Raw genomic sequence first — 55,281 nt, 5'->3', positions numbered from 1 at the left:
CGAGCCTCGAACCATCTGCGCTGCGATAGCCCGAGCACCAGCGCAGGTTCGATCCTTCGATGCCGTCGAGATGGCTCGCCACCAACCCATCGAGCTTGCCGACCGCATCGAGTGCATACCGCAGCAGCACCGCGTCCGGGTGCCCTCGCCGAAACGCCCCTTGCCAGCCGTCATCGGCGTTGTGCGGCTCGGCCAGCCGCGCGTCGAGTGCGTGGTCGTGCGTGGGAAGCGGGCCTGAGCCGTGGCGCGTGAGGTAGGTGCGCAGCACGCCGAGGTGCTGCACGGGCGCATCGATGCCCACGTCTCGCAGCTCGGCTTCGACCGCTGTGGTCGAGATGGTGCTCCACGTGGTGTGCGGATGAAACCCGCGCCACTCGTCGAGCAGCACGCCCTGAGCTCCTTCGAAAATCACGGTGCCGGGCTGCGCGAGGCGTTCAGCGATGCGGTCCGTACTCGCAGGCGGCGACTGCTTAAGGCACGGCGCCACGGCATCGAGCCAGCGCCGTGCGAGCGTGTCGTCGTGGAGCATGGCGAGTTCCTGCGCGGCATCTGCATGCGAGGGAACTGCGTTGGTTGCGAACTCGCGCAGCAACGTGGTGCGCGAGGCTTCCAGTTTTTCAAGCGCGCGTGCGGGCTGCAGCAAGTCGCCGTAGTGCAGGGCTTCGTTAGGTGAAGCAAGCGCGTGCCGCACGGTCTCGCCAACACCCACGCCACAACTGCCATGCGCGCCCTCCCCTCGCACCCATTCGCGCAACCGCCCCGCAGCCTGGTGGAAAGGCGTGGTCACGCGGCAGCGTGCGTCGATCAGCAAACGCGAGAAGGCGTCTTCCACACCCACGCGGCGCAATGCCGCTTCCTCTACGCGCAGTGCCGTCGGGTGCACCACCACCGGGCTCGCGAGCACAGTGCCCACGCCCGCATGAAAACTGCCAGCACCGAATTGCGAGAAGGTATGGTGCCGCCCGTCGGCCAGCACCACGTTGTGCCCGGCCTGCGCGCCGCCGTTGAAGCGCACGACGGTGTGGGCTTGCAGCGTGCCGCAAAGGTGATCGGTAAAGAGCCCCTTGCCGCAGTCTCCAAATCCAAGGCCCAGCAGCGAGACGTAGCGCGTGGCGGCAGTCACACGGCCATCAGCCGAAAAGCCGCTTCCACCACGACGAACGCGGGCCCGCGGCCGCGGTGGCCACAGCCGGCGGTGCGCGGCGCGATGCGCTCGGGTCGAGCAGCGCGGCATAGCCGTCGAGCGCATGCAGCACGCCGCCGACACGTTCCTTGGCCATGCCTGTGCCGCTCATCACGCCGGCCAGCGCTTCGAGGCTGGGCACGGCCTTCTCGGTAAGGGCGACGATGCCGGCCGCCACGGCGCAGGCGTCGTCGGGCGAATCCATGCAGATGACGTGATCGCCCAGCAGTTCGCGCCAGCGCGGTTCGCAACGGCGGCGGCGCTGGGCATCGGGAATCAGGAAGAACAGGTTGGTGGTCTCGGCCGCGGCGGCGATGACTTCTTCGATGGGAATGTCCTCGTCGAGCTTCTCGCCGACGAGGCCTTCGACCTGGTGGCGCGAGACTGCCGGGTACGGCAGCTCGTCGCCGGTAACGAACAGGTAGCCGCGCTTCTTGCGCTTGACCCAGCAGTCCATGTCGGTGTGCTGCGCCATGACGTAGAAGGCCAGCTCGTAGCTCTCTTCGCCGGTGCCGCCGCCACCACCTTCGAGATAGCTCCAGGTGAGCCACTGGTCCATGAGGTTTGCGGTCGACTCGAACTGGCCGACCTGCAGCGGCGCGTGGTCGGAGGTGGCGTCGCCGATAGCCATGAACATGAGCTGCGGGTCTGCCACGCCGCAGTCGGTCAGCAGCTTCATGAAGGTGGGCAGCTCGCGGCGCGCCAAGGTCTGGGGGATGTCGCCCATGGAGCCGGTGACGTCGAGCGCGAAGACGATGCCCAGCGAGTTGGGGTGGTCGGCGTTGTCGCGCGACTCACGCACCTTCAGGCCCTTCGGGTTCATCAGCGGGTGGGTGGAGCGCTGCGTGAAAACCTCGGCGCCAGGCTTGGCGGCGCGATCGGCAATGAGCGCCGTGTGGGCGGCGTGCGAGTAGTTTCCGTATCCCATGAGCTTTTCTTCCTTGATGACTGCGGTTCAGGCGCCGGCGCGCGGCGCGGGGTCGAAGTGAACGAACTTCGATGCGCCGAAGGCTTCTCGCGATGCGGCGGAGAGTTCTTGCTCGATGCCCTGCGCGCCGAGGCGCCGGCAGGTGGCGGCGTCTTCGCTGCACTGGCGCAGCAAGGCGACGAGCGGTGCGGGGGTGTGAGAGCCGAAGCCGGGCTCACCGGCCGCGCCGCCATGCAACACGGCGCGCACGGTCCAGGCGGCTTGCATGAGGTCGCGAGCAACAGCGGAGCCTTGGGCCGCGCCGGTCGCATGCTGAGCGCGCGACCAGCCGATGAGCAGCACGCCATGGTCACGCGGATGCACGAGCGCGTGCGCAGGCGACAGGTCACGATGCGTCCAGCCAGCGCCATGCACGAAAGCCAGCACTTCGAGCATGCGGCGCCAGATCCACACGGCATGGCGCGGGTCGATGCCTTGCGGGTTGGCCTGCTGCACGTCTTGCAGGCTGCCCCAGAAGCCGGGCGGATGGCGCAGCACCAGCGCCTGGCGAGCGCCGTCGCCCAGCCCCTCGGCCACGCCCACACCCAAGGGCTGCGGCAGGCGGCGGGTGAAGTAGGCAGCACCGGGCACCGACAAGTCTTGCAGGGCCTGCAGCACCGCGCCTTCGCGCACAAGCACGTCGTTGGCCGCGCTGTCTCGCGCGAGCTTGAAGGTGACGCGCTCGGGCAATGCGCCGAGGCGTTCGGCCAGCAGCACTTCGCTGTGCTCGCCGGTAGCCAGCGGCGCCAGCACGCGGTAGCGCGCACCGCGCCATGCGAGGATGCGTCCGCCGGCCACGTCGGCATTGGCCCGGCGCAGCGCGGCGCGGAAGCTCTCGCGCTCGACGGTTTCCTCGCTGCGCACGACAGTGGCACCGCAGTAACTGCAGTTCACCGTGCGCCAACGGGCGGCGCGCGGCAGCGGCGCGGAACATTGCGGGCAGCTGAGAGCAAGCAGCGACAGCATGGCCCGCGCCTCAGTCTTCCTTGGGGGGCGCCGCCGGGTCGGGCGATGCCAGCACGCGATCGATGCGGCGGCCTTCCAGCGCGACGATCTCGAAGCACCAGCCGGCGCAATCGATGTGCTCGCCCACCTCGGGCAAGTGGCCGGACACAGCCATCAGCAGGCCTGCCACGGTGTTGTACCGGTTGCGCTCTTCGTCAGGCAGCTCGCGGATGCCCAGGCGCGCGCGCAACTCCGACACGGGCATGAGGCCATCGAGCTCCCACACGCCGTCGGGCCGCTCGCGCGCCCAGGCGTCGGTCTGCATGCCGGGCTGCAGCTCGCCGGTGATGGCTTCGAGCAGGTCGCGCGGAGTCATGAGGCCCTGCACCACGCCGTATTCGTCGACCACGAACACGAGACGGCCGGCGCGGGCGCGGAACTGTTCCAGCAGCTCCATGCCGGTGAGGGTCTCGGGCACGAACACGGCGGGCGTGGCCTCCTGGCCGAGCACGCCGGGGTGTGCGGCGCCCAGGCGCAGCAGGTGCGCCACGCTGATCACGCCGACCACGTCGTCGAGCGAGTTGCGGCACACGGGGTACCAGGAATGCACGAGATTGAGCGCGCCCGCCTCGGCCACCTTCTGCAGCGCCTGCTGCACGCTGAAGGAGGCGTCGAGCCATTCGATGTCGGCACGCGGGATCATCAGCGACGACAGGCGCCTGTCGTCGAGGTGAAACACATTGCGCACCATCTGGTGCTCATGCTGCTCGATGACGCCGGCGTCCACGCCTTCTTCGAGGCTGGCCGAAATCTCTTCTTCGGTGACGGAGCGGGCCGCGTTGGCGTCGATGCGCAGCACCTTCAGCATGGTGGCGGTGGCACCCGCCAGCATCCACACGAAGGGCTTGGCGGCCTTGGCCAGTCCGCGCATGGGGCGAGACACCCAGCGCGCCACGGGCTCGGGATAGAGCTGCCCGATGCGCTTGGGCACCAGCTCGCCGAAGATGATGGTGAAGAAGGTGATGCAGGTAACCACCACCGCGGTAGACGCGATGCTGGCGGTGCCACGGCCCATGCCGACGCTTTCCATCCACACCGAGAGCGGCTCTGCAAAGGCGGCCTCGCCGACGATACCGCTGAGCATGCCGATGGAGGTGATGCCGATCTGCACCGTCGAGAGGAACTGCGTGGGCGACTCCATCAGCTTCAGCGCGGCCACCGCGCCGGTGTCTCCCGTTTCGGCCAATGCCGCGAGACGTGCGCGCCGGCTGGTGGAAAGGGCCATTTCGGACATTGCGAACAACGCGTTGAGCGTGGTCAACAAGGCCAGGAGGAAGACATCCATGAACTGAGGGAGAGAATGAGGGAATGTCACTTTACTTGATTGGCGACCTGCAGGGCTGCGACGCCCCCCTCGGGCGGCTGCTGCAAAAGATCGATTTCTCCCCCAGCCGCGACACCATCGTGCTGCTGGGCGACCTGGTGAACCGGGGCCCCGATTCGCTCGCGGTGTTGCGCCGTGTGCAGGGCTACGGCGCCTCGGCGCTGAGCCTGCTGGGCAACCACGACCTGCACCTGCTGGGCGTGGCGCACGGCGCGCGCAAGGCCGGCCGCAAAGACACCCTGGCCGAGCTGCTGGCCGCGCCCGACATCGAGGCGCTGCTCGAATGGGTGCGCCAGCAGCACATGGCGCTGCACATGCGCATCGGCAACGGCGATCTGCTGATGGTGCACGCCGGCGTGCTGCCGCAGTGGACGGTGGGCGACACGCTGGTGCTGGCGTCAGAGGTCGAATCGGTGCTGCGTGGGCCTGCGCTCGGCGAGTTCCTGATGTCGATGTACGGCAACGAGCCGGCGCAGTGGAGCTACACGCTCACGGGCAGCGCCCGGCTGCGCGCCATCGTCAATGCACTGACGCGGCTGCGTTTCTGCACGACCGACGGCGTGATGGAGTTCGAAGCCAAGGACAGCGCGGCCACCGCGCCCGAAGGCTTCATGCCCTGGTTCGACGTGCCCGGGCGCAAGACGGCCAACGCCACCGTCGCCTTCGGCCACTGGTCGACGCTGGGCTGGCTCTCGCGGCCCGACCTGCTCTCGACCGACACGGGCTGTGTGTGGGGCGGCTGCCTGAGTGCGGTGCGCATCGGCGCGACGCTGGACGAGCGCGAGCTGATCCAGGTCGAGTGCGAGCAGGCGCAGAAGCCGGGCTGAAGCTCGGCTGAAGGACCTCAGAACGCCTGCGTCATCAGCCCGTACACGGTGCGCACGCCACTCACGTAGTTGCCCATGCGCAGGTTCTCGTTGGCTGCATGCTGGTTGTTGTCGGCGTTCACCAGCGGAATGATCGCGAAGGGCACCGGCAGCACACGCACGATCTCGGCGGTGGGAACCGTGCCGCCCATCATCCGGATGCGCACCGGCTCGGGCTTGGCGCCGAAGGTGTCGCTCAGCGCCCTGTAGGCCCACTGCCCCACGGGCGAGTCGATCTGCGAGCCCGCTGCTTCGCCGCCCTCGCTCTGGTAGGAGAAGCTCGCGAGCTTGTCGTAGCGGCTGCGCTCCTCGTCGGTCGGTTCGCCCTTGACCAGGTGGTAGCCCTGGCGCTCGATGTGTTTCTGGATAAGCTGGCCGAGGTAGGCCGGATCGGAGTCGGGCGTGGTGCGAAGGTCCATCTCGGCCACGGCCTTGTCGGGCACGATATTGGCCACCTTGTCGCCCACCGCTGCCGCGGCCATGCCGCGCACGTTCAGCGAGGGGTACTGCATCGCCTCCTGGTAGTTGGCGCCGACCTTGTCGGTCTGGGCAATACCCAGGCGACGCTTGAGTGCGGCCTCGTCGTCGGGCACGGCGGCCATGATCTTGCGGTCGGCCTCGCCGATCTTCACGTGGTCGTAGTAGCCGGCCACCGTCACGCGGCCCTGATCGTTCTTCATCGAGGCCAGCAGGCTGGCCAGCCGCTGCGCCGGATTGGGCGCGTAGTTGCCATAGTGCCCGCTGTGCAGCGGCACCTTGGCACCGTACACCGTGAGCTGGGCTCTGGCCGCGCCGCGGTTGCCGAACACCAGCGTGGGCCGGTTAGTGGCGTGCATGGGGCCGTCGTGGATCACGATCGCGTCGCAGCGCAGCAGGTCGCGGTGCGCCTGCATCACCTTGCTGATCGACGGCGAGCCTTTTTCCTCCTCGCTGTCGAGGATCACCTTGACGTTGACCGCCGGCTGCCCGCCGCCGGCCTTCAGGGCGTCGATGGCCGCGAGCATCATCATGATCGGCCCCTTGTCGTCGGCCGACGCGCGGCCGAACACGCGCCACTCGGGGTCGAGCGGTCCGCTGAAGAGCGGCGCCGAATCGATCTCTTCCCATCCGCCGTTGGCCGCCTTGCGCTTGAGCACGGGCGTCCACGGGCTCTTTTGCGCCCATTGCGCGGGAATGACGGGCTGGCCATCGAGGTGCATGTAGAACAGCACCGTCTTGCGCGCGGGGTCGCTGCCCGGGTACTCGGCATAGAGCATCGGCTTGCCGTCGTTGGGCAACTGCCGCGTGGTGAAGCCGCGCTTGCGGAAGGCCTGCTCCAGCCATTCGACGTTCTTGCGGATGTCCTCCGGCGAGATCGCATCGTTGGGCAAGGACAGAAGCTCGAAGTACTCGCGATAGGTGGCCTGCGCATGGCGCTCGGCATCGGCCGGGGAAAGTTCTGCGGCTGCGGCCATGGAGGTCATGCAGGCGCCTGCGAGCAAGGCCAGTGGGAGCAGCGCGAGCGGGCTGCGCGAGGTTCTGCGCTGTAAGGGCATGGCGGGATCCGCTTTGTGACAGTTGCGAGGCAGTCTAGGCAAACGCGTGCTTTTGAACAATTGCCGATTTTTCGGGATATCTTTGCTTTTTTTGCAACGCAGCCAACCCGCGTCCGCCGCCATGTCCTCCCATCGCCTGCAGGAAACCTCGCTTCGCTACTTTCTCGAGGTGGTCCGCGGCGGCTCGCTGACCGAAGCGGCCACGCGCCTCAACGTCAGTGCATCGGCCATCAGCCGGCAGGTGGCCATGCTCGAGGAGTTGCTGGGCGTGCCGCTGTTCGAGCGCCGCCCGCGCGGCATGGCGCCCAGCGCAGCCGGGGAGCTGCTGGCGGCGCACGCGCGACGCGGTGCGCTGGAAGCCGAGCGCGTTGTGTCCGACATCCAGGGACTGCAAGGCCTGCAGCGCGGGCATGTACGCATCGCCTGCTCGTCGGGCTTCGCGAACGAGTTCCTGCCGCAGGCCATCGTCGCGTTCCGCGCGCTGCACCCCGGCATCCAGTTCGAGCTGGAGGCCTGCGACCCCGCCGACGTGACCGAAGCCGTGCTGCTCGGCGATGCCGACATCGGCCTCACCTACAGCCGCGCCGCGGTACAGGGCGTTCGGGTGTCGCATCGCCAGGCGGCCTCAGTGTTCGCACTGATGCGGCCCGACCATCCGTTGGCGAAGCAGCGCAGCGTGACGCTGGCGCAGATGCTGCCGTTTCCCATCGGGCTGTCAGGGCCGGACACCACCGTGCGCCAGCTGTTCGACGTGGCCTGCAGCAACCGCGCAGTGGTGTTCGAGCCCGCGCTGGTGAGCAACCGTTTCGAGGCGCTCGCCAGCTTCGTGCTGCACGGCGGCGGCCTTGCGATTGCCGGGGAGATCACGGTGCGCGAACGCGTGCGGCGCGGCGAGTTGCATGCCGCGGAGATTCGCGAGCGCGGCATGCGGGCGCGCTCGGTCGAGCTGCAGACCTTGGCCGGGCGCACGCTGCCCGAGGTGGTGCGTGCCTTTCTCGACTTCCTGTGCAAGGCGCTGCCTGCGCCCGGTACGCAGTGACGATGCAGGCTCAGGAAGGCAGGCGGAACTTGTCGAGCGACATGCGCTGCTTGCCTTGCGCGTCGAAGTTCTCGGGCGAGAGCCAACGCTCGAAGGCGGTGCGCAACGCCGGCCATTCGCTGTCGATGATCGAGAACCACGCCGTGTCGCGGCCGCGTCCCTTGTAGATCACGGCCTGGCGAAAGAGCCCTTCGTACTGGAAGCCCAGCCGCAGGGCCGCACGCTTCGAAGGTTCGTTGAAGTTGTCGCACTTCCATTCGTGGCGGCGGTAGCCGAGTTCGTCGAAGACGAGCTTCATCAGCAGGTATTGCGCCTCGGTGGACATCGGCGTGTGCTTGAGCAGCGGCGAGAAATTGACGGTGCCGACTTCGATGACTCCATTGGCGGGGTCGATGCGCATCAACGCCAACGAGCCAATGGCGCGGCCGCTTTGCCTGTCGATGACGGCGAAGTGCATCGGGTCGGTGCTCTTCGCGATGCGCTCGGCGTAGGCCCGGGTGATGTCGATGTCAGCGGGTCGCTCGATGCCCAGGTAGGTCCAGTCGCGGCCGTCCGGGGCCTGCGCGTAGGCGGCGTACAGGTCGTCGGTGTGCTTTGCTGCATCGAGCGGCTCGAGGGTGCAGAAACGGCCCTCGAGGGAGCGGCGCGGCGGCAGGGAACGCGGAGTCCATTCGGGCAGGCCGGGGCCGATGGACTGGCCGAATTCGTTGTGGCGGACTGGCATGCGGGTGTCTTTCTGAAAAGCTGGAGCGGCAAGGTCGGAGGACGTAAAGTACCCGCATCGTGGCTCCAATGAAAGTGCCACGAATACCTTATTCGATGGTGCCACGCCCACTCCCTTCCCCCACCGCCCTGCTCGAATCTCCCCTCGTGAAGGAGCGCGACGCTGGTTCGATGCAGCGCCAGCTGCACGACCGGCTCAAGCGCGCCATCCTAGACGGCAGCCTTGCGCCGGGCAGCCGCCTGCCGGGTTCGCGTGCACTCGCCGAGGCGCTCGCCATCTCGCGCAACACCGTCACCGCAACCTACGAGCATCTGGCGGCCGAGGGCTATGTGCGGCCCGACCGGCAGGGAACCCGCGTGACCGAACTCTCGTCGCCCGCCCTTCCGCCGAAGCGCGCAGGCAAGCCAGCCGGCACGCCCACCACCGCGCTGCGCCTCGCGAACATCAAGCCCAGCGTGTCGCGCGCCGAGACAGACATGGCACTGCGCCCCGGCGTGCCCGCGCTATCGCACTTTCCGTCGGCCGCATGGCGGCGCGCGCTTGACCGGGCGATTCGCGGTGCCGGCTCTGCCGCGCTGGGCTACGGCGACCCGCTGGGCGAGCCGCCGCTGCGCGCGGCCATCGCGCGGCATCTGTCGGTGGCACGCGGCGTACGCTGTGAGCCGCACCAGGTCGTCATTGCCGAAGGCGCACAGGAAGCCATCTCGCTGTGCGTGCGGCTGCTGTCCAACCCAGGCGACATCGGCTGGGTCGAAGACCCGGGCTACCGCGGCGTGAAGGCTGCCATGCATGCGGGCGACATGCGCATCGTGCCCGTGCGGGTCGATGCCGAAGGCCTGTGCGTGAGCGAACGCGACTGGCAGAAACATCCGCCCCGGCTGATCTACACCACGCCCTCGCACCAGTACCCGGTGGGTTCCGTGCTGAGCATCGCGCGCCGCCTCGACCTGATCGCGCAGGCCCGCCTGCATGGCGCGTGGATCATCGAGGACGACTACGACAGCGAATTTCGCCACACGGGCGAGCCCATCGGTGCGATGCAGGGGCTGGTGGACGACGCGCCCGTGCTCTACGTCGGCACCTTCAGCAAGACGATGTTTCCCTCGCTGCGGCTGGGCTTTCTTGTGCTGCCTGCCCAGTTAATGTCCGCCGTGCAGGCGCCGCTGGAAGAGATGCTGCGCGGTGGGCACCGCCACGAGCAGCTGGCCATGGCCGACTTCATCGAGAGCGGCCAATTCAGCCGGCACCTGGGCCGCATGCGCCGGCTGTACCGCGACCGACAGCAGGCGCTGCGGCTCGCGCTGAACAAGCATTTCAAGGTGCCGCATGAAATCGAAGGCGGCTACTGCGGCCTGCACCTCACGGTGCGGTTGCCCGAGCGCTACGACGACCGCCGCATCGCAACCGAGGCGCTGCGCCATCGCATTGCGCCCACGCCGCTGTCGGGCTTTGCGCTGCAGCCCATGCCCTTGGACAACGGGCTGGTACTGGGCTACGGCAATACACCGGCCGAGCTCTTCGAACCACTGGTGAAGAGGTTGTCGCAATTGGCGCGTGCGGTAGAAATTTAGAACGGCCGGAGAAAGAGTCTGGCTATTCAGTGAGCTCTTCGTCGCAAAGCTTCGCTAGCGCAACCGGCCTACCGCGTGCAGCGTATATGAATTCTTCGGCCGCTTCGTAGGATGCAAGTCCGCTTTGAACATGTTGCTCGAAGCCTCACATACGAAGCAAGGAAACCCTCATGTCCGAAGAAATCGGTGTCAATCCCAAGCACGGCCGGGCCGGCCGCCATCCCACCAAAGGATCGCTGGATGCGCTCTCGGGACATGGCGATCCGGGCATGTTTGGCCGGATGTTCCCTCACCTGGCGCCTCTTTCTGTTTCCGACGACAAGTTGAAGGCGCTCGCCGCTGCAATGCTGGACGACAACAGCAGTGCAGACAACGCACGAGTGCCGGCGGGGTTCACCTATCTGGGCCAGTTCGTCGACCACGACATCACGCTGGATCTGACCTCCATCGGCGACAAGCTGGAGGACCCGACCGGGGTCGAGAACTTCAGGACGCCGGCGCTGGACCTGGACTCGATCTATGGGCGAGGTCCGGACGGCAGCCCGCACCTCTACGCCCGCGGCCCCAACAATGCGCCGAGCGCGAAGCTGCTGATCGGCAAGACCACCCTGGGCTTTCAACAGAATGCGGCCGACATACCTGGCGTGTTTCCCAACGACCTTCCGAGAAGCCCCGAGGGCCAGGCCTTGATCGGCGACCATCGCAATGACGAGAACCTGCTGGTCGCACAAACTCATCTGGCCTTCATGAAGTTCCACAACAAGGTGGTGGACCTGCTGATGGCTTCGCCAACGGCTCCCACGCCCGCCGAGCTCTTCTTTCAAGCCCGGCGCGAGGTGACTTGGCACTATCAATGGCTCGTGCTGCACGACTTCGTGGAACGGCTCACCGAAGACGGCATCGTGGCTCGCGTTCTCAACGAGGGCCGCCAGTTCTACCGGTTCAAGAAGACGCCCTACATGCCCGTGGAGTTCTCCGGTGCGGCCTACCGGCTCGGACACAGCATGGTTCGGGAGGTCTACAGCCATAACAGAGTCTTCACCCCGGGCGGGCTCGCACCCGCCTCGCTGGGACTTCTCTTCGCGTTCTCCGGCCTCTCAGGTGGCATCGTGGGTGACCTGGCGCCCAATCCGCTCACCGCTCCGACTCCGATAAGCAAGCTCGCCAGCAACTGGATCATCGACTGGCGGCGCTTCTACGATTTCGGCAACAACCCACCAGGGGTCACGCTCAATCATGCGCGGCGCATCGATCCTTTCGTCGTCAAGACGCTGCATACGCTGCCTGGCGGTGCCAGCCTGCCGTTCCTGAACCTGAAGCGGGGCGTGATGCTCGGACTGCCTTCAGGCCAATCGGTTGCGCAGTCAATGGAAGTGCCCAACCCTTTGACAAGCGCCGAGATCTCGTCCGGCACGGACGGCGCGGTGGCCAAGGCGCAGGGACTGCATGAGCAGACGCCCTTGTGGTACTACATCCTCAAGGAAGCGTCGGTCAGAGAGGGCGGCGAGCGATTGGGGCCTGTGGGCGCGCGTATCGTGGCGGAAGTCTTCATCGGATTGGTCCACGGCGATCATGAGTCCTACCTTTGGAAGAAAGGCCCGGACTGGACGCCGACTCTTCCCTCGCGCACGCCTGGGACTTTTACGATGGTGGACCTCCTGCAGCTCGTAGGCGACGTAAGTCCCATCGACGGCGTGACCCAGGCCTGATCAGTCGAGGACTTGATCCGAGGGAAATCAACCTCGCGTATTCACCACGTGGTCGCGCCGGAAGTTGCGCGGCGTGCTACCCACCCACTGCCGAAAGCGCCGGTTGAAATACGCCTCGTCGGTAAAACCGCACTGGTGCGCAATCTCCCGCACCAGCAGCGAGGTGGACGACAACAGCTCCTTCGCCCGCTCGATACGCCGCTCGGTCACGAGGTCGGTGAAGGTGCGGTCGGTTTCCTTGCGCAGCAGGTTGGCGAGGTAGTTGGGCGAGAGGAATGCAGCGGCCGCTGCATCGGTCAGCGACAGCGGCTTGTCGAGGTTGTCGCGCACGTAGCGCACCACGCGCTGCAACGCGTCTCGCTGCGAGGTCTTGCCGTTGTGCTGGAGCGAAAGGCGCATCAGCGCCTGCTCCTGCCGCATGCAGGCCAGCCCGATGATCTGCTGCACGATGCCACGCATCGCGATCTTGGCGCCGAAGTTGCGGCCCGCGTTCAGTGCATGCAGCTCGTCGAGCCAGCCGCGGATGCGGGCGAAGTCGGCATCGTCGAAGGCGAAGTCGACGTACTCCTGGAACAGGAAGGGAGCGAGGTCGGGGTAGCGCGCGAGCGACACGTCGTCGAGGTCGAGCGCGTCGACCTCGAGTTCGGGCCACAAAAAGCGCTGGTCGAAGTTGACGATGCAGTACAGCGCCTCGGGCGGATGCGGAATCACGTGCACCCGGTACGGCAGCACGAAACTCAGGTGACGCGGCCCGAAGGGGCGCACCTCGCCGCCGATGGCCTGCTGCGAGCTGCCCTCGATGCCGATCTGGATCTGGAAGTACGCATGCCGGTGCGGCAGCGTGAGCTCGTTGCGCGCACCCTGAAAGCGGATGTCGAAGTCGAGGTGGTCGGCACGCTCGTGCATGCCGTAGGTGCGGACGGACGTGGAGGGAGAGGGGCGCATCGGAACAGGCGTGGCGGCAGGCGTCTGCCCGCGAGGGTACGCCAACTTGCGGCGTGCGAGGCGGCCAGGCCCGGCAGGTCCGATGCCCGATGCGCGGACCGTCCTCAGGCTCAGACGACCACGACTTCCAGCGCGCCCACGCCCGCCACCGTGCCACGCATGCGGTCGCCGCGCTGCACGGCCGCCACGCCGGCCGGTGTGCCCGTGAAGATCAGGTCGCCAGGCTGCAGCGTGAACAGAGTCGACAGGTAGGCGATGGTGTCGGGCACGTTCCAGATCATGTCGGCGAGGTCGCCGACCTGGCGTTGCGCGCCATTCACTTCGAGGCGGATCTCGCCGACCGCCGGATGGCCGGCCTTGGTCACGGGCACCAGCTCGCTGCAGGGTGCTGAGCCGTCGAAGGCCTTGCCGGTGTCCCAGGGGCGGCCCATCTTCTTGGCCTCGCCCTGCAGGTCGCGGCGGGTCATGTCGAGGCCGACGGCATAGCCGTACACGTGGCTGAGCGCATCGGCGGCGGCGATGTTCGATCCGCCGGTCTTGAGCGCGACCACCAGTTCGATCTCGTGGTGCACATCGTTCGAGAGCGTCGGGTACGCGAACTCCCCGCCGTCGGCCACGATGGCGCTGGCCGGCTTCATGAAGAAGAACGGCGGCTCGCGATCGGGGTTGTGGCCCATCTCGCGGGCGTGTTCTGAATAGTTGCGGCCCACGCAGAAGATGCGGTTGACCGGGAAGCGTGCGCGTTCGCCCTGGATGGGCAGCGAGTGAACGGGCGCGGGTGCGATGGCGTAGAGGGTGTCGGTGGCAGAAATCATGTAACAACTCTAGCCAGCGGTGCCCCGCTTACGGGGGACGCATCTACGCGAGTCTTGGACTTGGCTACGTTTTCGTTTTGACGTCTCTTTTCGGGGCGCGTGCACAGGAGCGCCGTCGCTACGCCGGGCGATCAACCGCCGTTCCCCGAATCGGCAGGTTGATCCGAATGCCAGGTTCCGCCTTGCCAGAGTTGAAACTTAAGCATTCAAACTCGGAATGAGCCGCCCATGCATGTGCTGTTATTGTTGTAACGAATTGCGTGACGCCCTCTCGCCAGCCATATATATTGCGGCAACGAAGCAACCTGCTGCGTTCTCTGCCGTGCCGCACCACTGCACACAGAGCTAACCGGCCTGTACCAACGACAGGATCAAATCCGATGTCAGTGTCCGTCTGGGTCAGGATTCGCTTGCCGCTGGTAATTTTCGTGGCCGGCACGGCGCTGTCGATCGCCCTCGGTGTCTCCGCCCACCAGGAGATCGGGCGTAGTGCCCAGACGCGCTTCGACGCAGCAGCCTTCGATCTGGCGCGCAAGGTCGAGGCCCGCTTCGACGACTACATCGCCGTCCTGATCGGCCTGCGTGCGCGATTCAACACCTCCGATGCCGTGACGCGGAGCGACTTCAGGGACTACGTCGCGGGGCTGAACCTGGCGAGCGCCTACCCCGGTTTCCAGGCTGTCAACTATGCGCCCCGCGTCGCGGCCAACGACAAGCAGGCCTTCGAGGAACGAGTCCGCGGTGATGCCGGCCTCGACGCCGGCGTTGCCTCCGGCTTCGCCATCAAGCCGCCCGGTGGGCGGGACACGTACTACCCGCTGATCTACGTCGAACCGCAGGGCGGCAACGAGAAGCTGCTCGGCAATGATCTGGGCGCGATGCCCGACAGAGGAAACGCGCTCGAGCAGGGGCGCGACACCGGCGGGCTCGTCATGTCCGGCCGCAAGGTCCGCCTCCCGGGTCGCGAGTCCGACATTGGATTGGCGATGCGGCTGCCGGTCTATCGCCCGAGACAACCGCTCGATACGCTCGAGCAGCGGCGCAGTGCCTACATCGGTTCGGTTGGCGCGGGCTTCAGCATCGCAGGGATGCTGAGCGACGTGGTCGGTACCGATGCCGCGAGGACGTTCCGGTTGCGCCTGATCGATGCCGGGCCGGGTAAGGGGGCGATCGGGACGCGCGTGGAGACCAGGTTTGTAACGCCAACCCCATTCGGCGAGCGGCAATTGCTGTTCGACAGCGCGTCCCTGGCGAAACCCGCTGCCGCACCGGCGCACAGCCTCGAGCGCGTGCTCGGCTTCGAGTTGGGCGGGCACTCCTGGCTGGTGGAAGTCGGCCAGGACGAAAACCAGGTCTTCGGCCCGCTCGACAAGACCATCCCGTGGCTCATCGTCCTTGGCGGCCTGGCCACCAGCATGCTGCTTGCCGGCATCGTCTTTTCGTTGACCACCGCACGCAGCCGGGCCCAGGTCCTGGCGAACCGGATGACCAGCCACCTGCGCAGGAGCGAACGGCAGCTGGAGGAGGCCCAGCACCTGGCAAGCCTGGGCAGCTGGATCCTCGATCCCGAGACCGGAGCCCTGCAATGCTCCGAAGAAGCCCGGCGCATCCTGGGCTTCGAGGCGGGCCCCTTGCCGCCGGACCTGCCCACGCTGCTCTTGCGCATTCCGCCCGCAGAGCGTTTCGCGGTCGAACAGCGCATCGCAATGGCATCCCGGTCCACGGAACGCAGCGAATTCGAGCATCGTCTGTGCCTGCCCGATGGCACCGAACGCTGGCTCCACGTCATCGCGCAATCGGCCGAAGATGAAGGCAAGAGATTGGTGCGCGGCACCGTGCGCGACGCCACGCAGCCGCGCAAGGATGCGTTGCGCCAGAAGCTCGAATACAAGATCGCCCGGCTGCTTGCCGGTGACGGCAGGACCGAGACGGTGATCGCGCTGGCGCTGGAGGCGGTATGCACCGACCTGCGCTGGGACTGCGGCGCGTTGTGGAGCGTTGGCGACGACGGCCTGGCTCGCTGTGCCGCGGCCTGGCATGCCGACAACGACCCGGCGGTGCAGCGATTCGTCAGCGCCAGCCGGTCGCTCACCTATCGGCCCAGCGAAGGTTCGCTGGGCCGCGCCTGGGGGATCGGCGGTGTCGTGCGAATCGACACGCTGGCGGCTCCGAGCCATTTCACGCGCGATACGATGGCCCGCCAGGCCGGGCTGACCGTCGGCCTCATCGTGCCGATGGTCGCCTCCGATGCGACCACTGCACTGGAACTCTTTGGCTCCGATCCGTACGTTGCCGACGCAGAGACGCTGGAGTCGCTGCGTGTGATCGCCTTGCAGATCGCCCAGTACAAGCAACGCAAGCGGGCCGAGCGGAGCCTTCGCTTCATTGCCAGCCACGACGAACTGACCGGGTTGCTCAATCGCGCCGCGCTGCAGCACGAGCTTGCCCGTGCCATCAGGCGCAGCAACCGCCATCAGAGACAGTTCGCGGTGATGTTCGTCGACCTGGATCGCTTCAAGCACATCAACGACACGCTGGGCCACGGTGTGGGCGACGAGATGATCAAGATCTGCGGCGAGCGCTTCACGGCGCTGCTGCGCGATACCGATGTCGTGGCGCGTTTTGGCGGCGATGAGTTCGTGCTGGTGCTGGAGAACCTGTCCGGCCCGAAAGATGCCGAGGTGCTCGCCGAAAAGGTGCTGGCCTGCTGCGCCGAGCCTTTCGTGATCGAGGGGCGCGAACTGCACGTCAGCGCAAGCGTCGGCGTGAGCATCTATCCGGAGAACGGCGCCGATGCCGAAGCGCTCCTGAAAAATGCCGACACGGCGATGTACCGCGCCAAGGAAAAAGGCCGCAACACCTACCGGTTCTACGCAGCGAAGATGAATGCGCAGAGTACCGAGCAGCTGATGCTGGAAAGCGCGCTGCGCCATGCCCTGGAACGTGGCGAGCTGGAAATGTATTACCAGCCGAAGATGGATCTGCAGACCCAGCGCATCGTCGGCGTCGAGGCGCTGATGCGCTGGCACCATCCGGTTCTAGGCATGATTCCGCCGATGCAGTTCATTCCGATCGCCGAAGAGATCGGCTTGATTGTGTCCATGGGCAAGTGGGCGCTGGAGAGGGCCTGCGCCGATTCGCGTTCGTGGCAGAAATACGGTTTGCCCGCGGTGCTGGTGAGCGTCAATCTGTCGCCGCGCCAATTCGAAAGCCGCACGCTCATCGCCGACATACGGGCCGTCCTGGAAACCTCGGGCCTGGAGCCGTCGCTGCTGGAGCTGGAAATCACCGAAGGCGCGGTGATGGCGAACCCCGAGCATGCGGCGAAATTGCTCCGGACGATTCGGGACATGGGCGTCAGGCTCGCCATCGACGATTTCGGAACGGGCTATTCCTCGCTCTCTTACTTGAAGCACTTCCCGCTGTCGACGGTCAAGATCGACCGCTCCTTTATCAACGACCTTTCGCAAGACCCCGACGCACGAGCGCTCATCGACGGAATCATCACCCTGGCCCACGGGCTGCGGATGAAGGTGGTGGCCGAGGGCATCGAGACCACAGCCCAGCTCGACTACCTGCGCAGCCACGGATGCGACGAGGCCCAGGGCTATTGGCTGTGCAAGCCCGTACCCGCCGACGAGGCGCGCGATTTCATGGCGCATCACCTGCGCAACCAATTTGCCCCATCGGTAGTGGTCTGACGGCCGAACCTTCGGAGCAATCTTCACCGGGCACGTTCGCTCGGACCTTCCAGCAACTCAACAGGAGCATTCATGGTTCATTCCACTCAAGGCAAGACACTGGAGCAGACGATCACCGCGATCAATGCGCTCGACCTCACACCGATCAAGTTCAAGGCCTGCCGCAAGGAGGACGGCTACGGCTGGTCGGCAGCCTACGCGGATCAGATGGAGGTGGCCTACAAGCGCTACCTGATACTGCACGCCAAGCACCCCGACCTGACGCTCGCTCCAGAGCAGGACGTCGACCGCTTCTGGCACATGCACATCCTCGACACGAGAAAGTACGCAGCCGATTGCGAAACCACTTTCGGCTATTTCCTGCACCACTTTCCGTACCTCGGCCTGCGCGGCGAGGAAGATGCCCAGGCGCTGCAAGCAGCCTTCCTGGAGATGCAGCGCCTGACCGTCGAGGAATTCGGCGAGCCTGCGCCAGCGCCCCGACATGCGGCGGCCAAGGATGTGGCCGCATGGTGCTCGCTTGAGGCGGGCAAGCCTGCAGCAGCGTGGTGTTCGGCGGAGGCCGGCAACCCTTCGGCAGCATGGTGTTCGCTCGAGACGGGCAAGGCTTCAGCAGCGTGGTGCTCGCTCGAGGCAGGCAAACCCGCAGCAGCATGGTGTTCGCTGGAGGCGGGTAAACCTTCGGCAGCATGGTGTTCGCTCGAAACGGGCACCGCGGCCGTTACGGCCTCCGCGGCAGAGCACTCGGTGAAAGCCGGCGCATCTGCAGCCGGGCATCACTAGCCAGCCACTACCCCGAAGCCCGTGTCGAAAGTGCCCTTCACATCAAGCGGCTGCTTGATGAGTCCGACCTGCCGGTAGAAGTCTGCGGTGCCCTGCTGATCGGCGATGACCTGCGCGTCGATGGGCACCCACTTCTGCTGGCGGCGTTCGAACTGCAGCTTCGCCGCTTCGGGTGGAATGCCGATGATGCGAGCCAGCGCAGCCGAGTAGGCGTCGACGTTGCGGTATGACCAGATCTGGGCCTTCACCACGCGCTGCAGGAAGTCTTGCAGCACCGGCCGCTTGGCCGCGATGGCGCTGTCGGTCGCCGCGAGGTAGCTCAGGCCCGGCAGCAGCCCTCGCCCACTGACCAGCACGCGTGCATGGTGGCTGACCTCGGCCAGTGCGGTGTAGGGCTCCCACGTGGCCCAGGCATCGACCGAGCCCTGCGTGAGCGCGAGCTTGGCATCCGCCGGCGCGAGGAAGCGCAGGTTCACGTCTTCGGGCTTGAGGCCGGCCGCAGTGATGGCCTTGAGCGTGATGTAGTGGCCGATGGAGCCGCGATTGGTCGCGACGCTTTTCCCCTTGAGGTCGGCAGCGGTCTTCAGCGGTGAATCGGGCCGCACGAGCACTGCCGTGCCGTAGGAGTCGGAGCGGTTCGCGCCGATGGCTTTCACGCGCGTGCCCGCGGCCAGCGCGAAGATCAGCGGCGCATCGCCGATGGGGCCGGAATCGACCGCAGCGGCATTGAGAGCCTCGGCCAACGGCGCAGCGGCCGGGAACTCCGACCACTGGATGTCGTAGCCCAGGCCTTCGAGTCCGCCCGCTGCTTCGAGCAGCGCGCGCAGGCCCCCCTTCTGGTCGCCGGCCTTGAGCACCGGGCGGCCCTGTGCGGAGGCCCAGCCGGGCAATGCGATGGCGGCGGCTGCGGTGGTGCCTTGAACGAGAAACTGGCGACGTGAACTGTGGGTCATGGATTTGTTGATGCCGGGCTTCATGCCAGCGGATCGAAAGAAACATGCTCGGCGAAGCGCACCGGGTCCGTGCTCTTCTTGAGCACGCCCACGCCTCGGAAATCGCGCGCATAGAACTCGACTTCGTCGCGCAGGTTGCGGCCCAGCGGATGGTGGTTGTGCGTGAGCGTGCCGAGCAAGGCGCGCAGGTCTTCCACCGCGACGTTGGGCGAATACTTGGCGAAGAGCTTGGCCGACTCGTTCGGGTTCTCTGCCACGTAGTCGGAGGCCTGCGCGATGGCGCGCACCAGCGAGGCAACGGTGGCCTTGTCCTTGCGCACGAGCTCGCCACGTGCGCCGACGATGCAGCAGACCTTGTCCTTGTATTCGCCCGAGAGGTTGCTCGCCACCTCCACGTAGGCGCCCTGGTTGCGCTTCTCGATCAGGTAGATGTTGGGGTCGCCGTCGGCAATGGCCTGGATCTCGCCCTTCTTCACCGCGATGTCGAGCAGGTCGGCCGGGTACTGGCGCCAGGTGACGTCCTTGTCGGCGTCGATGCCGTTCTTCGTGAGCAGGATCGAGAAGAAGTTCTTGCCCGGGCTCGCGATGTCGGACACGCCGATGGTCTTGCCCTTGAGGCTCGCCAGGTTGGTAACGCCCGCGCTCTTCGCGCCCACCAGCCGCACGCAACCACCGTGCGAGCTGCCGACGATCTTCACGTCGAAGCCCGATTCGAGCGGCTTGAGCCAGCGGTGGATCATGCCCACGGCCGCATCGGCCTTGGCGGTGGCCAGCGACTCCAGCAACTGGTCGGTGGAACCGGTGTAGTTGATGAGGTCGACCTGCAGGCCGTTGCGCTCGAAGTAGCCGCGCTCCTGCGCCACCACCACGGGCGAGAGGCAGAAGGCTGCGGCGTTCCAGGCGAAGGTGAGCTTGCGAGCCTGTTGCGAGAAGGCCTGCGAGGCGATCAGGCCACCCGAGGCGACCACGGCGGCAGCACCGCCGGCGCGCAGCACGCTGCGGCGGGAAAGAGTTGGGGTCATCGTCGTCGCGTTACAGCAGCAGCTCGGGCTCGGCTTCGACCAGACCTTCATAAAGGCTGTCGAAAGAATGGATGGCGCCTTCGGGCCCGCCGATCTGGCTGTGCGTGTGGCGCGCGGTGGCCTCGTCGATGGGCTGCGGTTTGCCGGCGGCTTCGGCCAGCAGTTGTGTGTGGCAGGCGTTGTCGAGCGCGATGTACCACCACGCGGCGGCCTCCACCGTGGGGCCTGCGGTCAGGATGCCGTGGTTCTTGAGGATGGCGCCCTTCTTGTCGCCCAGCGCGTGGGCGATGCGGTCGCCCTCGCTGGTGTCGACCACCATGCCGGTGAAGTCGTCGAACAGCGCCACGTCTTCGTGGAACACGCAGCTGTCTTGCGTGAGCGTATCGAGCTTGCGGCCCAGCGTGGACCAGGCCTTGCCGTAGGTCGAATGCGTGTGGGCGGCGGCAATGATCTTCGGGTTGTGCTCGTGGATGGCAGCGTGAATGGCGAAGGCGGCCTTGTTGAGCGGCCTGTCGCCAATGACGGTCTCGCCCTTCGAGTTGACGAGCAACAGGTCGGATACCTTGATGCGCGAGAAATGAATGCCCAGCGGGTTGACCCAGAAGTGGTCGCTCAGCTCAGGGTCGCGCGCCGTGATGTGGCCGGCCAGGCCCTGCGCGAAGCCGAAGCGCGCGAACAGGCGGAAGGCGCCGGCCAGGCGCTCCTGCCGATGGCGGCGCTCGGCCTGCACGGTGGTGCGCGGCGGGATGGGGTCGAACCAGTACTTCTGCTGCGGGTTCGGGTTGAGCTTCAGCGGCTGGGGGGCGTTGCGGTCGATGGAGAGAACAGCGCTCATGACTCAGGCCGCCTTGCGTTGTGCCTGCGCACGTTGCGCCACCAGTTCGCGCGTACGCGGAATCAGCTCGCGCCCGTAGTCCAGAGCGTCTTCCAGCGGGTCGAAGCCGCGGATCAGGAAAGTGGTCACGCCCAGGTCGTAGTAGTCGAGCAGTGCATCGGCCACCTGCTCCGGCGTGCCGACCAGCGCGGTGCTGTTCGAGCGGCCGCCGATTTCCTGCGCGACCGCGGTCCACAGCCGCTTGTCGAGCCGCGAGCCTTTCTCAGCCGCGGCCAGCAGGCGCTTGGCGCCTTCGCTCTGCTGCGGACCGCCGCGGTTGTAGCCCTGCACCACGCGCAGGCGCTTGGTCTCTGCCAGGATGTTCTCGGCGCGCGCCCATGCGGCTTCTTCGGTCTCCGCCAGGATCGGACGGAACGACACCGAGAAGCGCACGCTGCGCCCGTGCCTGGCCGCTTCAGCGCGCACGCGCGTGGTCAGCTCGCGCGCCTGGTCGAGCGATTCGCCCCACAGCGCGTACACGTCGGCGTACTTGCCGGCGACCGGAATCGCAGCCTCGGAAGCGCCGCCGAAGTACACCGGCACGTGCGGCTTGCCGTTGCGCGTCTGCAGCGGCTTCACTTCGGAGAACGCGTTCTGGAAGCGGTAGTGCGCGCCTTCGTGGTCGAAGGGCTTCTCGGCCGTCCATACCTTGTGCAGCACTTCGAGATATTCGTCGGTGCGGGCGTAGCGCTGGTCGTGGTCGAGCCAGTCGCCGTCGCGGCGCTGCTCTTCGTCGGAGCCGCCCGAGATGTAGTGCACGCCGAGCCGGCCGCCGCTGAACTGGTCGAGCGAGGCGAACTGCCGCGCCGCCAGCGTGGGCGCCACGAAGCCGGGGCGGTGCGCGAGCATGAAGTGGATGCGCTGCGTCACCGAGGCCGCGTAGGCCACCGTGAGCGTGGCGTCGGGGCTGGTCGAGTGGTGCGGCACCAGCACGCGGTCGAAGCCGGCCGTTTCGTGGGCCTGCGCGAAGGCGCGCACGTAGTCGCGGTCGAGCGAGGGCCCCTTGGCCGCGTGGATCTCCGAGACCTTCTGGCCCTGGATCATGCCGATGAATTCGACGCCGTCTTGGTATTGCTGGCTCATGGTGTTGTCCTTGTTTGAATATGAATGGGGGGTGGATGTCAGGCAGCGGGCAGGCGCAGCGCGTTCTCGAAGCTGCGGTCCCACAGCGGCTTGACGTCGGCCGGACCGTCGAGCACGCCGATCTTCAGGAAGGTGTCGGCCACGTCCTGGTGGCTGCGCACCACGGCATCGCTGACGGGGCCGAGGCTGTAGTCGCCGCTGCGGCCGTTGAAGAGCTCGACGATGTCGCCGACGGGCACGCGCGTTTCGGCCGACTGCGCGCGGGCATAGGCCAAAAAGTTGCCGTTGATCCACGCGAACGAACGTTGCAGGCGCTGCAGCAGGTCGCTCAGTGCGGCGCGCCGCAACGCGTCGTCGAGCGCGCGCGGGTTGGCGTAGATCGGAAAATTGCCCGAGAGATACCCCACGCCGGTCTTGATGACGCGGGCGCCGTACTGCGTGCGCGCCAGCTGGCCGTTGTAGCCGTAGATGGCCCAGGCATCGAGGTCGCCGCGCGCGAAGGCCGAGAGGCCGTCCGACGGGCTGAGGCTCACGGCCTGGATGTCGCTGAACGACAGGCCCGCTTCGGCCAGCTGCTTGGCCAGGTAGTAGTGCGAGGTGGTGGCGCGCACGTAGCCCACGCGCTTGCCCTTGAAGTCGGCGATGGTGCGGATCGGCGCGTCCTTGCGCGCCAGCGTGGCCTGGTTGTTCAGGTCTTCATGCGTGACGGCCACCAGCTTCACGCTGGACTTCTGTCGCGCCGCGAACACCGGCGGAATCTCGCTGCCCGAACCCAGGTCGAGCGCATCGCCGTTGATGGCCTCGATGTGCAGCACGCCGTTGTTGAGCTCGCGCCAGTCGATCTTGTAGGGTGTGTTCGCCTGGCCAGAGGCGGCGAGCAGCGGGCGCCAGAGGCCCTTGTAGGTGCCCACGCGCAGCGTGACGCCGGACAGGTCGCGCGAGGGCGTGGCCGCCTGCGTCCAGCCTGCTGTGCCTGTCGCGGCCAACGCTGCGGCGGCTTGCAGCAGGCGACGCCTGTCCAAAGGAAAGTCTGGTTTCATGCACCGAACCGTAACCAGACGCCCCACGGAAGCGAACGCAGAAAAACGAGTTTGCATATGCGGGATGCGTCGTTTTCCCGCGCCGGTCGGCCCGGTACCGTGCGGGAACCATGAGTGCACTCCCCTTGCGCCGCACACCGGCCACGCCTGAACACCCCTCCCCGCCTTCCACCGTCGATGCCTCCGTGCTGGCGCGCCTGTCGGCCCAGTTCGCCGCCACCGCGGCCGACCACGACCGCAGCGGCGCCTTTCCGCGCGAGAACTTCGCGGCACTGCAGGCGCATGGACTCATCGGGCTGGTCGCGCCCGCCGAGCACGGCGGCGGCGGTGCCACGCTGGCGACGGCACGGCGCGTGATCTCGGCCGTGGCGCGGGGCGAGCCGGCCACGGCGCTGATTCTCACGATGACCTATCTGCAACACCACGCATTGACGCGCACCGACAGCCGCTGGCCACCGCATCTGCGCGAACGCGTGGCGCGGGATGCAGTCGCAAACGGCGCGCTGATCAACGCGCTGCGCGTGGAGCCCGCGCTCGGCTCGCCGGCCCGCGGCGGCCTGCCCGGCACGGTCGCGCGGCGCGACGGCAACGGCTGGAAGATCGACGGCCACAAGCTCTACACCACCGGCATCGAGGGCCTGAGCTGGCTCGCCGTGTGGGCTCGTACCGATGAGGGTGATGAAGCCGCCCCGCGCACCGGCGTGTTCCTGGTGCCGCGCAACGCGCCCGGCGTGCGCGTGATCGCGAGCTGGGACCATCTGGGCCTGCGCGCCTCGGGCAGCCACGAGGTGGTGTTCGAAGACGTCGCCATCGACCTCGACCACGCGGTGGACCTTCGCGCGCCGGCCGACTGGGCGCCCGACGCGGGCAGCCAGACCGACATCGACGCCCATGCCACGCAGCAGGCGTGGATGACGGTGCTGCTCGGCAGCCTGTACGACGCCGTGGCCACGGCCGCACGCGACTGGCTGGTCGGCTTCCTGAATCAGCGAGCGCCTGGCAGCCTCGGCGCGCCGCTGGCCAGCCTGCCGCGCGTGCAGGAGCATGTGGGCGAGATCGAGGCGCTGCTGCGAACCAACCGGGTGCTGCTCGACGACGCAACCGCCGCCGTCGATCGCGGTCATGCACAACCCTCCGCCGACAGCGGCCTGCTCAAGTACACGGTGACAGGCAACGCGATCCGCGCGGTGGAGCTGGCGCTGCAGCTCAGCGGCAACCACGGCCTCACGCGGCAGAACCCGCTGGAGCGGCACTACCGCGACGTGCTGTGCAGCCGCATCCACACGCCGCAGAACGATGCGATCCTGGTGGCTGCGGGCAGGCGCGCTTTGCTCTCGACGGGAGCCGCTGCATGACCGACCTGCTGTTTTCCAGGGCTTCCCGCCGCAGCTGGCTGAAGCAAGGCACCGCGCTCTCGCTGGCCGCCGCTGGCTCGCTGCGCGTGTGGGCGCAGCCGCAACAGACGACGTTGGTGCTTGGCGACCAGGCCGGTGGCCTGCGCTCGCTCTTCGAGGCCTCGCGCACGCTCGAAGGCGCGCCGTTCGCTTACCGCTGGGCCAACTTCCAGGGGGCGGCACCGTTGTTCGAGGCGCAGCGCAGCGCGGCAGTCGACACAGCCATGGCCGGCGACCTGCCCGTGCTGGCCGCGGCCGTGGGCAAGACGCCGCTGAAGATCGTCGCCACGCGCGTCGGAAAGGCCGACTCGCTGGGCATCGTCGTGCAGCCCGATTCGCCACTGCGCAGCGTTGCGGACCTGCGCGGCAAGACGGTGATCGTGTCGTCGGCGCGCGGCAGCATCTCGCAGTACCAGCTGTACGGCGCACTCGAAGAAGCCGGCGTGCGGCGCGAAGAGGTAACGGTGAAGTTCGTGCTGCCGACCGACGCAGCCGCCGCCTTCGCCTCGAAGCAGATCGACGCTTGGGCCATCTTCGATCCGTACTACACCATCGCCGTGCAGCAAGGCGGACGCATCCTGCGCGACGGGCGCGGAATCAACACTGCCCTGGGCTTCATCACCGCGAGCGAGCATTCGCTGGCGGACCCGGCCAGGCGCGCGGCCATCGTGCAGTTTCTCGACCGGCTGGGCCGCGCGGGCGACTGGGCGCTGGCCAACCCCGAAGCCTACGCACAGGCCTACAGCCAGCTCACGCGGCTGCCGATCGAGTCGTCGCGCATCATCACCGCGCGGGCTTCGGTGGCAGGCCGGCCGGTGAGCGAAGCCGACATCGTCGCGCTGCAGGCCGTGGCCGACCGCTCGGCGCGCGACGGCATCCTGCCGGTGCGGGTGGATGTGCGCGCGATTACCGACACCAACGTCTGGAAGCGCCCGGCGTGATCGCGCCCCTGCGCGAATTCGTCGGCGCTTTCGGCCGGCTGCTCGACAGCGCGCCTGACGAGCCCCGCATTCTTTCTGAAGGCGGCGCGTTGCTGCGCACGCTGGTTGCGCGCGACGACTGGCTGCCCGAGGCCTTTGCCCAGCCCGACCCTGTGCGCTATCGGCAATTTCTGCTGCACGCGGACAGCACCGAGCGCTTTTCGGTCGTGAGCTTCGTGTGGGGGCCGGGACAGGCCACGCCGGTGCACGACCACACGGTGTGGGGGTTGATCGGCATGCTGCGCGGCGCGGAGTACAGCCAGGGCTATGTGCTCGATGCGCAGGGCCGTGCGCAGCCGCAGGGCGAGGCGGTGCGGCTTGATGTTGGCGACGTGGAAGCCGTGTCGCCCACCGTCGGCGACCTGCATCGCGTGCACAACGCGCATGCTGACCGCGTGTCGATCAGCATCCACGTGTACGGCGCGAACATCGGCGCCGTGCGGCGGCATACTTACCCGACGGAGGGCGGCCGCAAGCCCTTTGTCTCCGGATACTCCAACGCGCTGCTGCCCAACCTGTGGGACCGCTCCGCTGAACTCGCATCCTCGAACACCGTATGACGACTGCCTCCTCTCCCGTTCTTTCATTCGCCGCCGTGCGCGAACGGCTCATCGCCCGCGACGAAACCGCCCTGCTCGACGTGCGCGAGGAAGATCCGTTCGCACAGGAGCATCCGCTGTGGGCTGCGAACCTGCCGCTGTCGCGCATCGAGATCGAAGCGTGGCGGCGCATTCCGCGGCGCGACACGCTGATCGTGCTGTACGGCGAGCACGGCGGTGTCGACCTTGCGCCGCTGGCCGCGAAGACATTGGCTGCGCTGGGCTACACGAACTTGCATCTGCTCGAAGGCGGCCTTGAAGGCTGGCGGCGCGCGGGCGGCGAGTTGTTCCGTGACGTGAACGTGCCGAGCAAGTCCTTCGGCGAACTGGTCGAGCACGAACGGCACACGCCTTCGCTGTCCGCGCCCGAGGTGAAGGCGCTGGTCGATGCGAAGGCCAACGTGGTGGTGCTCGATGCGCGCCGCTTCGACGAATACCAGACGATGAGCATTCCCTCGGCCACCAGCGTGCCGGGCGCGGAGCTGGTGCTGCGGGTGCGCGAGCTGGCGCCTGATCCTTCGACGCAGGTGATCGTCAATTGCGCAGGACGCACACGCAGCATCATCGGTACGCAGTCGCTGGTGAACGCGGGCATTCCGAACCCGGTGGCTGCGCTGCGCAACGGCACGATCGGTTGGAAGCTTGCGGGGCAGGTGCTGGACCATGGTGCCGACCGGCAGGCGCCTGCCGTGGTGTCGCAAACGCATCGCTCACAGGCGCAGGCCGATGCAAAACGCGTGGCCGATCTGGCTGGCGTGCGCCGCATCGCGCTCGACGCATTGCAGACGCTCGAAGCGCCGGGACGCACCGTGTACCGCTTCGACGTGCGCACGCCCGAGGAATATGCGGCGGGCCACCTGCCCGGCTTTGCCAGTGCGCCCGGCGGGCAACTTGTGCAGGAAACCGATCACCAGGTGCCCGTGCGCGGCGCGCGCATCGTGCTGGCGGACGACGATGGCGTGCGGGCTTCGATGAGCGCGTCGTGGCTTGCGCAGATGGGGTGGGAGGTCTACGTGCCGGAGGTCGTGCCAACGGCTGCGGACTTCATCGAGACCTCGGCGCCGCCGAGCTCATACCCGCCGGTTGCGGCCGCTGTGGGCGAGCTCGCGCCGAAGGAACTGGCGGCGTTGCTGGAGCAACCCGGCACCGCGGTGATCGACGTGACGACGAGCGCGAACTACGTGAAGCGCCACATTCCCGGCGCTTGGTATGCGATTCGCGCGCAACTTGCGCAGGCCCTCGATGCGGTCATTCCACCGGCGCAGCGCTACGTGCTGACCTGCGGCAGCAGCCTGCTCGCCCGATATGCCGCGGCCGACCTGCGCGCGCTGCTCGATGCGCGCGGCAAGGGCGATATCGAGGTGCTGGTGCTGACCGGCGGCAACGCAGCATGGTTCGCCGCAGGCCTCGACGCGGAGACTGGCGAGACGCGCCTTGCAACCGCGCGCACTGATCGCTATCGCCGGCCCTACGAAGGCACCGACGCGCCGGCCGAAGCGATGCAGGCCTATCTCGATTGGGAGTACGGCCTGGTGGCGCAGCTAGGGCGCGACGGCACGCATCATTTCAACGTGATCTAGATGCAAGCGTTTTGAAAGGATGACAACACGGCGGTGACACTGTGTAGCCTGGGTAAAGGCCGTCATCCGGCGATGCCACGGGACGTTGGTTGTTCATACCGACAACAACTCGTCCCAGGAGCTTTGCCATGAGATTCCCTGTTCTTGCCTTGTCCGCCGCCGCGCTGGCAGCAGTCCTGACCGGCTGCGTGGTCGCACCGGCAGCCCCCGTGTACTCAGCACCTCCGGGTGTGGCCTATGTGGCACCCACGTATGTGTCGCCCGGTGTCGGCTTCGTGTGGGCCTACCACCCGCGCTACGGCTGGGGCTGGCACCACCCGCAATACGGATGGCACCGCGGCTGGCGCTGAACCGAGGCGGCTGATGCCGCCTCTACACGCCTGGATCAGCTCGGCTCGGCGCTCTTGAACAGAGCGGCGACCTTGCGCTTGGTCTTGATGTTGCTGGAGATGCCGCGTGCGGGCGTTGCAGCCTTGGCGGCGGCTTCCCATGCCGGTGTGGCATCGGGCTCGCCGGCTTCGTAAGGCTTGTCGAAGAACGGATCGCGCGGTGCCGACGGTGCGCGGTGCGGACGTCCACCGCCGCGGCGGGCTTCGGCCTCGCGGCGTTCGCGCGGCTGGTCGAGCACGTCGCGTGCGTCGCCGGCTTCGCCTTCTTCGCGCCAGTGGCGGCGTCCGTCATTGATGCGGCCGCGCGGGCGGTCTTCTTCGAACTCGACGGGTTCGAGCTCGATCTTCTTCTTGATCAGCTTCTCGATGTCGGCCACCAGGCGCGCATCGTTGCCGCCGCTGGCAAAGCTCACGGCCAGGCCCGAGGCGCCAGCACGGCCCGTACGGCCGATGCGGTGCACGTAGTCTTCGGCGTTGAACGGAATGTCGAAGTTGAAGACCGCGGGCACGTCCTTGATGTCGAGACCACGGGCCGCGACGTCGGTGCACACGAGCAGGTCAACTTCGCCGGCCTTGAACGAGGCGAGCGCCTTCAGGCGTTCGTCCTGGCTCTTGTCGCCATGCAGTGCGGTGGTACGCAGGCCATCGCGCTCCAGCGAGCGTGCGAGGCGCGCGCAGCCGAGCTTGCTGTTGACGAACACGAAAGCCTGCGTGATGCCGCGCTGCTGCACGATCTGCTTGAGCGCGCGGCGCTTGTCGTCGTCGGCCACGCTGTAGAAATGCTGCTCGACGGTGGAAGCCGTTTCGTTCGGCCGCGCCACTTCGATGGTGACGGGGTTCTGCAGGTAGCTGCCGGCCAGTCGCTTGATTTCGGGCGAGAACGTGGCCGAGAACAGCAGCGTAGTGCGCTGCTTGGGCAGGTAGCTCAGGATGCGCTGCAGGTCGGGCAGGAAGCCGATGTCGAGCATGCGGTCGGCTTCGTCGAGCACGACGTATTCGACCTGGTTGAGCACCGCGTTCTTGGCTTCGATGTGATCGAGCAGCCGGCCCGGCGTGGCGACCAGCACTTCGACGCCCTTCTTCAGTTCCAGCGTCTGCGGCTTCATGTCGATGCCGCCGAACACCACCGTGCTGCGCAGGTTGGTGTACTTGGCGTACAGCTTGACCTGCTGCGCGACCTGGTCGGCCAGTTCACGCGTGGGCAGCAGCACGAGAGCCCGGACCGGATGCCGCGCGGGCGAGGTCGAGGCGTTTTCATGCTTGAGCATGCGCTGCAGCAGCGGGAGCGAAAACGCCGCCGTCTTGCCGGTGCCGGTCTGGGCGGCGCCCATCACATCCTGGCCCGCGAGCACGACCGGAATGGCCTGCTCCTGGATCGGTGTCATGGTCTCGTAGCCCATTTCGGCTACGGCGCGCGCCAGCGGTTCCGCCAGCGATAGATTGGAGAAGGAGCTTGTCATTGAGCCCGCTATTGTCGCATTGCCGCAAAAAACGGCAGTGACGGCGGCATGACAACGCCCGCGCCAGCGGAATTGCTATTTATTAGATAGCAACCAATTCAGCACTGGCAGGCCCTTCAAGACGATGCAGCTCAGAGGCTACGCGCATTGAAGGTGTCGCAGGACTTGATATCGCCGCTTTGATAACCCGCGCCGAACCACCGTTGGCGCTGCGCGCTCGAGCCGTGGGTGAAGCTGTCGGGCACCACTGCACGGCCTGCGGAACGCTGCAGGGCGTCGTCGCCGATCTTCTGCGCGGCGTTCATGGCGGCCTCGATGTCGCCCGGGTCGAGCCACTTCTTCGACTCTTGCGAATGGTGGGCCCAAACGCCCGCGAAGCAGTCGGCCTGCAGTTCGACGCGCACGCTCATCGCGTTGTTCTGCGTCTGGCTCAGGCGGTTGCGCATGCCGTCGACCTTGGCGGTGATGCCGAGTTCGTCCTGCACGTGATGGCCGACCTCGTGCGCGATGACGTACGCCTGCGCAAACTCGCCCGGCGCGCCGAGCTGGTTCTTCAGCGTGTCGTAGAAGCCGAGATCGATGTAGACCTTCTGGTCGCCAGGGCAGTAGAACGGGCCCATGGCCGATTGCCCCGTGCCGCAGGCCGTGGGCGTGGCATTGCGGAACAGCACGAGCCGGGGTGCGTGGTACGTGCCGCCGTTCTGCTTGAAGATGCCCGTCCAGACCACTTCGGTGTTCTTGAGCACAGTGGAGACGAAAGCCGCCTCGCGGTCGCCGGACGGTGGCTTGGGTGCGGGCCCCTGTTGCTGTTGCTGCACCGGGGCTGGACCGCCGCCACCGCTGAGCAGGCTCAGCACCGTGAGCGGGTTGATGCCGAAGACCCAGCCCGCGATCAGCGCGACCGCGATGGTGCCGATGCCGATGCCGCGACCGCCGATGAAGCCGCCGCCCCCGCCACCACCGCCACCTTCACCTTCACCGCGGCGGTCTTCGACGTTGTCCGATTGTTCGTTGCCTTCCCATCTCATCGCAGTCTCCTTGCCGGCCATTGCAGGAGGATTTGCCGGCGGTCGCAGGATGGTACTTGCCCCGGCGCCCTCCGGGGTAACCGGCCGTCAGCAGACGGCCTGGTGTTTCGTCAGGTTTTTGGCAGGGTGACGCCGCGTTGGCCCTGGTACTTGCCGCCGCGGTCCTTGTAGCTGGTCTCGCAGACCTCGTCGCTCTCGAAGAACAGCACCTGCGCGCAGCCTTCGCCCGCGTAGATCTTGGCGGGCAGAGGCGTGGTGTTGCTGAATTCGAGTGTCACGTAGCCTTCCCACTCGGGCTCGAAGGGCGTGACGTTGACGATGATGCCGCAGCGCGCATAGGTGCTCTTGCCGAGGCAGATGGTGAGCACGTTGCGCGGGATGCGGAAATATTCGACGGTGCGCGCCAGCGCGAAGCTGTTGGGCGGAATGATGCAGTAGTCGCCGTGCATGTCGACGAAGCTCTTCTCGTCGAAATTCTTCGGGTCGACCACGGTGCTGTGGATGTTGGTGAAAACCTTGAATTCAGGCGCGCACCGGATGTCGTAGCCATAGCTGGAGGTGCCGTAGCTGATGATCTTGTGGCCGTCGCTCTCGCGCACCTGACCGGGCTCGAAGGGCTCGATCATGCCGTTCTGCTCGGCCATGCGCCGGATCCATTTGTCGCTCTTGATGCTCATATGCGGTCGCTACTGCTGCTGCGGGGGGAGATGGCGCGAATTGTGGCATGCGCCACTGCCCTCCCCGCCGCCCCGGGTGCTACAGCGCCTGCGAAATCACGGTGCGCTCGACCAGGCGGTCGTCGCCCAGCACGATCATCGCGAAGAGCATTTCTTCCAGCGTGCTCGCCAGTTTTGTCTTGCGCGCCAGCAGAGGCGTGGCCGCCGGGTTGAGCACCAGGAAGTCGGCCTCGCAGCCCGGCTGCAGGTTGCCCACCACGCCGTCGAGCCCCAGCGCGCGCGCCGCGCCGCCGGTGTGGCGCCACCAGAGCTCGGAGGGCGCGATGCTCAGGCCGGTCTTGGTCTGGCCTTCACGGCCGACGTAGTAGGCGGCCATCATGGTGTGGAAGGGACTGAAGCTGGTGCCGCCGCCCACGTCGCTGGCGAGGCCGTACGGATAGCCCACGCGGTCGGCCGCGCCGAAGTCGAAGAAGCCGCTGCCGAGGAACAGGTTGCTCGTCGGGCTCACGGCCGCCGCCGTCTTCGTCTCGCGCAGCAGGGCGCGGTCGGCGTCGTCGAGGTAGATGCAGTGGGCGTACACGGCGCGCTCGCGCATCAGGCCGAAGCCGGCGTACACGTCGAGATACGAGCGCGCCTTGGGGTACAGCTCGCGCACCCAGCTCACTTCGTCGCGGTTCTCCGCCACGTGCGACTGGATCCAGGTGTCGGCGTATTTCGCGGCAAGCTCGCTCGCGCCGCGCATCTGGGCATCGGTGCTCGCGGGTGCAAAGCGCGGCGTGATGGCATAGCCCAGCCGGTCGACGTTGTGCCACTTGCGGATCAGCGCTTCGGAGTCGATCAGGCTCTGCTCGGTTTCGTCGCGCACGCCGTCGGGCGAATTGCGGTCCTGCAGCACCTTGCCGGTCATCATGCGCAGGCCGCGGCGCTGCGCGCCTTCGAAGAAGGCATCGACCGAGGCCACATGCGAAGTCGCGAAGGTCAGCGAGGTGGTCACGCCGTTGCGCAGCAGTTCACCGAAGAACACGTCGGCCACTTCGTTCGAATGCGCGGGGTCTGCGAACTTGCTTTCGGCAGGGAAGGTGTAGTTCTCGAGCCAGGGCAGCAAGCCGGGCGAGGGCGAACCGATGATGTCGGTCTGCGGATAGTGGATGTGCATGTCCACGAAGCCCGGCGCGAGGATGCGCCCCGGCAGATGGGTCACGTGGGCGCCGGGGTGGCGCGGCGCGACGGCGGCGTGGCTGCCGGCATCGAGCACGCGCTGGCGGCCGGTGCTGTCGGGGGCCACGACCAGCAGGCCGTCTTCATCGAAAACGGGCTGGCCGGCGGCGTCGAATCGCAGGAGGGAGGCGCGGTAGGCTTTTTTCATCGTGGGTGCGGAGGGTAATCCAGCCCCACCGCACCGCAATTTCCATGCGCATATGAGTGCTATATGCGGAACGCACTCACCGCGGCGGCAGCGCACGCGACTGGATGTCGAAGGGCACGCCGGTCGGCACGGGCCCGTCGCCCTCCTTGCGCTTGGTCAGCAGCGCGTACTTCGATTCGATGAAGTAGACGCGATCGCCCCGCACCGCGCCCGACGAGGGGTCGTTGAGCCCTGTCACTACCGTCTGCAGGCCGAGCTTCGTGCCGTCGACACGCGCCACCGTGATCTGGCCACCGTAGGGGCCTTCGCCGAAGGCATTGCTCTCGAACAGCACGAGCCGGCCGGGCTTCCAGGCGCGGATTGCGTCGACGTTCTTCAGCACGCGCGGCGCCTCGATGCGCGTGACCTCGCCGGCGTTGCCGCCGGTGCCCAGGCCGATGCGCAGCACGTAAGGAGCCGCCGCCACGAGGCTCACATAGACATCGCGCCCACCATCGATGGCGATGCCGTTCAGGCCCTTGTAGGGGCCCGGTCCGGCCAGCGCCGGGTCTTCCTTCCACACCGTGAGCGCGGCAGCGCCCGGTGCGAGCTTCAGCACGCGCGGGTGGTAGGAGTCGGTCACGTAGAGATTGCCGCGTGCGTCCTGCGCGAGGTCGTTGCAGTAGCCGCTGTCGGGCATTGCATAGCTCGCGCGCGGCGCGCCCGTGGCCAGGTCGTAGCGCTTGAGTGCGCTCGGCGTCTGCGGCACGGTGGTGAAGCCGCTGCTGCCCGAGCAGACCCACAGCGCCCGACGATTCGCATCGACCAGCACGCCCTGCCCGTTCGCCAGACCATTGGCGCCTGGCTTCACGAGCACCTCGGCCTTCGGCGCGACACCCGGCTTCAGGCGCGCGACCGCGCCCTCGCGCCAGCTGCCGACGTAGAACGAGCCGTCCGGGCCGATGGCGACGCTTTCCGGATACCAGTCGTCCGGCAAGGCCTGCACCCCGGCCGGCGCAGCCGAAGCCGTCGCCGCCACGAACGCGAGCGACACGCCCCCGAGCAACGCACGCACTCTCATTGCCACACGCGATACACGCGCCCCGTCTGCGGCCCTTCGACGCTGCGAACATAGGCCTGCGCAGCCTTCGCCGCCGACACCGACTCGAATCCGGGAAAGAACGACCCGTACAACGGCAGCGACTCGGTCAGCACCGTCGGGCTCACCACGTTGATGCGGATGCCGCGCGGCAGTTCGATCGCCGCGCCGCGCACGAAACCCTCGACCGCTGCATTGACGGCCGTGGCATTCGCGCCCTGGCGGATCGGCTCGTCCGCCACGATGCCCGTGGTCAGCGTGATCGAGCCGCCATCGGTCAGCACATGCTGGCCCAGCAACGCGAGCCGCACCTGGCCGAGCAGCTTGTCCTGCAGGCCGACGTTGAAGTCGGCCGGCCGCATTTCATTCAGCGGACCGAAGAACAGCCCGCCCGCCGCCGACACGATGGCATCGACGCGTCCCACCGCCGCATACAGCGCCTCGACGCTCGCATCGCTCGTGATGTCGACCTGGAGATCGCCGCGCGTGCGGCCTGCGCGAATCACCTCGTGACCGCGCTCAGCCAGCGTCTGAGCCACCGCACTGCCAATTGCGCCCGTCGCGCCCACAACAAGAACCTTCATGGAGAACCTCGCCAAAAGTGAATCAACAAGCGGCTATTGTTTTACGAACCATTGATTTGATAAATTGCCGTCTGGTTCGGTCATTCGAAACTCTGGATTCTCAATATGGACAAGCTCCGCGCCATGGAAGTCTTCGTGGCCACGGTGGATGCAGGCAGCTTCGCCGCTGCCGCCGAGGCGCTCGACCTGTCGGCAGTAATGGTCGGCAAGCACATCCGCGCGCTCGAAGAGCAGCTTGGCGCCCGCCTGCTGGAGCGCACCACGCGCCGCCACTCGCTCACCGAGATCGGCGCCGCCTACCTCGAGCGCTGCCGCGACGTGCTGGCCAGCGTGCACACCGCCGACGGCGTGGCCGAGTCGCTGCGCGCCATGCCCCAGGGCGTGCTGCGCGTCACCGCGCCCGTGGCCTACGGCGCGCACCGGCTCACGCCGGTGATCGGCGACTACATCGCCGCCTACCCGCAGGTGAAGGTCGACTTAAGCCTCAACGACCGCGTGGTCGATCTCGCGGAGGAGGGCTTCGACTGCGGCATCCGCTCGGGCGCCGCGGTCGACGAGCGGCTCATTGCAAGACCGCTCGCGCTGGCGCGCATGTATGCCGTCGCCAGCCCCGCGTGGGTCGCGCGCCACGGTCAGCCGAAGCACCCGTCCGACCTGGAGGCTTTTCCGCTGCTGGGCTTCGCGACCTGGGGGCCGAACCATTCGTGGCGCTTCACGCGCAAGGGCGAGACGGTGCACGTGCCGGTGCGCGGCCCGCTCACCACCAACAACGGCCAGGCACTGCTGGCCGCGGCCATGGCCGGCGTAGGTGTGATCGTGCAGGCCGATGCGCTGCTCGGACCTGCACTCGCATCGGGCCAGGTGGTGCAGCTGTTGCCCGAGTGGGAACTGCCCACGCGGCAGGTGCACATCATGCGGCTGCCGGAAGCGCGGCCGAGTGCGAAGCTGCGGACCTTTGTGGACTTCGTGGTCGAGCGGCTGGGCTGAAAGATAGCTCTTGATGTCACTCATTCTGGACAAATTTTCAAATTTGTCTAACATGGGAGACATAATGCCCTCCACTTCCCCGCCCACCACAGCCACAGCAGACCGGCGCCTCGCAACGCTCGGCAGCCGCATTCATGCACACCGCAAGGCGTTGAAGGTCAGCGCCACCACCGCCGCAGAGGCAGCGGGCGTGTCTCGCATGACGCTGCACAGGATCGAGCGCGGAGAACCTTCGGTCACGATGGGCGCCTATATGAATGCGCTGGGAGCATTGGGTCTCGACGTCGATGTGGTGATGTCCACTGAGCCGCCAGCCCTTGCGCCGCTCCCAGGGGGCATTCGAATTGCCGATTACCCCCAGTTGCGCCGACTTGCCTGGCAATTGGCCCCGACCACCGAACTCACGCCCGAAGAAGCATGGGGAACCTACGAGCGCAACTGGCGCCATGTCGACACATCCGCACTGGACGCCAAAGAGCGCGACTTGTTGGAAGACCTGGCGCGCACCCTTGGCAGGAAGCCATTGCATGTTTGAACGGCCACACCATCAACGCGTCGCTCAGGTGCTGGCCTCACTCGACGCAAACCTGCTCGCCCAAAGCCATTGCTTCTTCGGCGGAGGCACGGCTATCGCGCTTCGCTACGGCGAGTACCGCGAGTCCGTGGACATCGACTTCCTCGTATCCGACATCGATGGCTATCGCCAACTGCGCCAACTGCTGACGAGGAATCAAGGCCTCGGCGCACTCGCACGCCAAGGCTCCGAGATTCAGCAATCGGCTGAACTTTCGCACCGATCAATACGGCATTCGATCGTCGGTTCGCGTAGACAACACCGAGATCAAGTTTGAAATCGTTCTCGAAGCGCGCATCGAACTTGAATTGCCGGGAGCAGAGGACCGAGTCGGCGACATCGCGACCCTTACGCCGCTCGACATGGCAACGAGCAAGTTGCTCGCAAACTCGGACCGTTGGGCCGACGACAGCGTCTTCAGCCGCGACATCATCGACCTGGCCATGATGAAACCCGGGGCGGCACTGTTGCGTCGAGCAACGAGCAAAGCCAGCCGCGCCTACGGCAACAGCATCGACACCGATCTCACCAAGGCCGTCTTGGCGCTGCTTGCGCGGCCGGGTCGAATGGACCGTTGCATGGCCGTGCTGCAAATGACTCCGACCGTGACGCCCGCGCTGCTTCGCCAGCGCATCAAGGCTCTGTTGCCTCGTGCTGCGCGCGCAGGTCAATAGAGCTAGCGCGCCACCCGCCCCTGCACGCCTTCGACCAGCCAGTTCATCTTCAGCATCTGCTCGTCGCTCAGTTGCGCGCCCTTGGCGATCACGACGTGACCTTCGTTGTCACGCACGTCACCGGCAGTTGCGCGAAACGGCTGCAGCTTGCCTGCCGCAATGTCCTTCTGCCGCGCCAGCACCTCGTCCTGCACGGCCTTGGGCACCTTCGTGCCGAAGTCGCCGACGCGGATCATTCCTTCCTTCACGCCGCCCCAGAGGTTGCCGCTTTTCCAGCTGCCGTCGAGCACAGCCTTCGCGCGCTGCGTGTAGTAGCCGCCCCACTGGTGCGTGACCGCGACGATCTGCGCGTCGGGCGCGATCTTGCGCATGTCGGAGTGGTAGGCAATGGCCATCCTGCCGCGCTCCTGCGCCGCAGCCATCACGGCGGTGGAACCTGTGTGGAAGGCGATCACGTCGGCGTTCTGGTTGAACAGCGCCATGGCCGCGTCGCGCTCCTTCGGCGGATCGAACCACTCGTTGAGCCACACCACGTGCACCTTCGCGGCCGGGTTCACCGAACGCATGCCGAGCGTGAAGGCGTTGATGCCCTGCAGCACCTCGGGAATCGGAAAGCCCGCAACGTAGCCCGCAATATTGGTCTTCGTCATGCGGCCGGCCGCGATGCCCGCGAGATAACGGCCCTCGTAGTAGCGCGCATTGGCGGTCGCCACGTTGGGCGCGGTCTTGTAGCCGGTGATCGATTCGAACTTCACCTCGGGGAAGTCCTTCGCCACCTTCAGCGTCGGCTCCATGTAGCCGAAGCTCGGCGTGAAGATGAGCGTATTGCCCTGCTGCGCGAGGTCGCGGATCACGCGCTCGGCGTCGGCACCCTCGGCCACGTTCTCGACATAGGTGGTCTTGACCTTGTCGCCCAGCGCCGCATCGACGGCCTTGCGGCCCTCTTCATGCTGGCGCACCCAGCCGGCATCGGTGACGGGCGTGACGTAGACGAAGCCGATCTTCAGCGGCACTTTCGGCGGCTGCGTTTGCGAGAAGGCGGGAGATAAAAAGCACGCGGCGGCCAGCGCCAGAACGGCGCGGCCCGCGAGGTTTTTGTACATGGTGTTCCTCTACATGGCCCCGGAAAAGCAAAACCCCGCAGCAGGCCGGGACGCCCTGCTGCGGGGTGGGGATTTTATGCCCCGAGCCGTCTAGGCGGCGCGGTAGCGCACCGCGGGCACGGTGCTGGACAACCGCCCCGACATCGCACGCCGCGCCGCATCGAAGGCATCCCACTCGGCAAGGTCGGGCAGCGCGGGAATCGTGACCTGCTCGCCCTGGTCGAGCCCTGCGAGGGCCGCGTCGACCATGTCTTGCGCGGTCATCACGATCTCGCTGGGCAGGTGCTCGATCGGCACGCCCGCGACGCCCCAGAACTCGGTGGCCGTCGCACCGGGCAGCACCGCCTGCACGCGCACGCCCTTGTCCTTCAGCTCGTGCTGCAGCGACTGGCTCAGCGCCAGCACGAAGGCCTTGGTGCCACCGTACACGCCGTTGAGCGTCTCGGGCGAGATCGCCACGATGGAGGCGATGTTCACCAGCGTGCCGGCGCCGCGCTCGACGAAACCGGGCACGGCCGCATAGGTGAGCCGCGTGAGCGCGCTCACGTTGAGCTCGATCATTTCCTCCATCCTGTCGATGTCCGAGCCGAGCAGCGGTGCGGCGGCGCCGAAGCCGGCGTTGTTCACCAGCACGGTGATGTCGCCGCGAGTGCGCAGCACGGCTTCCACGGACGCGATGTCCTTCCGATCGGACAGGTCGGCTGAAAGGACCTCGACCTTTCGGCCGGTCTCGTCCGCGAGCTTCGCGGCCAGTGCGGCGAGGCGCTCGCGGTTGCGCGCCACCAGGATCAGGTCGAAGCCGCGCCGCGCAAGGCGGTCCGCGTACACGGCGCCGATGCCCGACGAGGCGCCGGTGATGAGGGCTGTGCCCTTGCCGGGATTTGAAGTTGCAGTCATGGAGTTTCCTTTGATCGCCACGGGGTTGTGGCCATGAGGGGAAGTCTCCTCCTGCAAGGCTATGGCGTAAATGTCATATAAGCCACCTTTCAGGACATCCGGCGCTTCAGGCCGTGGCGGCCTCTTTCCGGGCCACTCGGCGCACGCTCTGCGGCGGTTGCCCCAGCGTGCGCAGGAAGGCGCGGCGCATGCGCTCGGGGTCGCCGAAGCCCGTTTCGCGCGCGACCACGCCTAGCGCAAGGCTGCCCTCGTCGATCAGCGCGCGCGCCGCCTCCACGCGCAGGTTCTCGACCGCATGCGCGGGCGAATGCCCGGTCTCTGCCTTGAAGGCGCGGCTGAACTGGCGCGGGCTCAGGTGCGCGACCTCGGCCAGTTCCTCCACCGAAAGCGTCTCGCGCAGGTTGGCGCGCGCATGCACCAGCGCCTTCTGGATGCGATCGGACTTGGGTTCCAGCTCGAGCAGCGCGGAGTACTGCGACTGCCCGCCCGCGCGGCGGTGATACACGACCAGCTTCCTCGCCGCGAACCGGGCAGCCTCCACGCCGAGGTCGTCCTCCACCAGTGCCAGCACGAGATCGATGCCGGCCGTCATGCCGGCCGAGGTCCACACCGGCCCGTCGTTGATGAAGATGCGGTCGGGCTGCACCCTGATGGCGGGATGGCGCTTCTGCAGCTCGCCCGCAAAGGACCAGTGCGTGGTCGCCCGGCGTCCGTCGAGCAGGCCTGCATCTGCCAGCCCGAAGGCGCCGGTGCAGATGCTGGCCACACGGCGCGCATTGCGCAGCCCCGCACGCAGAAAGCGGCGCATCTTCTCGGACGTGGGCGCGATGAAGAGCGCGCCGCTCATCACCAGCGTGTCGAACTTCGCCGTGCCGAAGCGCTTGCTGTCGGTGGCCACGCCCGACGAGCTGGTCACGAGGCCGCCCTCTTCCGACAGCAGCTCGACCTTGTAGACCGCCTTGCCGGCATGGATGTTGGCAAGCTCGAACGCCGCGATCGCCGCGAGGTCGAGGATCTGGAAGCCGGGGAAGACGAGCACGCCGATGCGTTTCATGGCCATGTCCTGAAAAGAGGGTTGCACTGAATGACAGACGCGAGGCTAGACGACCTGCGCTGACCGCGTTGGAGTGAGGGATACGCAGCACGGCCTTCCCGCGCGGCGATGGGTGCCGCCACCAATCAGCAAGCGCCAACCCGGCCGCGTCGTCCCACAATGGGTGCTCCCCATGACGCACCCGACAACAACGAACGCAACAAACGCCCCGCCAGCCGAGTCGGGCGCCCACACCCACTGGCAGCGCAACCTCGCCGTCTGCATGTTCGGCTCCTTCACCACCATCATCGCGATGACGCTGCTGCTGCCCTTCCTGCCGCTGTACGTCGAGCAGCTCGGCGTGAAGGACCATGCGGCCATCGTGCAGTGGTCGGGCGCGGCTTACGGTGCCACCTTCTTCAGCGCCGCGCTGGTCGCGCCGCTGTGGGGCCGGCTGGCCGACCGCTACGGGCGCAAGCCGATGCTGATCCGCGCGAGCCTCGGCATGGCGGTGGCGATGGCGCTGATCGGCCTTGCGGGCAACGTGTGGCAGCTCGTGGGGCTGCGGCTGCTGGCGGGGCTGCTCGGCGGCTATGCCTCGGGCTCGATGGTGCTGGTCGCAACGCAGACGCCCAAGGACCGCACCGGCTGGGCGCTGGGCACGATGTCGTCGGCCATCATGGCGGGCAACCTCGTGGGGCCGCTGGTGGGTGGCGCGCTGCCGCCGCTGGTCGGCATTCGCAACACCTTCTTCGCGGCGGGCGCGATGATCTTCGTGGCCTTTCTCGCAACGGCCTTCCTCATCCGCGAAGAGAAGAAGGCGCCTTCCGCATCGAAGCAACGCGGCGCCTCCGACGACACCGGCTGGGCCGCCGTGCCCGACAAGCGACCGCTGGTCGCGATGCTCTTCACCGGCATGCTGCTGATGCTCGCGAACATGTCGATCGAGCCGATCATCACCGTCTACGTTGCCACGCTGGTCGAAGACCCGAACCGCGTGACGATGATGGCCGGCCTCGTGATGTCGGCAGCGGCGCTCGGTAGCATCCTCTCGGCCTCGTGGCTGGGCAAGCTGGCCGACCGCGTGGGTCACTGGAACGTGATCGTCGGCTGCCTTGCGGTGTCGGCACTGCTGCTGGTGCCGCAGGCTTTCGTCAGCTCGGGCTGGCAGCTGGTGGTGCTGCGCTTTCTGATGGGGCTGTCGCTCGGCGGGCTGCTGCCCTGCATCGCGAGCGTGATCCGCCACAACGTGCCCGAACGCGTGGCGGGCAACATGCTCGGCTACTCGACTTCTGCGCAGTACACGGGCCAGGTCGCGGGGCCGCTGCTCGGCGGCTTCGTGGGCGGGCACATCGGCATGCGCGCCGTGTTCCTCGGCACCTGCGTGCTGATGGCCGCGGGCGCCGGGTGGAACTGGCTGGCGAAGCGGCGCTGAAGAAGCACCGCTGCGCCCTCCTCCCTACTCGCTGATGGTCACGCTGCTGTAGGCGGCGTCGGCCTTGATCTCCGATTCGGAGAACGGCAGGCGCAGCCACTGCCCGGCGCTGTAGGCGCGTGTGTAGTCGGCGTTGTGCGGCGATGCCGGATCGTCCGACAGCGAGAAGGTGAGGAAGGTGTGAGCCTCGACGCCTCCTGCGGGGAAACGCACGATCTGCATGTAGCTGTTGCCGTTGGGGTTCGCGTCCATGGTGTAGCCGCCCTTGTCGAGCCGGTTCTCCGAGCAAAGGATCGTGAAGTAGCCCTGGCCGTCGCAGCCGCCCGACAGCGGGATCTTCTGGCCGTTGCGCGTCACGAACAGCGTGTCGCCGCGCGGCGCGTCGAGCGCGTAGCCGCTGGCCTGCACGCGCAGCACCGCCGCGCCGAAGGCCTGCCGCAGGTCCTCGGCAGCCGAAGTCTTCAGGCCGCTCGGTGTGTTGATCGGATCGCTCGCGCTGAAAGGCACTTCATAGAGCCTGTCCGCGGGCAGCCGCGAGGCACGCGCCCAGAACTCGTCCCACACATGGGCGCCGCGCGCCGAGGCCAGGCCGGTGTTGTTCCACGCCTTCAGCACCGCGCATGCGGGTCCGGTGTCGACGCTGCGCGGCGGCGAGAACACCTCACCGGTCTGCGCATCGCCCGTCACGGCAATGCGCGGCACGCCGCACACCAGTTCCAGCGCACGGGCCTTGAACAGTTCTGCTGTGTAGGCGCGGCTGCCGAGCGTCGCACGCTCGACGGCATCGACCGTTGCGCCCTTGCTCGTGTCTTTCGCAATGAGATGGCCGAGCCGCGTGCGGAATGTCTGCGCGTTGCTGCCCGTCGGGCCGAAGATGGCCGGGTACCCCGTGAGCGGCGCCTTCGGGTTGGCGAGCCAGTAGCTGTCGTTCATGTTGGCGACGTAGTCGTCGCGCAGCAGGCTCGGCATGCGCGAAGGGCCGACTGCCCCCTTCTGCACCGAGTCGGCGTCGCTCTGCCAGTCGCAGGCACTGCGCGAGCCGTCGAACACCGGCACGCGCGGCAGCGCGGCCGCCATCGCCTTACCGGCGGGCGTGGTGCAGCCAGCCATCTGCTCGGGCGACACGTTGGGCACCGCGCCGATGTCCGCATACCAGGCCTTGGCGCTGCCACGGCCCACGGCCACGGTGTTGACCCAGGGAATAGCGGCCTCTTCGCGCTGGATGGCGATGAGCTCGTCGAGCGATTTCGCCTGCGCCCAGCGCAGCCAGGTGCGGAAGGTGCGGTAGTTGTCGGCGTTGATGTCGCGGATGGCGAAGGCCATGCTCTGGCTCCAGGCCAGCGCCGGGTTGATCGCGCCCAGGTTCACCAGCGGGCCGTATTCGGAGGTGTAGAGCGTGCGCGTCACCGGCTCGACCTTGCCAGAGGCCTGCTTCACGTTCACGGTGACGGTGCTGGCCTGCATCTTCACCACGCGACCGTCGCGCAGGTAGCTCGTTGCGTCACCCGGAGCGAGCTGCAATTGAAAGAGACCGAAGCGCCGCGCCGCCGACACCGTGTGGCTCCACGCGATGTTGTCGTTGAAGCCGATCAGGATCACCGGCACGCCGAGGAAGGAAGTGCCGCTGACGTCGAGTTGCCCCGGAATGGTGAGCTGCGCCTGATAGAAGCGATCAGGCCCGCGCCAGTACCAGTGCGGGTTGCCGAACAGCAGCGGGCTCGCGTCGCCGGTGGCGGCCGTGCCGAAGCCGATCATGTTGCTGCCCACGCCCGCCTCGCCGCCGACCTGCAACGCCAGCGGCTGCGCGCCGTGCTCCTCGCGCGACGACACCTTGGCGGCAGGCGGCGCCGCATTCGCGATGTTCGAGAGGAAGTTGCTGTAGCCCGCCGCCAGATTGGTGGCGTACATGCGGCGGTAGATGTCGTCGGCGCTCACCGGCCGCACCCACGCCTCGTTGCGGCAGGCCGCATGTGCGTTGCCTGCACCGGCACCAGCCTTCAGCTCGCGCACGTAGCGGTTGTAGCCAGCGGCAAAGCCTTCGACCATGCCGCGGATGCTGGCCGGCTGCGCGCGGGCCATGGCCCCCACCACGTCGGCCGTGATCACGTGCTTGTGGAAGAAGTCGGAGTCGATGTTCCTGGGCTGGCCGATGGTGCTCTTGGCCGTCAACAGCGCCTCGGCGCCGAAGAACTGCGAACGCTCGCCGCGGTAGGTGAGAAAGCTGTCGGCCATGGTGCAGAGATCGTCCTGCGCCTGCGCATAGCCGTAGCCATAGCCGGCACCGGCCCAGTCGTCGGCCTTGATGTGCGGCACGCCCATGGCGGTGCGGCGGATCTCGGCCTTGTAGCTGCCGTGCGGGGGCGTTGAACGGTCGGTAATGCCGGTGCAGGCCACGAGGGCCATGGCAACCGACACGAGAAAAAGCGACCCGAGGCCGCACTTGAATTTCGAGCGCATGCAGTGTTCCTGTTGTGTATGAGGAACGCAGCTGCGTGGGCAATGAGCGTGCGTGGCGCGTTCGGCGGCAATCTTAAGACGGGCGACGCGAACGCCTCGCACGCGCGCCCTTCTTTACATTGACGCCAGCCCCTGCTGATGACCCCAGACGTGCGAGGCGCCGTCGTCGGCGGTCACGCGCACCTGGCTCGCCAGGAAGGACGGCGACAGGCCGAAGTAGCGCTGGAAGGTGCGGCTCATGTGCGCCGCGTCGGTGAAGCCGCTGACCAGCGCCACGTCGGTAAGTGGGCGCCGCACGGTGAACTGCTGCACCGTGCGCCGCACCTTGGTCCACAGCGCATAGCGCTTGACCGACGCCCCCACCTGCCGGGCGAACAGGTGCGTGAGCCGGTCGGGCGAGAGGCAGGCCACCGCCGACAGGTCGCGCAGCGGAATCTGCCCCGCATGCGCGCGGATGGCCTGCAGCACGCGTTCGATGCGCGGGTCGATGGCCGCTTCGCTCTCGGGGAATTCGTTGATGGCCTCGACCAGCTTCACGCTGAGCACCCGCAGCCCGCGGCTGCAAAGCGCGCCGTGCTGCGCCGGATCGAAATCGTCGCGCAGCCGGCCGAAGCGGCGCGCATCGATCGGCAGGATGCCGTGGCCGCCCATGCGCTTTGCAAGCATGCGGTAGGCGCTCGACGCCGGATCGAGATTGAGCGACAGCAGCCCGCAGCCATCGACGTCGAGCCGGCGCGACACGTGCGGAGCGACCAGCGCCGCGGTGCAGTGCACGCGTGTGCCATCGACCGCCTCCAGCGCGAAGGGATGCCCGCTGATCGACGCCAGCAGCGTGGCCGACGAGCGGGCCGTCAGGCCCGACTGGATCGCCGGCGTGATGTAGAGGAACCGGTCATCCCACAGGTGCAGGAAGTTTTGCGTTGCCATGCCGTATCACTTTTGTTTTTGTCTCCAGCGGCGGATTCTCCCGCATCGGAACAGCCATGGGCTGCACATGCTGGCGCACCGCCTCCAGCAGCAGCGTGGCCAGCCGGCCCACCGGGGCCTCGGAGTGGGCCTGCGCGCGATAGAGCACGAGCGATATCTGCGGCAGTGCCGGCAGGGACAGCATCGTGCGATCGATGATGCGCACGTGCGATGGCAGCCCGAAAGGCGTGCGCACCGTGAGGCCCAGGCCGGCCGAGGCAGCGGCCCACAGCGCGGCCAGACTGGCGCTGCCGAAGGCCCGGCGCCATGGCACGCCGGCACGGTCGAGCGCAGTGATGACGATCTCGCGCAGCGGGCACGGGGCGTCGAGCATGATGAGCGGCAACGGCTCCTTGCTCTTGGCCTGGCGCGTGCCGGTGCCGCGGTACTCGCGCTGCGTCCACCAGTCGGCCTCGACCCGGTCGGGCGCCTTGGGGCCGATCCACAGCAGGGGCAAGCGCGCCACGCGCTCGGCATACGGCGACAGGGGCTGGTCGCCCGCGTCCCATGCCAGCGCCAGGTCGAGCTGGCCGAGTTCGAGCCGCTCCCGCAGCTCGCCGCTGCGCGCCACGCAGGCCTCGATGCGCACCTTGGGATGCGCGCGCGCGAAGCGGCCGAGCACGGCAGGCAGCAGCGTCTCGCCGAAGTCTTCCTGCAGGCCGAGGCGCACCCAGCCCTGCAGGTCGGCGCCGCGCATGGCGGCGCTGGCTTCTTCATTCAGTTCGAGCATGCGGTGCGCATAGGCCAGCAGCGTTTCGCCGGCGTCGGTTAGCTCCAACCCGCGGCCGGCCTTGCGGAACAGCACGGTGCCGGCCTGCGATTCCAGCTTCTTGAGCTGCGCGCTCACTGCTGAAGTCGAGCGGCCCAGCTTGTCGGCGGCACGCGCATAGCTGCCGAGCGCGATGCCGGTGGAGAAAGTGCGCAGCACGTCGAGATCGAACATCACCTGGCTCATGTCGGGGCTCCTTCTTGACCGTCCTGTTTTTCAGGATGATTGGCGCATTATTTTCTGATTTTCAAAACCTTGGCGGCGGTGGACACTGCGCCCAACATGACGCAATCTCCCTCTTCCTCCTCTACGTTCTCGCCGCGCCACCGCTGGAAGGTGCTGACTGCCGGCGTGGCCGCCAACGCGGCGTTCTCCGTGGCCTTCAGCGGCATCCCGATGACCGCCGTGCTCATGCGCACCGGCTACCAGCTCGACAACGCCACGCTCGGGCTGGTGCTCGGCCTCATGGGGCTAGGCATCGCGGTGAGCGAGTTGCCATGGGGCCTGCTGACCGACCGCTGGGGCGACCGGCCGGTGCTGCTGATGGGCCTGGGCAGCACGGCCATCGCGCTCGTGGCTATGGCGCTGTGGGCCGCACCCGCGGCGGGGCACATTCCCGGCCTGGGCTGGCTCGGCGCCGGGCTGCTGCTGGTCGGCCTGCTTGGCGGCAGCGTCAACGGTGCCAGTGGCCGCGCGGTGATGACATGGTTCGACGCCAGCGAGCGCGGCCTCGCGATGAGCATCCGGCAGACGGCCGTGCCACTGGGCGGTGGCATCGGCGCGCTGGTGCTGCCTTTCGTCGCCCTGCACTTCGGCTTTGCCGCGCTGTACGGCCTGCTCGCGCTGTTGTGCGCGCTGAGCGCGGCGATGAGCTGGGCGTGGGTGCACGAGCCACCCATTGCGCCGCGCGGCAACAAGACCGTGGAAGCGGCCGCACCCAAGAGTGGTCCACTGCGCGACGTGCGCGTGTGGCGCATCGTGGCCGGCATCGGCATCCTCTGCGCGCCGCAGTTCGCGGTGCTGTCCTTCGGCACCGTGTTCCTGCACGACTTCGGCCATGCGGGCTTCGCGACGATCACCGCGACGATGGTGTTCACGCAGGTCGGCGCGATGGTCATGCGCGTGTGGAGCGGCCGCTGGACCGACCGGCGGCGCAACCGGCCGGCCTACCTGCGGGCTTGCAGTGCGCTCAGCGTGCTGTTGTTCGCGGGCCTCGCGGTGCTGGTGATGGTCTCGGGCACGCATGCCGCCGATTCAGTTGCGCTGCGCATCGCGCTGGTCGTTCTGCTGGGCGTGAGCGGCGTGTGCGTGTCGGCCTGGCACGGCGTGGCCTACACCGAACTCGCCACGCTGGCCGGTGCAGCCCGCGCCGGCACGGCATTGGGCATGGCCAACACCAGTGTGTTCCTGGTGTGCTTCGTCACGCCGTTTTCCATTCCGCACCTGCTGGCGCTGCAGGGCTGGCCGATGGTGTGGCTGGCGGCCAGCGCCTGCGCGCTGGTGGCGATGCCGCTGCTGGTGCCGCGGCCCGCCGTTGCGGATCAAAAAGTCGCGAAGGCCGCGTTGAGCCGGTCGACATAGGCGCGCTTGGCCGCCGCGTCGATGAAGCTGCCTTCGAAGCTGTTCGCCGCGAGCTGCCAGGCCTGTTGCACATTGAGCCCGGTGGCCGCGAAGGTCTGCGTGAAGTTCTGGTTCATGTAGCCGCCGAAGTAAGCCGGGTCGTCCGAGTTGACGGTGGCGACCAGGCCCGCGCCCAGCAGCGCGCCAAGGTTGTGCTGCGACAGGTCCGGGAACACGCAGAGCTTGAGGTTCGACAGCGGGCACACGGTGAGCGGAATGCGGTCTTGCGCGAGCCGCTTCATCAGCGCAGGGTCCTTGGTGCTTTGCACGCCGTGGTCGACACGCTCGACCTTGAGCACGTCGAGCGCGCTCCACACATAGGCCGGCGGGCCCTCTTCGCCCGCATGCGCGACAAGGTGAAAGCCCAGCTCGCGGCAGCGTGCGAACACGCGCGCGAACTTCTCTGGCGGATGGCCGACTTCGCTCGAATCGAGCCCCACGCCGATGAACTTGTCGCGGAATGGCAGCGCCTGCTCCAGCGTCTCGAAGGCTTCTTCCTCGCTCAGGTGCCGCAGAAAGCACAGGATGAGCGTGGCGCTCACGCCCAGCTTCGGTTGCGCATCGACGCAGGCGCGGTGCAGTCCGTTGATTACCGTTTCCATCGACACGCCGCGCGCCGTGTGCGTCTGCGGGTCGAAGAACATCTCGGTGTGCACCACGTTGTCGGCCGCGGCGCGCTCCAGGTAGGCCCAGGCCATGTCGTAGAAATCCTGTTCCTTCAGCAGCACGCTGGCGCCGGCGTAGTAGATATCGAGAAAGCTCTGCAGGTTGGTGAAGGCGTAGGCCTTGCGCAATTCTTCGACGCTGGCGTAGGGAATGGACACGCCATTGCGCTGCGCGAGCGCGAAGATGAGCTCGGGTTCGAGCGAACCCTCGATATGCATGTGCAGTTCGGCCTTGGGCATGGCGCGCAGCAACTCGGGCAGGCGGTCGGCTGCGATGCGGTCGAAGCTCTTGTCGTAGGCGGGGCGGAAATCGGTCATGGTGGGGGACTCTGCTGCTGCGTTGTGATCCCGCACAGCATAAAGCCAGCCATGGCCGGCGCGATGCCGGAAACCGTATAGGCGTCAGTCAGTCGATGCTGCGCGCCGAACTGGTCAGCGAGCGCGCGCACAGCAGCAGCGTGGGCGCCAGCTTGCGCACGGCTTCGTCGATCGTCCAGCGGCTGGTCGGCGCCACGATGTGCACAGAGGCCACCGGCCGCCCCTGGCTGCCCAGCACGGGCGCCGCGATGGTCATGTCGCCGAGGAACAGCTCCTCGGCATTGGTGGCAAAGCCCTGCAGCCGCGCCTGGCGCAGCGTTTCGAGGATTGCGTCCACATCGGTGCACGTGTGCATGGTGTGCGCCACGCGGTCGGAGGCCTCGATGAGCGAGCGCGCCTCTTCCTCGGGCAGCGCACTCAAAAAAGCGCGCCCCGAAGCCGTGCAGTACATGGGAATGCGGCTGCCGATGGGCATGTGCACCGGCACGAACTGCGCGCTGACGAAACGCGCCACGTAGACCATGTCGAGCCCGTCGGGCTCGGTGAGGCAGGAGGTTTCCGTCGTCACCTTGGTCAGCTCCGACAGGAAGGGGTTGGCCATGTCGATCAGCGAATGGGCCGCCAGGTAGTTGAAGCCGATTTCCATCACGCGCGGCGTGAGCTGGTAGCGCCGCGTCTTCGGGTGCTTGCGCACGTAGCCCAGTTTTTCGAGCGTGAAGACCATGCGCTGGGCCGAGCTCTTGGTGATGTCGGTGGCCTCGGCCACGTCGGCCAGCGTCATGGTGCGCCGCCGTGCGCTGAAGGCGCGCAGCACGGCCAGGCCCTTCTCCAGCGACTGGTTGAAAAGCAGGCTCTGGCTGTCTTCGGGGGCTGTGTCGGGTGTGGCGTCCATGGCGCTGGAGTATAGCTACAGTCTCTTGAAATATCGAATATCGATTCTTAAAACCCGACTAGTGGTTTCTATTTATTGATTAGAGATTCAAAAGAATCGACTATTGGCATGCATGTTGCATCGCGGGGTGCATCACCTTTTTCCGTTCCCTTTCCGTTCATTTCCACTTTTCAACGTCCTTTTCCTCCGAGGAGTGCTTCCATGAATCGCATCGTTCGCCGCCTTCACCGCCTGGCCCTGGGTCTTTGCATCGCCGGGACCGCCTCGCTGGCCATGGCACAAGGCGCCACCCCGACCTACAACGTGGGCGCCACCGCCACCGGCGTGCCCTTCACCTTCCTCGACGTGAAGACCAACACCATCCAGGGAATGATGGTCGACACCGTCACTGCCGTAGGCAAGGCGGGCGGCTTCAACGTCAACGTGCAGCAGACGGTGTTCTCGGCGCTGATTCCCTCGCTCACGGCCCGCAAGATCGACATCGTCTCGGCGGCCATGCTCAAGACAGCGGCGCGCCAGGAAGTGGTCGACTTCAGCGACCCGGTGTATTCGTACGGCGAGGGCCTGATCGTCAAGGCCGACGACACCCGCGCGTATGTCTCGCTCGACGAGCTCAAGGGCGAAGTGGTGGGCGCGCAGGTCGGCACCGTGTTCCTCGACATGCTGAACAAGAAAGGCATCTTCAAGGAAGTGCGCAGCTACGACTCGGTGGCCGACATGACGCGCGACCTTTCGCTCGGACGCATCAAGGCAGGGCTGGGCGACCAACCCATCATGGCCTACCAGATCCGCCAGAACACCTTCCCCGGCGTGAAGCTGGTCGACAGCTACAAGGCCGTGAACGTGGGCGATGTGTGCCTGGTGGTGCGCAAGGGCGACACCGAGACGATGGCCCGCATCAACAAGGCCATTGCCGCCGTGAAGGCTGACGGCACGCTCGCCAAGATCGTCCAGAAATGGGGGATCTGATGCACACCCCCAGGCTTCGCGCACTTCGTGTCGCTTCGCCAACCCCCTTGCAGGGGGCAACACCTGCCGCCCGGCAAAGCCGGTTCCGCGGTGTTCCCCGAATGGGCCTGACTGCGTCGGCCGACCAGTTCGATGTGCCGCGCATCAAGCGACGAGGCTGATGCAGATGGCTGCTCCCACCTTTCTACAGAACGCGCAGGACTTCCTGCCGATCCTCCTGCAGGGCGCGGTGGTCACCGTACAGGTTACGGTGCTCGCCTTTCTGCTGAGCAGCGCGCTCGGCCTGGCGCTCGCGCTGATGAAGCTGTCGCCCGTGCGCGCCCTCTCGTGGGCCGCCACGGTGGCCATCAACGTGATTCGCGGGCTGCCGATCATCGTGCAGCTCTTCTATATCTACTTCGTGCTGCCGGAGTTCGGCGTGCAGCTCACGGCCTTCCAGGCCGGCGTGATCGGGCTGGGCATTGCCTACTCGGCGTACCAGGCCGAGAACTTCCGCGCCGGCATCGAGGCGGTCGATCCGGGCCAGCGCGAGGCCGCGCAGGCCATGGGCATGCGCTCGGCGCTGATCATGCGGCGCGTGATATTGCCGCAAGCCTTTCGCATCGCGCTGCCGCCCTACGGCAACACGCTGGTGATGATGCTGAAGGACTCCTCGCTGGTCTCGACCATCACCGTGGCCGAAATGACGCGCGCCGGCCAGCTCATCGCCTCGTCGACCTTCCAGAACATGACGGTCTACACGCTGGTCGCGCTGCTCTACCTGTTGATGAGCCTGCCGCTGGTCTACGGCCTGCGTCGGCTAGAGAAGCGCTTTGCCGCCGGGAGAAAACAACCATGATCCACGTCGAAGGACTGGAAAAGCGCTTCGGCACGCACCGCGTGCTGCAGGGTGTGAGCCTGAACGTGGACAAGGGCGAGGTCGTGTGCCTGATCGGCCCTTCGGGCTCGGGCAAGTCGACGGTGCTTCGCTGCATCAACGGGCTGGAGTCGTACGAAGGCGGCGAAGTGCGCGCCTTCGGCGAGCGGGTGGACCGCAACGCGCCCAACATCCACCGGCTGCGCAGCCGCATGGGCATGGTGTTCCAGCGCTTCAACCTGTTCCCGCACCGCACCGTGCTGGAGAACGTGATGGAAGGCCCGGTCTACGTGCTGCGCCAGAACGCGGCGCAGGCGCGCGAAGAAGCGCTGGCGCTGCTGGCCAAGGTGGGGCTGGCCGAGAAGGCACAGGCGTATCCGGCCCAGCTCTCGGGTGGGCAGCAGCAGCGCGTGGCAATCGCCCGCGCGCTCGCGATGAAGCCCGAGGCCATGCTGTTCGACGAGCCCACATCGGCGCTCGACCCCGAGCTGGTCGGCGACGTGCTCGGCGTGATGCGCGCACTGGCCGACGAGGGCATGACGATGATCGTGGTCACGCACGAGATGGGCTTTGCGCGCGAAGTGGCCGACCGCGTGTGCTTCCTGCACAGCGGCAGCATCGTCGAGGAAGGCCCTTCCGCGCAGGTGCTGGGCGCGCCGCGCCAGGCGCGTACGCAAGACTTTCTGCGGCGCGTGCTGCACCCCTCCGGTGCCGTGGCGTCCGCGGAGGTGCGCGCATGAGCGTTCGCGCGTTGCCTCCTTCGCTCTGGGCCGACACCGCGCCACCCGCTCCACCGACACCGCCGCTGACCGAATCGCGCAAGGCCGACGTGCTGATCGTCGGCGGCGGCTTCACCGGCCTCTCGGCTGCGCTGCACCTGGCCGAGGCCGGCGTGCAGGCCTGCGTGCTCGAGGCGCACGAACCGGGCTGGGGCGCGTCGGGGCGCAACGGCGGGCAGGTGAATCCTTCGCTCAAGCACGACCCCGATGAGCTGGTCCAGCTCTATGGCCATGCGCGTGCAGAGCCCTTGATCGATGCAGTCTCGCGCTCGGCCGACCTGGTGTTCGACCTGATCGCCCGCCACGGCATCGACTGCCAGCCGGTGCGCAAAGGCTGGATCCAGGCCGCATACGCACAGAAGGACGTGGCCGCGCTGCATGCGCGCGCCGAGCAGTGGGCGAAGCGTGGCGTGACGACACTGCAGCTCGACCGCGCCGCCGTCAGCGCGCGACTCGGCACCGAAGCCTTTGCCGGCGGCTGGCTCGACGGCCGCGCTGGCAGCATCCAGCCGTTGGCCTACACGCGCGGGCTGGTGCGCGCCGCGCAGGCCGCGGGCGCTGCCGTGCACGGCGGCACCGAAGTCACGGCGCTGGAGCGCCGCGGCACGCACTGGCATGCGAGCACATCGACTGGCGCGAGCGTCACCGCCGAGCAGGTCCTCATCGCGACCAACGGCTACACCGGCGCGCTGTGGCCGAAGCTGTCGAGCACCGTGCTGGCCGCCAACAGCTTCATCGTCGCGACCGAACCGCTCAAAGGCGCAGCGGCCGACGCCATTCTTCCGGGCGGCGAAACCGCCTCGACCTCGCAGCGCTTGCTGCTCTACTTTCGCAAGGACGCGCAGGGCCGCCTGCTGATGGGCGGGCGCGGCCACTTTGCCGATCCGGCCGGGCCCACGGATTTCGCGCACCTCGAACGTTCGCTCGAACTGCTGTTTCCCCAACTGGGGCCGCTGCGCTACGAGTACCGCTGGGCCGGCCGCATCGCGGTCACGCGCGACTTCATGCCGCACGTGCACACGCCCGCGCCGGGCGTGACGGTGGCGCTGGGCTACAACGGACGCGGCATCGCGCTGGCCACGAGCATGGGCAAGCACGTGGCGGCGCGACTGGTCGATGCGGGCGCCGATTTTCCGTACCCGGTAACGCCGATCCAGCCGATTCCACTGCACGGATTGCAGCGCTTCTACGTGGCGGGCGGCGTGGCCTGGTACAGCCTGCTCGACCGGCTGGCCTGAACGCGCTCAGCCCTTGTCCGACTTGCCTGCCGCGTCGGCGAACTTGCTCAGCAGCCGGTCGACCATCCACGGCCGGCTGTCGCGATCCTCGGCCGCTTCCTTGCGGCGGATCGCGTCGCGCACGACGATGGAGCCGATGTAGCGGATCGGCTCGGGCGGAAACTGCCCCAGCGGCCCCTGGATGAGCGGGCTGCGCGTCCAGGCGTTGTCCTCGTCCAGCAGCAGCGAAGAGAGGATCTGCCCACCCATGTAGGTCGGCCCCACGCCGTTGCCCGAGTAGCCGAAACCGTAGTAGATGTGCGGCGCGCCGTTGAGCTTGCCGAAGAACGGGAAGCCGGTGACGGAGCGGTCCGACGGCCCGTTCCAGCTCGCGGTCACCGGCACGTCGCGCAGCGAAGGAAAGAAGCCATGCAGCGCGCGCGTGAGCTCGGCCTCATAAGGTGAGCGCTGGTCGAACACCGGCGCGATGCGCCCGCCCCAGGTGAAGGTGTTGCCGCCCTTGCCCAGCATCAGGCGGCCGTCCACGGTGGTGCGGTAGTAATAGACGAAGGTGCGCGAATCGAGCACCGAGACGCCATCGACCAATCCCGTCGCGCGCAGCAGCTCGGGGCATTTTTCCGTGATGACCATGTCGCTCGACACGATGGCGATCGTGCGCTCGAACTGAGGCAAGGCACTGGCCATCCACGCATTCATCGCCAGCACCAGCTTCGGCGCCTCGATGCTGCCGGCCGGCGTACGCACTGTGACCGGATGGCCTTGCGTGAAGTCGATCATCGGGCTGCGCTCGTAGATGCGAATGCCCATGCCCAGCGCCACGCGCCTCAGCCCGCGCACCAGCTTGCCCGGATGCACGGTCGCGGCGATGGGCGAATACACGCCTGCCAGGTTGCGCGCGGAACCCGAGCGGCGCGCGACTTCTTCGGGCGGCAGCGTGCGGTAAGAATGAATGCCGCAGTCCTCCAGCCCCTTCATCACGGGGTCGAGCGCGCCGACCTGGGCCTGCGAGGTTGCGGTGTAGAGCGTGCCGTCCTGCCGCAGCTCGGCATCGATACCCTGCGCGCGGCAGAAGTCGGCGATGTGCTGCACCGCATCTTCCGAGGCCCTGACGAGGCGGATGGCCTCGGCTTCGCCGAACAGTCGGCGCAGCGTGAAGAACTTGGTCGACCACGTCAGCAGGCAGCCGCCGTTGCGCCCACTCGCACCGGAGCCGCAGAGATCGCTCTCGACGATGGCGATGTCGAGCGCCGGGTTGCGTTGCTTCGCCTGGATGGCGGTCCACAGCCCGGTGAAGCCGCCACCAACGATGCAGACGTCGGCGCGCTGTGCGCCCTGCAGTGCAGGTGCGAGGTCGCCGTCGTTGAAGAGGGCCTGTTCGATCCAGAAGGGGCGCATGTCGGAAGGCTCTCGGTTTCAGGTTATGGCTGCGGCGTGGCAGCCTGCCTCGACGCGAGCACCATGTGCCGCGCGTAGTGCATCAGGTCGGGCGTCTTCGCATCGGCACACTTGGCGCTGTCGTCCCAGCGGCGCAGGCGCACCGCGTCGAGCGCATGCGGTAGCGCTTCGAACTGCCTTGCCTGTGCTTCGTCGAACACGCCGCCCTGCAGCACCAGGCTGCGCTGCGAATCGGCCGACAGCGCTTCGAAATACCCCGGTTCACGCGCGCACAGGAAGCGCTTGGCGTCCACGTGCAGCCGGATCGGATCGAGCGTGGCCGGGCCGAACAGGTGCTTCAGGAAGGCGCGGCTGCGGTACTGGTGCAGGTCGTCCAGGCCCTGCTGCGTGGGCGTGCCATCCATGTCGTGCAGCAGGTGCCCCAGGTCGTGCAGCAGGCTTGCGGTGATGAGTTCGCTGGAGGCACCGGCCTGCTCGGCCAGGTGCGCGGACTGCAGCGCGTGCTGGAGCTGCGTGACGGGTTCACCGTCGTACTGCGCGTGGCCCTTGGCCTCGAACAGGGCGACGATGCCTTCCACGTCCAACGGTACAGCGAGCGATGCGGCGACTACCACGGCAACGAATAAGTCTTGGTATTGGTAAAGCTCTTCATGGCCTCGAGCACGCCTTCCTTGTATCCGAGGCCCGAGTCCTTGATGCCCCCGAAGGGCGTGAGCTCCAGGCGATAGCCCGGCACCTCGCGCACGTTGACGCTGCCCACGTTCAGCTCGCGGATGAAGCGCGTGATGTAGTCCATGCGGTTCGTGCACACCGCAGACGACAGCCCGTAGGCCGTGCCGTTGGAGATGCGGATCGCCTCCTCGATCGTCCTGAAGCGGATCACCGGCGACACCGGCCCGAAGGTCTCGTGCCTGGCCACCGTCATCCCGGGGTCCACATGGTCGAGCACCGTCGGCGAATACAGCGCACCGCTGCGCTCATTGCCGTACAGCAGCTTCGCACCCGCCTTGATTGCCTCGTTGACCACCGCCTCGAACTGGATCGCAGCCGCCTCGTCGATCACCGTGCCCATGTCCGTGGCCGGGTCCATCGGGTCGCCGTACTTCAGCGCCTTTGTCTTGGCCAGCAGCAACTCCACGAACCGGTCCGCCACCGCCTCGTGCACCAGCATGCGCTTGATCGCCGTGCAGCGCTGGCCCGAGTTCTTGTACGAGCCGCTGGCCGCCAGCGTGGCCGCCTCCTCGACGTCCGCATCCTCCATCACGATGATCGGGTCATTGCCCCCCAGCTCCAGGATCTGGCGCTTGTACACCGCCTTGCCCGCGATGTACTTGCCGATGGCCACGCCCCCCGTGAAGGTGACCAGGTCCACGTCGGCGC

The 55,281-nt window shown here is 67.2% G+C and carries 51 protein-coding genes (1 of these 51 only partly in view); 21 read left to right on the top strand and 30 right to left on the bottom strand.

All coding sequences use genetic code 11. The annotated features are described in order from the left end of the window. The 4 genes in view from ACZYSP_RS22985 to ACZYSP_RS22970 are tightly spaced (at most 27 nt apart) and all read right to left on the bottom strand, a layout consistent with a single transcriptional unit that may run on beyond the window. Positions 1 to 1,123 carry the 5' portion of an adenylosuccinate synthetase gene (locus tag ACZYSP_RS22985; RefSeq protein WP_489016761.1) on the bottom strand. 218 nt of this gene lie to the left of the window's left edge, so 1,123 of the gene's 1,341 nt are visible here — the first part of the coding sequence; the start codon lies at positions 1,121 to 1,123; the stop codon falls past the left edge of the window. 7 nt (positions 1,124 to 1,130) lie between these two features. Further along, the gene (locus ACZYSP_RS22980; RefSeq protein WP_435460157.1) at positions 1,131 to 2,111 is read right to left on the bottom strand and encodes a VWA domain-containing protein; all 981 of its coding nucleotides are present in this window, start codon (positions 2,109 to 2,111) and stop codon (positions 1,131 to 1,133) included. A 27-nt stretch (positions 2,112 to 2,138) separates the two neighbouring features. Beyond that, a complete protein-coding gene (locus ACZYSP_RS22975) occupies positions 2,139 to 3,116 on the bottom strand; it encodes a lipopolysaccharide kinase InaA family protein (RefSeq protein WP_093058489.1) in 978 nt (325 codons plus the stop codon). 10 nt (positions 3,117 to 3,126) lie between these two features. After that, positions 3,127 to 4,440 carry a hemolysin family protein gene (locus ACZYSP_RS22970; protein ID WP_093058490.1) on the bottom strand — a complete coding sequence of 438 codons (1,314 nt, stop codon included), beginning with the start codon at positions 4,438 to 4,440 and terminating at the stop codon, positions 3,127 to 3,129. 23 nt (positions 4,441 to 4,463) lie between these two features. On the opposite strand from ACZYSP_RS22970, the gene ACZYSP_RS22965 reads away from it, so the two are divergent. Further along, the gene (locus ACZYSP_RS22965) at positions 4,464 to 5,306 is read left to right on the top strand and encodes a symmetrical bis(5'-nucleosyl)-tetraphosphatase (protein WP_097198542.1); all 843 of its coding nucleotides are present in this window, start codon (positions 4,464 to 4,466) and stop codon (positions 5,304 to 5,306) included. Between the two features lie 17 nt (positions 5,307 to 5,323). Here ACZYSP_RS22965 and ACZYSP_RS22960 read toward each other — a convergent pair whose 3' ends face one another. After that, the gene (locus ACZYSP_RS22960) at positions 5,324 to 6,880 is read right to left on the bottom strand and encodes a M20/M25/M40 family metallo-hydrolase (protein WP_489016757.1); all 1,557 of its coding nucleotides are present in this window, start codon (positions 6,878 to 6,880) and stop codon (positions 5,324 to 5,326) included. Positions 6,881 to 7,001: 121 nt separating this feature from the next. Between ACZYSP_RS22960 and ACZYSP_RS22955 the strand changes: the two genes are divergently transcribed. Then, complete coding sequence (locus ACZYSP_RS22955; protein WP_093058493.1) at positions 7,002 to 7,919, top strand: LysR substrate-binding domain-containing protein; 918 nt, start codon at positions 7,002 to 7,004, stop codon at positions 7,917 to 7,919. Between the two features lie 10 nt (positions 7,920 to 7,929). Here the strand turns inward: ACZYSP_RS22955 and ACZYSP_RS22950 are convergent, their stop codons facing one another. After that, positions 7,930 to 8,643: a GNAT family N-acetyltransferase gene (locus ACZYSP_RS22950; protein ID WP_489016754.1), complete on the bottom strand. Its 714-nt coding sequence runs from the start codon at positions 8,641 to 8,643 to the stop codon at positions 7,930 to 7,932. Between the two features lie 95 nt (positions 8,644 to 8,738). On the opposite strand from ACZYSP_RS22950, the gene pdxR reads away from it, so the two are divergent. Both pdxR and ACZYSP_RS22940 read left to right on the top strand, forming a co-directional pair. After that, entirely contained in the window at positions 8,739 to 10,214 is a 1,476-nt protein-coding gene (pdxR, locus tag ACZYSP_RS22945; protein ID WP_489016752.1) for a MocR-like pyridoxine biosynthesis transcription factor PdxR, read from the top strand. A gap of 170 nt (positions 10,215 to 10,384) precedes the next feature. Beyond that, on the top strand, positions 10,385 to 11,923 hold the full coding sequence (locus ACZYSP_RS22940; RefSeq protein ID WP_489016750.1) for a peroxidase family protein: 1,539 nt from the start codon (positions 10,385 to 10,387) through the stop codon (positions 11,921 to 11,923). Between the two features lie 27 nt (positions 11,924 to 11,950). Here ACZYSP_RS22940 and ACZYSP_RS22935 read toward each other — a convergent pair whose 3' ends face one another. Together ACZYSP_RS22935 and ACZYSP_RS22930 are read right to left on the bottom strand one after the other, a co-directional pair. Next, the gene (locus ACZYSP_RS22935; protein ID WP_093179601.1) at positions 11,951 to 12,868 is read right to left on the bottom strand and encodes a helix-turn-helix transcriptional regulator; all 918 of its coding nucleotides are present in this window, start codon (positions 12,866 to 12,868) and stop codon (positions 11,951 to 11,953) included. Between the two features lie 110 nt (positions 12,869 to 12,978). Beyond that, on the bottom strand, positions 12,979 to 13,683 hold the full coding sequence (locus ACZYSP_RS22930; RefSeq protein ID WP_307617655.1) for a fumarylacetoacetate hydrolase family protein: 705 nt from the start codon (positions 13,681 to 13,683) through the stop codon (positions 12,979 to 12,981). Between the two features lie 380 nt (positions 13,684 to 14,063). Here ACZYSP_RS22930 and ACZYSP_RS22925 point away from each other — a divergent pair, with 380 nt between their 5' ends. Then, on the top strand, positions 14,064 to 17,384 hold the full coding sequence (locus tag ACZYSP_RS22925; RefSeq protein WP_489016747.1) for a bifunctional diguanylate cyclase/phosphodiesterase: 3,321 nt from the start codon (positions 14,064 to 14,066) through the stop codon (positions 17,382 to 17,384). Between the two features lie 72 nt (positions 17,385 to 17,456). Continuing rightward, entirely contained in the window at positions 17,457 to 18,167 is a 711-nt protein-coding gene (locus ACZYSP_RS22920) for a glycine-rich domain-containing protein (protein WP_256216958.1), read from the top strand. On the opposite strand, the gene ACZYSP_RS22915 is transcribed toward ACZYSP_RS22920, so the two are convergent. From ACZYSP_RS22915 to ACZYSP_RS22895, 5 genes are read right to left on the bottom strand one after another with little or no spacing between them, the layout of a single operon-like run. Then, complete coding sequence (locus ACZYSP_RS22915) at positions 18,164 to 19,120, bottom strand: ABC transporter substrate-binding protein (RefSeq protein ID WP_489016744.1); 957 nt, start codon at positions 19,118 to 19,120, stop codon at positions 18,164 to 18,166. The genes ACZYSP_RS22920 and ACZYSP_RS22915 overlap by 4 nt on opposite strands. A 20-nt stretch (positions 19,121 to 19,140) precedes the next feature. Then, positions 19,141 to 20,142, bottom strand: coding sequence for an ABC transporter substrate-binding protein (locus ACZYSP_RS22910; protein WP_258353632.1), 1,002 nt, complete (start codon positions 20,140 to 20,142; stop codon positions 19,141 to 19,143). Positions 20,143 to 20,152: 10 nt separating this feature from the next. Beyond that, positions 20,153 to 20,977, bottom strand: a complete 825-nt coding sequence (locus ACZYSP_RS22905; RefSeq protein ID WP_489016741.1) for a class II aldolase/adducin family protein — start codon at positions 20,975 to 20,977, stop codon at positions 20,153 to 20,155. Between the two features lie 3 nt (positions 20,978 to 20,980). Further along, the gene (locus ACZYSP_RS22900; RefSeq protein ID WP_489016739.1) at positions 20,981 to 22,099 is read right to left on the bottom strand and encodes an LLM class flavin-dependent oxidoreductase; all 1,119 of its coding nucleotides are present in this window, start codon (positions 22,097 to 22,099) and stop codon (positions 20,981 to 20,983) included. A 38-nt stretch (positions 22,100 to 22,137) separates the two neighbouring features. Next, a complete protein-coding gene (locus tag ACZYSP_RS22895) occupies positions 22,138 to 23,139 on the bottom strand; it encodes an ABC transporter substrate-binding protein (RefSeq protein WP_489016737.1) in 1,002 nt (333 codons plus the stop codon). A 110-nt stretch (positions 23,140 to 23,249) separates the two neighbouring features. Here ACZYSP_RS22895 and ACZYSP_RS22890 point away from each other — a divergent pair, with 110 nt between their 5' ends. From ACZYSP_RS22890 to ACZYSP_RS22870, 5 genes are all read left to right on the top strand, one after another. Then, entirely contained in the window at positions 23,250 to 24,494 is a 1,245-nt protein-coding gene (locus ACZYSP_RS22890; protein ID WP_489016735.1) for an acyl-CoA dehydrogenase family protein, read from the top strand. Then, entirely contained in the window at positions 24,491 to 25,474 is a 984-nt protein-coding gene (locus ACZYSP_RS22885; protein ID WP_489016733.1) for an ABC transporter substrate-binding protein, read from the top strand. Before ACZYSP_RS22890 ends, ACZYSP_RS22885 begins: the two co-directional genes overlap by 4 nt. Further along, entirely contained in the window at positions 25,471 to 26,073 is a 603-nt protein-coding gene (locus ACZYSP_RS22880) for a cysteine dioxygenase family protein (RefSeq protein ID WP_489016732.1), read from the top strand. The genes ACZYSP_RS22885 and ACZYSP_RS22880 overlap by 4 nt, the downstream gene beginning before the upstream one ends. Then, entirely contained in the window at positions 26,070 to 27,692 is a 1,623-nt protein-coding gene (locus ACZYSP_RS22875) for a rhodanese-related sulfurtransferase (RefSeq protein WP_489016730.1), read from the top strand. Before ACZYSP_RS22880 ends, ACZYSP_RS22875 begins: the two co-directional genes overlap by 4 nt. Positions 27,693 to 27,820: 128 nt before the next feature. Further along, positions 27,821 to 28,042 (top strand): hypothetical protein, encoded by a 222-nt coding sequence (locus ACZYSP_RS22870; RefSeq protein WP_093080849.1) that lies wholly within the window; start codon positions 27,821 to 27,823, stop codon positions 28,040 to 28,042. A 35-nt stretch (positions 28,043 to 28,077) separates the two neighbouring features. Here the strand turns inward: ACZYSP_RS22870 and ACZYSP_RS22865 are convergent, their stop codons facing one another. From ACZYSP_RS22865 to ACZYSP_RS22840, 6 genes are all read right to left on the bottom strand, one after another. Then, complete coding sequence (locus ACZYSP_RS22865; protein ID WP_093080851.1) at positions 28,078 to 29,541, bottom strand: DEAD/DEAH box helicase; 1,464 nt, start codon at positions 29,539 to 29,541, stop codon at positions 28,078 to 28,080. Positions 29,542 to 29,672: 131 nt separating this feature from the next. After that, positions 29,673 to 30,569: a KPN_02809 family neutral zinc metallopeptidase gene (gene ypfJ / locus ACZYSP_RS22860; protein WP_489016727.1), complete on the bottom strand. Its 897-nt coding sequence runs from the start codon at positions 30,567 to 30,569 to the stop codon at positions 29,673 to 29,675. Between the two features lie 110 nt (positions 30,570 to 30,679). Beyond that, entirely contained in the window at positions 30,680 to 31,246 is a 567-nt protein-coding gene (gene dcd, locus ACZYSP_RS22855) for a dCTP deaminase (protein WP_093058509.1), read from the bottom strand. A gap of 79 nt (positions 31,247 to 31,325) precedes the next feature. Beyond that, positions 31,326 to 32,612 carry a guanine deaminase gene (guaD, locus tag ACZYSP_RS22850; RefSeq protein ID WP_093058510.1) on the bottom strand — a complete coding sequence of 429 codons (1,287 nt, stop codon included), beginning with the start codon at positions 32,610 to 32,612 and terminating at the stop codon, positions 31,326 to 31,328. A gap of 76 nt (positions 32,613 to 32,688) precedes the next feature. Then, the gene (locus ACZYSP_RS22845) at positions 32,689 to 33,672 is read right to left on the bottom strand and encodes an NHL repeat-containing protein (RefSeq protein WP_489016724.1); all 984 of its coding nucleotides are present in this window, start codon (positions 33,670 to 33,672) and stop codon (positions 32,689 to 32,691) included. After that, positions 33,669 to 34,274 carry a short chain dehydrogenase gene (locus ACZYSP_RS22840; RefSeq protein WP_093058511.1) on the bottom strand — a complete coding sequence of 202 codons (606 nt, stop codon included), beginning with the start codon at positions 34,272 to 34,274 and terminating at the stop codon, positions 33,669 to 33,671. Before ACZYSP_RS22840 ends, ACZYSP_RS22845 begins: the two co-directional genes overlap by 4 nt. 105 nt (positions 34,275 to 34,379) lie before the next feature. Between ACZYSP_RS22840 and ACZYSP_RS22835 the strand changes: the two genes are divergently transcribed. Genes ACZYSP_RS22835 through ACZYSP_RS22820 form a run of 4 tightly spaced genes read left to right on the top strand, consistent with a single transcriptional unit; the run spans position 34,380 to position 36,509 of the window. After that, on the top strand, positions 34,380 to 35,261 hold the full coding sequence (locus ACZYSP_RS22835; RefSeq protein ID WP_093080856.1) for a LysR family transcriptional regulator: 882 nt from the start codon (positions 34,380 to 34,382) through the stop codon (positions 35,259 to 35,261). 13 nt (positions 35,262 to 35,274) lie between these two features. Continuing rightward, a complete protein-coding gene (locus ACZYSP_RS22830; RefSeq protein WP_354339280.1) occupies positions 35,275 to 35,796 on the top strand; it encodes a helix-turn-helix domain-containing protein in 522 nt (173 codons plus the stop codon). After that, the gene (locus tag ACZYSP_RS22825) at positions 35,789 to 36,112 is read left to right on the top strand and encodes a nucleotidyl transferase AbiEii/AbiGii toxin family protein (protein WP_256216959.1); all 324 of its coding nucleotides are present in this window, start codon (positions 35,789 to 35,791) and stop codon (positions 36,110 to 36,112) included. Before ACZYSP_RS22830 ends, ACZYSP_RS22825 begins: the two co-directional genes overlap by 8 nt. Further along, positions 36,042 to 36,509 carry a nucleotidyl transferase AbiEii/AbiGii toxin family protein gene (locus ACZYSP_RS22820; protein ID WP_489016985.1) on the top strand — a complete coding sequence of 156 codons (468 nt, stop codon included), beginning with the start codon at positions 36,042 to 36,044 and terminating at the stop codon, positions 36,507 to 36,509. The genes ACZYSP_RS22825 and ACZYSP_RS22820 overlap by 71 nt, the downstream gene beginning before the upstream one ends. Positions 36,510 to 36,511: 2 nt before the next feature. Here ACZYSP_RS22820 and ACZYSP_RS22815 read toward each other — a convergent pair whose 3' ends face one another. The 3 genes from ACZYSP_RS22815 to ACZYSP_RS22805 all read right to left on the bottom strand — a co-directional run bounded on the left by ACZYSP_RS22815 (position 36,512) and on the right by ACZYSP_RS22805 (position 39,563). Continuing rightward, positions 36,512 to 37,612 (bottom strand): BMP family ABC transporter substrate-binding protein, encoded by a 1,101-nt coding sequence (locus tag ACZYSP_RS22815; RefSeq protein WP_489016720.1) that lies wholly within the window; start codon positions 37,610 to 37,612, stop codon positions 36,512 to 36,514. Positions 37,613 to 37,702: 90 nt separating this feature from the next. Continuing rightward, a complete protein-coding gene (locus ACZYSP_RS22810; RefSeq protein WP_093080861.1) occupies positions 37,703 to 38,509 on the bottom strand; it encodes an SDR family NAD(P)-dependent oxidoreductase in 807 nt (268 codons plus the stop codon). Positions 38,510 to 38,615: 106 nt separating this feature from the next. After that, positions 38,616 to 39,563, bottom strand: a complete 948-nt coding sequence (locus ACZYSP_RS22805; RefSeq protein ID WP_093080864.1) for a GlxA family transcriptional regulator — start codon at positions 39,561 to 39,563, stop codon at positions 38,616 to 38,618. 172 nt (positions 39,564 to 39,735) lie between these two features. Here ACZYSP_RS22805 and ACZYSP_RS22800 point away from each other — a divergent pair, with 172 nt between their 5' ends. Next, complete coding sequence (locus ACZYSP_RS22800) at positions 39,736 to 40,977, top strand: MFS transporter (protein WP_489016716.1); 1,242 nt, start codon at positions 39,736 to 39,738, stop codon at positions 40,975 to 40,977. 24 nt (positions 40,978 to 41,001) lie between these two features. Here the strand turns inward: ACZYSP_RS22800 and ACZYSP_RS22795 are convergent, their stop codons facing one another. The 3 genes from ACZYSP_RS22795 to ACZYSP_RS22785 form a co-directional block, all read right to left on the bottom strand. Beyond that, positions 41,002 to 43,434, bottom strand: a complete 2,433-nt coding sequence (locus ACZYSP_RS22795) for a penicillin acylase family protein (protein WP_093080869.1) — start codon at positions 43,432 to 43,434, stop codon at positions 41,002 to 41,004. Positions 43,435 to 43,548: 114 nt separating this feature from the next. After that, positions 43,549 to 44,361 (bottom strand): helix-turn-helix domain-containing protein, encoded by an 813-nt coding sequence (locus ACZYSP_RS22790; RefSeq protein WP_093080871.1) that lies wholly within the window; start codon positions 44,359 to 44,361, stop codon positions 43,549 to 43,551. Continuing rightward, entirely contained in the window at positions 44,327 to 45,355 is a 1,029-nt protein-coding gene (locus tag ACZYSP_RS22785) for a LysR substrate-binding domain-containing protein (RefSeq protein WP_093080874.1), read from the bottom strand. The genes ACZYSP_RS22790 and ACZYSP_RS22785 overlap by 35 nt, the downstream gene beginning before the upstream one ends. A 96-nt stretch (positions 45,356 to 45,451) precedes the next feature. Here ACZYSP_RS22785 and ACZYSP_RS22780 point away from each other — a divergent pair, with 96 nt between their 5' ends. Beyond that, on the top strand, positions 45,452 to 46,750 hold the full coding sequence (locus ACZYSP_RS22780; RefSeq protein WP_097200733.1) for an MFS transporter: 1,299 nt from the start codon (positions 45,452 to 45,454) through the stop codon (positions 46,748 to 46,750). Here the strand turns inward: ACZYSP_RS22780 and ACZYSP_RS22775 are convergent. After that, positions 46,711 to 47,772 carry an adenosine deaminase gene (locus ACZYSP_RS22775; RefSeq protein WP_093080876.1) on the bottom strand — a complete coding sequence of 354 codons (1,062 nt, stop codon included), beginning with the start codon at positions 47,770 to 47,772 and terminating at the stop codon, positions 46,711 to 46,713. The two genes, ACZYSP_RS22780 and ACZYSP_RS22775, sit on opposite strands and share 40 nt — an antisense overlap. 88 nt (positions 47,773 to 47,860) lie before the next feature. Further along, complete coding sequence (locus ACZYSP_RS22770) at positions 47,861 to 48,664, bottom strand: IclR family transcriptional regulator (RefSeq protein ID WP_093058521.1); 804 nt, start codon at positions 48,662 to 48,664, stop codon at positions 47,861 to 47,863. A 201-nt stretch (positions 48,665 to 48,865) separates the two neighbouring features. Here ACZYSP_RS22770 and ACZYSP_RS22765 point away from each other — a divergent pair, with 201 nt between their 5' ends. From ACZYSP_RS22765 to ACZYSP_RS22750, 4 genes are all read left to right on the top strand, one after another. Continuing rightward, positions 48,866 to 49,633: an ABC transporter substrate-binding protein gene (locus ACZYSP_RS22765; RefSeq protein ID WP_093080879.1), complete on the top strand. Its 768-nt coding sequence runs from the start codon at positions 48,866 to 48,868 to the stop codon at positions 49,631 to 49,633. Between the two features lie 166 nt (positions 49,634 to 49,799). After that, a complete protein-coding gene (ehuD, locus tag ACZYSP_RS22760) occupies positions 49,800 to 50,471 on the top strand; it encodes an ectoine/hydroxyectoine ABC transporter permease subunit EhuD (protein ID WP_093058542.1) in 672 nt (223 codons plus the stop codon). Continuing rightward, the gene (locus ACZYSP_RS22755) at positions 50,468 to 51,229 is read left to right on the top strand and encodes an amino acid ABC transporter ATP-binding protein (protein WP_093058523.1); all 762 of its coding nucleotides are present in this window, start codon (positions 50,468 to 50,470) and stop codon (positions 51,227 to 51,229) included. Before ehuD ends, ACZYSP_RS22755 begins: the two co-directional genes overlap by 4 nt. Continuing rightward, positions 51,226 to 52,506: an NAD(P)/FAD-dependent oxidoreductase gene (locus ACZYSP_RS22750; RefSeq protein WP_354339284.1), complete on the top strand. Its 1,281-nt coding sequence runs from the start codon at positions 51,226 to 51,228 to the stop codon at positions 52,504 to 52,506. The genes ACZYSP_RS22755 and ACZYSP_RS22750 overlap by 4 nt, the downstream gene beginning before the upstream one ends. A 6-nt stretch (positions 52,507 to 52,512) precedes the next feature. On the opposite strand, the gene ACZYSP_RS22745 is transcribed toward ACZYSP_RS22750, so the two are convergent. The 3 genes from ACZYSP_RS22745 to ACZYSP_RS22735 all read right to left on the bottom strand — a co-directional run. Beyond that, entirely contained in the window at positions 52,513 to 53,901 is a 1,389-nt protein-coding gene (locus ACZYSP_RS22745; protein ID WP_093058525.1) for an FAD-dependent oxidoreductase, read from the bottom strand. Positions 53,902 to 53,924: 23 nt separating this feature from the next. Continuing rightward, a complete protein-coding gene (locus ACZYSP_RS22740; RefSeq protein ID WP_371258868.1) occupies positions 53,925 to 54,515 on the bottom strand; it encodes a phosphonate degradation HD-domain oxygenase in 591 nt (196 codons plus the stop codon). Then, positions 54,509 to 55,281: aldehyde dehydrogenase family protein (locus ACZYSP_RS22735; RefSeq protein ID WP_489016709.1), on the bottom strand; the 773-nt coding region annotated here is incomplete at its 5' end. The genes ACZYSP_RS22735 and ACZYSP_RS22740, both read right to left, overlap by 7 nt.

The sequence above is a fragment of the Variovorax sp. F042 genome (assembly GCF_057814215.1).
The sequence above is the reverse complement of the archived record's forward strand: the minus strand, read 5'-3'. Positions and strand labels throughout refer to the sequence as shown.

Excerpts from the sequence above, each read along its gene's own strand:
- ACZYSP_RS22980 (WP_435460157.1), bottom strand. The coding sequence starts at position 2,111 with ATGGGATACGGAAACTACTCGCACGCCGCCCACACGGCGCTCATTGCC.
- ACZYSP_RS22975 (WP_093058489.1), bottom strand. The coding sequence starts at position 3,116 with ATGCTGTCGCTGCTTGCTCTCAGCTGCCCGCAATGTTCCGCGCCGCTG.
- ACZYSP_RS22970 (WP_093058490.1), bottom strand. The coding sequence starts at position 4,440 with ATGGATGTCTTCCTCCTGGCCTTGTTGACCACGCTCAACGCGTTGTTC.
- ACZYSP_RS22965 (WP_097198542.1), top strand. The coding sequence starts at position 4,464 with ATGTCACTTTACTTGATTGGCGACCTGCAGGGCTGCGACGCCCCCCTC.
- ACZYSP_RS22960 (WP_489016757.1), bottom strand. The coding sequence starts at position 6,880 with ATGCCCTTACAGCGCAGAACCTCGCGCAGCCCGCTCGCGCTGCTCCCA.
- ACZYSP_RS22955 (WP_093058493.1), top strand. The coding sequence starts at position 7,002 with ATGTCCTCCCATCGCCTGCAGGAAACCTCGCTTCGCTACTTTCTCGAG.
- ACZYSP_RS22950 (WP_489016754.1), bottom strand. The coding sequence starts at position 8,643 with ATGCCAGTCCGCCACAACGAATTCGGCCAGTCCATCGGCCCCGGCCTG.
- pdxR (WP_489016752.1), top strand. The coding sequence starts at position 8,739 with ATGGTGCCACGCCCACTCCCTTCCCCCACCGCCCTGCTCGAATCTCCC.
- ACZYSP_RS22940 (WP_489016750.1), top strand. The coding sequence starts at position 10,385 with ATGTCCGAAGAAATCGGTGTCAATCCCAAGCACGGCCGGGCCGGCCGC.
- ACZYSP_RS22935 (WP_093179601.1), bottom strand. The coding sequence starts at position 12,868 with ATGCGCCCCTCTCCCTCCACGTCCGTCCGCACCTACGGCATGCACGAG.
- ACZYSP_RS22930 (WP_307617655.1), bottom strand. The coding sequence starts at position 13,683 with ATGATTTCTGCCACCGACACCCTCTACGCCATCGCACCCGCGCCCGTT.
- ACZYSP_RS22925 (WP_489016747.1), top strand. The coding sequence starts at position 14,064 with ATGTCAGTGTCCGTCTGGGTCAGGATTCGCTTGCCGCTGGTAATTTTC.
- ACZYSP_RS22920 (WP_256216958.1), top strand. The coding sequence starts at position 17,457 with ATGGTTCATTCCACTCAAGGCAAGACACTGGAGCAGACGATCACCGCG.
- ACZYSP_RS22915 (WP_489016744.1), bottom strand. The coding sequence starts at position 19,120 with ATGACCCACAGTTCACGTCGCCAGTTTCTCGTTCAAGGCACCACCGCA.
- ACZYSP_RS22910 (WP_258353632.1), bottom strand. The coding sequence starts at position 20,142 with ATGACCCCAACTCTTTCCCGCCGCAGCGTGCTGCGCGCCGGCGGTGCT.
- ACZYSP_RS22905 (WP_489016741.1), bottom strand. The coding sequence starts at position 20,977 with ATGAGCGCTGTTCTCTCCATCGACCGCAACGCCCCCCAGCCGCTGAAG.
- ACZYSP_RS22900 (WP_489016739.1), bottom strand. The coding sequence starts at position 22,099 with ATGAGCCAGCAATACCAAGACGGCGTCGAATTCATCGGCATGATCCAG.
- ACZYSP_RS22895 (WP_489016737.1), bottom strand. The coding sequence starts at position 23,139 with ATGAAACCAGACTTTCCTTTGGACAGGCGTCGCCTGCTGCAAGCCGCC.
- ACZYSP_RS22890 (WP_489016735.1), top strand. The coding sequence starts at position 23,250 with ATGAGTGCACTCCCCTTGCGCCGCACACCGGCCACGCCTGAACACCCC.
- ACZYSP_RS22885 (WP_489016733.1), top strand. The coding sequence starts at position 24,491 with ATGACCGACCTGCTGTTTTCCAGGGCTTCCCGCCGCAGCTGGCTGAAG.
- ACZYSP_RS22875 (WP_489016730.1), top strand. The coding sequence starts at position 26,070 with ATGACGACTGCCTCCTCTCCCGTTCTTTCATTCGCCGCCGTGCGCGAA.
- ACZYSP_RS22870 (WP_093080849.1), top strand. The coding sequence starts at position 27,821 with ATGAGATTCCCTGTTCTTGCCTTGTCCGCCGCCGCGCTGGCAGCAGTC.
- ACZYSP_RS22865 (WP_093080851.1), bottom strand. The coding sequence starts at position 29,541 with ATGACAAGCTCCTTCTCCAATCTATCGCTGGCGGAACCGCTGGCGCGC.
- ypfJ (WP_489016727.1), bottom strand. The coding sequence starts at position 30,569 with ATGAGATGGGAAGGCAACGAACAATCGGACAACGTCGAAGACCGCCGC.
- dcd (WP_093058509.1), bottom strand. The coding sequence starts at position 31,246 with ATGAGCATCAAGAGCGACAAATGGATCCGGCGCATGGCCGAGCAGAAC.
- guaD (WP_093058510.1), bottom strand. The coding sequence starts at position 32,612 with ATGAAAAAAGCCTACCGCGCCTCCCTCCTGCGATTCGACGCCGCCGGC.
- ACZYSP_RS22845 (WP_489016724.1), bottom strand. The coding sequence starts at position 33,672 with ATGAGAGTGCGTGCGTTGCTCGGGGGCGTGTCGCTCGCGTTCGTGGCG.
- ACZYSP_RS22840 (WP_093058511.1), bottom strand. The coding sequence starts at position 34,274 with ATGAAGGTTCTTGTTGTGGGCGCGACGGGCGCAATTGGCAGTGCGGTG.
- ACZYSP_RS22835 (WP_093080856.1), top strand. The coding sequence starts at position 34,380 with ATGGACAAGCTCCGCGCCATGGAAGTCTTCGTGGCCACGGTGGATGCA.
- ACZYSP_RS22830 (WP_354339280.1), top strand. The coding sequence starts at position 35,275 with ATGTCACTCATTCTGGACAAATTTTCAAATTTGTCTAACATGGGAGAC.
- ACZYSP_RS22825 (WP_256216959.1), top strand. The coding sequence starts at position 35,789 with ATGTTTGAACGGCCACACCATCAACGCGTCGCTCAGGTGCTGGCCTCA.
- ACZYSP_RS22815 (WP_489016720.1), bottom strand. The coding sequence starts at position 37,612 with ATGTACAAAAACCTCGCGGGCCGCGCCGTTCTGGCGCTGGCCGCCGCG.
- ACZYSP_RS22810 (WP_093080861.1), bottom strand. The coding sequence starts at position 38,509 with ATGACTGCAACTTCAAATCCCGGCAAGGGCACAGCCCTCATCACCGGC.
- ACZYSP_RS22805 (WP_093080864.1), bottom strand. The coding sequence starts at position 39,563 with ATGAAACGCATCGGCGTGCTCGTCTTCCCCGGCTTCCAGATCCTCGAC.
- ACZYSP_RS22800 (WP_489016716.1), top strand. The coding sequence starts at position 39,736 with ATGACGCACCCGACAACAACGAACGCAACAAACGCCCCGCCAGCCGAG.
- ACZYSP_RS22795 (WP_093080869.1), bottom strand. The coding sequence starts at position 43,434 with ATGCGCTCGAAATTCAAGTGCGGCCTCGGGTCGCTTTTTCTCGTGTCG.
- ACZYSP_RS22790 (WP_093080871.1), bottom strand. The coding sequence starts at position 44,361 with ATGGCAACGCAAAACTTCCTGCACCTGTGGGATGACCGGTTCCTCTAC.
- ACZYSP_RS22785 (WP_093080874.1), bottom strand. The coding sequence starts at position 45,355 with ATGAGCCAGGTGATGTTCGATCTCGACGTGCTGCGCACTTTCTCCACC.
- ACZYSP_RS22780 (WP_097200733.1), top strand. The coding sequence starts at position 45,452 with ATGACGCAATCTCCCTCTTCCTCCTCTACGTTCTCGCCGCGCCACCGC.
- ACZYSP_RS22775 (WP_093080876.1), bottom strand. The coding sequence starts at position 47,772 with ATGACCGATTTCCGCCCCGCCTACGACAAGAGCTTCGACCGCATCGCA.
- ACZYSP_RS22770 (WP_093058521.1), bottom strand. The coding sequence starts at position 48,664 with ATGGACGCCACACCCGACACAGCCCCCGAAGACAGCCAGAGCCTGCTT.
- ACZYSP_RS22765 (WP_093080879.1), top strand. The coding sequence starts at position 48,866 with ATGAATCGCATCGTTCGCCGCCTTCACCGCCTGGCCCTGGGTCTTTGC.
- ehuD (WP_093058542.1), top strand. The coding sequence starts at position 49,800 with ATGGCTGCTCCCACCTTTCTACAGAACGCGCAGGACTTCCTGCCGATC.
- ACZYSP_RS22755 (WP_093058523.1), top strand. The coding sequence starts at position 50,468 with ATGATCCACGTCGAAGGACTGGAAAAGCGCTTCGGCACGCACCGCGTG.
- ACZYSP_RS22750 (WP_354339284.1), top strand. The coding sequence starts at position 51,226 with ATGAGCGTTCGCGCGTTGCCTCCTTCGCTCTGGGCCGACACCGCGCCA.
- ACZYSP_RS22745 (WP_093058525.1), bottom strand. The coding sequence starts at position 53,901 with ATGCGCCCCTTCTGGATCGAACAGGCCCTCTTCAACGACGGCGACCTC.